Below are 44276 nucleotides of genomic sequence, written 5' to 3' on the forward strand. Positions count from 1 at the left end.
TGCCAACCCTGGGGCGCCATCCTGCCGCTCCTGAGCGCGCGGGGCATTCGTCTGGAGGAGGCGGAGGCCCCCGAGCGTGTCGCTGATGCCCCGGCTGGCCTTTCTTGCGCCGCCCTGGCCATCGCCGAGACCGGCTCGGTCTTTCTGGCCGATAATGCCCTGGCGGCGCGCATCGTGGGGATGCTGACACTGACCCACTTCGTCCTCGTCTCCGCCGGGCAGCTGGTTCCCCTCCTCGACGAGGCGGCCACGCTGCTTCAGACCTTCACTCGCCCGGGTCCCCAGCAGCAACACTATATCTCGTTGGTCACTGGCCCCAGCCGGACCGCCGATATCGAGCGTACGTTGACGATCGGCGTGCAGGGGCCGCGTGCGCTCTGCGTGATTGTGGTCGCCAGCCCCGCGCCCGGTGATCGTTCTCTTTCTACTCAGGAGGCAAAGGACAAGTCCGATGAGCCATAAAGAGCAGTCTGCACATCTCCAGCTTCTCGCCACTCAGAGGAGCACTACGGAACCTGCCTCGGCAGTCCACGATGCTCATGCTCTGCCCCCGTTCGCGGAGCGCCTGCAGCGTGGCCTGGAGGATGAGCATATGCATCGCGCTCTGGAACGCTTTGCCCCGAGCTGGCGCCAGTCGCGTCAGGCGCTCTTTGAGGTGGCGGAGGCAGAGTACGGTTCCGACTACAGCTTTGCCAACCTGCGCCAGCGCCTGCGCTCCGCCAAGGACGAGGCCATCGCCCATCAGGAGGAGCTGGTGGCCCGCTTCAAGGAGCGGGCAACAGCCGCCGGCGCCGTGGTCTACGAGGCCCGCAGCGCCGAGGATGCCAACCGCTATATTTACGAACTGTGCCGCCGCAAGGGCATCACCCTGGTCGTTAAGTCAAAGACGATGGTCAGCGAGGAGATCGAGCTGAATCACTATCTGGAGGAGCGCGGCATCAAGGCTGTCGAGACCGACCTGGGTGAGTGGGTGGCCCAGCTCGACCATGAACGCCCCTCGCATATGGTGATGCCCATCATTCACAAGACCCGCCAACAGGTGGGTGAGGTCCTCAGTCGCGCTACCGGACGCGAGATCTCGCGCGAGAATGTGGCCGAGCAGGTAGCAGTCATTCGCCGCGAGCATCGCCAGGCGTTCTTGACCGCTGGCATGGGCATCAGCGGCGCCAATGCCCTTATCGCCGAGAGCGGCACAGTGATGCTCAATACCAACGAGGGCAACGGGCGCATGGTCACCTCGCTCCCACCAGTGCATGTGGTGCTGGCCGGCTACGATAAGCTCCTGCCGACTTTCGCCGACGCCATTACGCAGATTCGCTTGCTGGCCCGTAGCGCCACGGGCCAGCCCATGACTAGCTATACGACCTTTATTACGGGACCAGACAGGCCCGGCAAAGAGGTCCATATCGTCCTGTTGGACAACGGACGCAGCGCCATGCGCGCCGACCCGCGCTTCAGCGAGGCCCTGCACTGCATTCGCTGTGCGGCCTGCGCCAACATCTGCCCGCCCTATCAGCAGGTGGGCGGCCATGCCTTCGGCTATATCTACAGCGGCGCCATCGGGCTGGTGGTGACGCCCTTCCATCATGGCCTGGAGGCCGCCAGCGGCCCGCAGAGCCTTTGCGTGAGCTGCAACGCCTGTGAGACTGTCTGTCCTGTGGAAATCCCTCTGCCATCCCTCATTTTAGACGTGCGCAGCCGCGTGGTGGCCAGCGAGGGTCTGCCCTGGCTCAAACGCCTCATCTTCGGAACCCTGGCCCGTCCACGCCTCTTCGGCCTCCTTACGCGCCTGGCCGCCCTCGGCCAGTGGCCGGCTACCCTGGGTACGCCTTACGTGCGCTACCGCTATCTGCGCCTCTTTGAGCGCCTGCCTGGCGTGCGCCCGCTGGCACGGCTGACGCGCTGGCGCAGTCTGCCCGCCTTTGCGCTCCGCCCCCTGCGCGACCGCGTTGGGTCTCGCGCCAATCTGGCAGCAGCCGGCCAACAGTGGCACCGCCCCGAGGAGATGACGGTCTGCTACTTCGCCGGCTGTATGACCGATCGCCTCTATCCTGAGATGGGCGAGGCCGTCATCCAGATCCTGGAGCGCTGCGGTCTGCGCGTGGTCTTCCCACGCGCTCAGCACTGCTGCGGCCTGCCAGCCCTCAACTCGGGCGATCGCCAGCACGGCCTGGCAATGGCCAGGCAGACTGTGCGCATGCTGGAGCACGCCCTCGACGAGAGTGGGGCTGACTATATCGTCTGCGCCTCAACCAGCTGCGTTGTGACCCTCATCCAGGATTACTTGCGCCTCTTTGAGGACCTCCAGCTCCAGAGCTGGCTCAACCGCACCCGCGCACTGGCCGGGCGCATCATGGATTTCACCAGCTTCCTGCTGCGGGTGCTGGTGGCCCAGCAGCGACTGCCAGCCCTGCGCCGTCCCGCCCCTGGAACGGCCCCCGTTGTGACCTACCACGATTCTTGCCAGTCGTGCAACTGCCTGGGCCTGCGCACAGAGGCCCGGCAGATTATTCGCGATGTGCTCGGCCTGGAGCTGCGTGAGATGACGGACTCCGACGTCTGCTGCGGCTTCGGCGGCTCGACTTCGATCGAGCATCCAGAGATCGCCGAGCGCCTGCTCTCAAACAAGCTGAGACACGCCGAAGAGACTGGAGCCACGCTGCTGGTCTCCGACAATCCAGGCTGCCTGATGCATCTGCGGGGCGGGGTTGACGCCAATGGCCGCCCCCTGCGCGTGCTGCACCTGGCCCAACTGGTGGCTGAGTACCTCCCCTAGCCGCTTCTGCCAGGATGAAAAAGAGCACCCAGGCCGTTCTCCTGGTGAGCAAGGGCTTGCCGGCGGGAACGGCCTTGCTGGTCTTGGGCCGCGCGCGCAATTGCATTACAACGACCTGCAGAGTATACTGTTAATGCAGTGAAGCGAGAGCGGGCATACTTCTTCTCAAGCCCGCTCTCTCCTCTCAGAAGCAGTCACTATTTTTTAGCGAAATTGGAACGCAACGCCTGGCCAGACCGGCGTTGTGGGAAAGGCGGTCAGCCGTGAGCTGCATCTTCTGTGAGATGATCAGTGGGAAAATGGAGGCCAACTTTGTCTACCAGAGCGATGAGGTAGTGGCCTTTTTGAGTGAAGAGCAGCCAAATCCCTACAAAGTGGTGGTCGCTCCGCGCAAGCATGTTGAGACCATCTACGACCTGGACGACCAGCTTGCCGCTCGCATCTTTCAGGCCACCGTGCACGTGGCTCGCGCCATCCGTCGTGCCAGCAACTGCCCCGGCTTGAGCCTGGTTCAGGCGAATGGCCAGGTTGCTCAGCAGCGCGTGCGCCATTTCCACCTTCACCTGCTCCCTCGCTTCCCTCACGATATGGCCCTGGGGCGCGTCTTCCTGCGCTGGGAGGGCTGCCCGGCTGAGCGCAGCGAGCTGGAGCGGCTGGCGGCAGATCTCCATGCCCAGCTCTCTCAGCAGGGTCATCCCTGCTAAGTTTCACTGAGCCAGGAAGGAGGCCGCGCTCCTGAGCACCGTTCTACCCTGCCCGGTCTCCATTCCGCTGGAGCTGGGCAGGCCCCATCAAAGCCTGGTCTGCCCCTCAGTTTTCCCTCTCGTCAGACAGCTGCCATTTTCTCTCTCCTTGCTGTCTCTTCCACATAATAGATCGTGGTTTGCCAGCAAATGGCCAGTGCCGTAAATAACCCGATCAGTTGTTCCTCTGTTGGCGCAATGTTCCTCATCCTTTTCGAAAAAATGCGCCACTTAAATTTATCTATGATATACTATGTTCATCCCTACTCTCTACCCTGGCCTGCCACGCGCAAGCTGAAGCCTGTCACGGTCAATCTCCTGACCGGCCTTAGCCTTGTCGGCTCGTCGACAGGCGAGCGAGCATGTGGGCTGGCAAGATTCGGAAGAGAACTAGCAAGCCAGGATGGCAGGGACAAGCGATGAGAACGGTTGTCACGAAGCGTCTAACGCCCAGCTACCTTCGGCAGCTCTACCGCGAAAGCAGCCTGGAAGCGGGAGCAGCAGCCCTCACTGTTCTCTTGAGCCTCCTCTGGATGGCGCTGCGCCTGGGAGGCAGCCAGGTTACCGCCCTTTTCGCCGATGCCATGTACAGCTTCTGCGCCCTGGGCGCCGCTGCCCAGGCCGCCCTTACCGTCTGGCGTAGCCGCTATGGTCCTTTGCGCCTGACCGTTCGCTACCAGCTTGCCTGGTCGCTCGTCAGTATCGCCCTGCTGCTCGACGCCCTGGGTGGCCTGCTCTACTTCTATCGTGATTGGACAGGACAGGCCAACACTGTGCCATCAGTGGCCGATGTTGCATTCCTGCTCAATTATCTGCTCGTGGCCAGCAGTCAGCTTTTCATCTTGAGCGGCTTCAAGCTGAGGCGCGCTATTCTCTTGATTCTGCTGGATTCCTTGATTACGACCCTCTGCCTGCTGGGTATCATCTGGTTCTTTCTGGTTGGTCCCTCCTACACGATGCTGCGCCACAGTGGCATCGACTTAGCTACGCTGACGATCAGCCTTAGCTATCCCTTCCTCGACCTGCTGCTCGTGCTCACTGGAGCGATGCTGCTGACACTGACTCAAGTGGAGCGGCCCCTGCGCCCTTCGCGGCTGCTCCTGACTGTCGGCGCCGGCTCCTTACTGTGGGCCGATAGCTGGTACTGCTATCTAGTGCTGCACCAGGCTTACGTCTCTGGGACGCCTTACGTCGATACCGGCTGGCTCATCTTCTTTGCGTTGCTGGGCCTGAACGCCTCCTGGCAATATACCATGCTCGCCCAGCACGCCTACCACCACCAGGCCCCAGTCTGGGATCTCAGCCAGGCCCGGGGAGCGGCCAGGCACGCCAGAGCCGAAGAGGAATCTCCGGCGAACGACTACCCTGCTGACCATGTGCTGCTCTTCCAGAGTCTGTTGATCTACCTGCCGTTCACGATCGAGATTGTCCTGACGCTCTATTCCAGTCTCATCCATGATGGCGTTCGGGCCGCCTTCCTCGATACGTTGACGGCAGCGGTGGCCATCTGCCTTTTTCTACGCTATCTGCTGACCGATCGCCAGAACAGTGCGCTATTGCGCGAGCGCGAGGGGCGACGGCAGGAGGCTGAGCGCCTGCGCTTGCTGACAGCCCAGCTCAACGAGATTCTGGAGCTGAATCCCTTGCTGGAGCGCACCGTGAGCCTGGCCCCCGCAGCCCTGGGCTGTGAGGCGGCGCTGCTTCTCATTCAGGAGCAGGCTCCCTTTCCTGAGATGCCAGCGAGTGTGAAGGTCTATGTGGCCGCTCGACCTGCCGGGCAGGTGATTCTCTGGCGCTTTGAAGGACAGCGCCTCGATGTCTGTACGCTTCTCCAGCCAGGCGAGCTGGAAGTAGGCTGGCCCGTCATAACACCCGAGCACCTGCCCGAGGAGCTGCTGGCCTGGTATACTCACATGGGTATTCGCCAGAGCCTGGTGATGCCCCTGCTCTACCAAGAGAAACACCTGGCGAATTTGATCTTCTGCAGCCGCTCCGATCACTCGTTCTCACGAACGCAGAAGACAACGGCGCGCGCTTTCGCCGAACAGGCCGCTACCGCGCTCGAACATGCCTTTCTGTATCAGGAGGCCCGCGAGCAGGAGGCTTTCGCCCAGGCGCTGGCTAATATTGCAACCCGCCTCAATTCGGCCATTGTCGAGCCAACGGAGATTCATCAGATTATCTGCCGTGAGGGCGCCAACGCTCTCGATGCCGACTATGTCTTGCTCTATACTCCCGACCAGCACGGCTGCCTGCTCCCCCAGGCCATTGCGGCCAGCGCCGGCGAGCCATCAAGCGAGCTGAGCGAGTGGCCGGTGATCTACGAACACGAGTACGAGGCCCAGGCCCTGGCCTCGCCCCAGCCTATGCTGATGCCGCTGACCCACTTCTACCAGCTTGATCCACCGCAGCCGCCTGTCTCGCTGGCGCTCCAGGCCCGGGCCGCTGCCGTGGGGGCAACGGCCTGGCCACCACACCCACCACGGCGGCAACGCATGCATCGCGCCCTCTCGTTGCGCGAGATGCTCGCCAGACGCTACGTGCCAACGGCGATCCTGGCCCCTCTTTTCTCACGCAACGTCGCTGTCGGCCTGCTGGTCCTGGCCCGCTCTCTGCGTCCAGGCACCCAGGAACGCCAGCCCCTGGGCCTTCCTGATCTGCCGCGGGCTCAGGGCTTCGCCGAGCAGGCAGCCGTCGCCTATACCAATGCCACACTCTACCAGCAGCTCCGCACCACTCACCAGCAGCTGCAGGAACTAGACCAGCTCAAGGACCAGTTCATGATCACAGCTTCCCATGAGCTGCGTACCCCCTTGACTGCCGTTCAGGGCTATCTGGAGCTGCTGGCCCAGTATGATGAGGTCCTCTCTCCTGAGCAGCGCCACGAGTTCTTGCATAAGACGCGCCTGGCCTGCGATGAGCTGGTGCTCTTGCTCAATAACGTCATGGATGCCAGCCGTCTAGAGGTCGATGCCGGCATTCGCCCGGCCCATATCGAAACAGTGGCCGTTGAGGATATCGTGCAGAGCGTCGTCGATATGATGGAGCCGCAGCTTACCCAGGAGGAGCGGATCGTCTATCTGGATATTCCTCCCGATCTGGCAGTACAGGCCGACCCGGTACGTTTGCGCCAGATCTTGCGCAACCTGGCTATGAATGCGATCAAATATTCGCCACCTGGGACGCCAATCACCTTCCGCGCTCGCGCCTCGCTGGATAGCGCTTCGCTACGACCCTGCGCCTTGATTAGTGTCAGCGACCGCGGCAAGGGTATCCGTCCTGAAGATCAGCCGAAATTGTTCCAGCGCTTTGTACGCCTGGAGAGCGACGTCAATAGCCCGGTTCGTGGCTCTGGTCTTGGTCTCTACATCTCGCGCCGCCTGGTAGAGGCGATGAGGGGGAAAATCTGGGTGGAGAGCAGCGGCGTGCCCGGGGAGGGAGCAACTTTCACTATCGAGCTACCCCTGATGGGTAACGGCCTTAGCCAGCCAGCTCAGCATCTGGAGTAGCCGCCAGGCCACATCATCGCCAGGATCACAGTAGCACTACCGCCGGGTGCCCCCCTCTCTCTCCTACGGATGGGCTATAGCACCCGTCTCGCTTGTAGGGCGTCGAGGGAGAGGGGAACGAGAGAGCAGGCTCCTCTTCAGGCGCGCTGAGGGAGGCATGGGCAGGGAGCAGAGAAGGGCACAACAAGCTCTCCCCAGGCCCTTCCCTCTTTTCTTTTCTGAGATCATCCAATCCGCCAGGTTGACCGCTCTGCCCCACTCACTTTGCCCCACTCACTCGCCCGCACCAGCCTCGCGCACTCGCTTACTTTTTCTGCTCTTCCCTGGCAGCAGTTGCTTCTGCCTGCTTCTTCACCAGAGGCGGCACATGCTGCTCGCAGAAGCGGAAGGTCCGCCCACCGGAGAGTAGCTGAGCATAGGCTGCCGGCTCGCCGCAGGTATCGCAGCGGCCCACATGTGTTTTCACTGCTTTCATGATAAAAAAAGAGAACCTCCTTACCGCGGTCTATAGGCAGGTACCGGCACCACTCGCCGCGCACTCTGAGCGTGAGCGAGGAGGGCCAACATGTACCGATCTTCGAGAGGATTGCCATCCTATATGATACCACACCAGCGCGGCCTCCGCCTCTCCCCTCTCTCAGGGCAGAAAGCTCAGCCAGAATCTTGTCTTATGTAAGAGCGCCCCAATCTTCTCTAGCCGGGCCTCTCGGCGAGCAGTTTCCTGGTGAGGAGCAGAGAGCGACAATGCGAGCAGCTTGCGCAACAGCACACAGTAAAAAGCGGGAGAACGTGCCTGGAGAAGGATCTTCCGGGCAAGCGGGCGGCAAGTGAGAGGAAAGTGAGCATGAAGTGGGAGGGAGTAAACTAAAGATAGTGGTGTCGGGTCACCAGTGGTGATCGTCTGGGTGCCAGCGTGCTCGTTGAGCCGGGCGCCTTCAGGCCAGCATGCCCGTGTGTTCCGAACCGGAGGCCGTTGAGCCGCGCCGCGCCGCGGCGCCCGGGGAGCCCAGGACAGGCTCCGGTGGTGTTCTGCTGCGTGCCACAGCAGAAAGCCCGTCGAGCCTGACCCTGCGCGAGGCTGCAGCGCAGAGTTCCGGCCCTGGCTCGTTGAGTCGGGCGCAGCCCTGCAGGCCAAGCCGACTGGCTCCGAGCCGTGAGACGATCACCACACCACTCTTAGCTACCGCCCCTGGTCAGCTGTGCTATATATCTGCCTCTTCTGGCCGGGCTGAACTTGCCCCGCTCCGTGCTGAATCGCTGCGATGCTCAGCCTTCGCGATGAGTGTCGGCTCACTCCTCTACTGCTTTTGCTTTTTTCCCTGCAGCCCCTGTAGCTCTCTCTCATGCGTTCCCAACCTGGCCCGCTCCTCAAGGGTCAGGGCAGGGGGTAGCATCGGCCTCGATAGCCATCTCTTCTGACGTCGAGGCGGTGGGCGTCGGCGTTGGGGCCAGCGTCGGCTCCTCCCCCGGTTCGCGCACACTGATCTCCAGGCGGCCATCGACTGCTGTCACATGCACGACGCCTGGCTTAGGAATATTGCCCATCAAAATGCGCAAACTGAGCGGTACGGTCAGCAAGCGCTCGATGGCCCGACGCAGCGGACGCGCTCCCTGGGTACGGCTAAAGCCCTCTTTACAGAGCAGATCGATGGCGCTCTCATCGGCCTGTAACGTCAATCCCTGCTCCAGCAGGCGCGAGGCCAGCTCGTTCATCTGCAGGCGCGTAATCGCCCGCGCATGCTCCTGCGTCAAGGGGTGGAAGATGACCACCTCGTCGATGCGGCTCAGAAACTCCGGACGGAAGGTCTGGCGCAGGCGCTCCATTAGCTGCTCGCGCTGCATCTCCTCCAGAGAGGTCTTACTGGCGGCGCGGAAGCCGCTTGGGAGCGAGCGCCCCAGCATATCGGTGCCGACGTTGGAGGTCATAATCCAGATAGCATGCTGGGCGTCGACCGTGTGTCCCTGAGCGTCAGTCAGGCGTCCGGCGTCGAAGACCTGCAGGAAGAGATCAAAGACCTCGGGATGAGCCTTCTCCAGTTCGTCCAGGAGGACAACGCAGTGCGGACGGCGGCGCAGCTTGCCAGTGAGCTGCCCCTCCTGATCGTAGCCGATGTAGCCTGGTGGGGCGCCGACCATGCGTGAGACGGCATGCTTCTCCATGTACTCCGACATATCCACACGGATCAGATATTCATCGGAGCCAAAGACCTCGGCAGCCAAAGCCCGCGCCAGCTCGGTCTTACCAACACCCGTCGGTCCCAGGAAGAGGAAAACCCCTGCGGGACGATTGCGCGGCTTCAAGCCGGCCCGCGCCACTTGAATCGCCTGGGTCACGCGCCGAATGGCCTCGTCCTGACCGATCACGCGGGCTTTCAGCCGGCTCTCCAGATTGAGCAGGCGATCGCGCTCCTCGCGGCCCGGCGCATTCACCGGGATACCGGTGCGCGCCGAGATCACTTCGGCCACCGTGGCCGCCGTGATCACCGGCTCCTCGCCCAGCTCATCGCGGTTGTCCTGCTCGATCGATTCATCCTCCACCCAGAAGACCCGCGCCTGCGAGCAAGCCTCGTCCAGGACACTGCAGGCCTTGTCGGGCAGGCGCAAGTTGGGCAGATACTGGACCGAGAGATGGACGGCGGCCTGGAGGGCCTCCTCGGTGATGCTGACATGGTGATGCTGCTCGTAGAGTTCACGCATCCCCCGCAGGACCTGCAGCGCCTCCTCCGGAGACGGCTCTTCGATCATGATTGGACGCAGGCGACGCTCCATCGCTGCATCCTTCTCGATCATGCGGTACTCTTGCGGGGTGGTGGCCCCAATACAACGCAGACGGCCCCCGGCCAGGGCCGGCTTGAGGATGCCGGCGGCGTCGATGCTGCCATCGGCGGCGCGTCCGGTGCCGATCAGCAGATGCATTTCATCAATAAAGAGGATGATGTTGCCGCTGTTCTCCGCCTCCTCCAGCACCTTGAGCAGCCGCTCCTCAAATTCGCCGCGGTACTTGGTGCCGGCTACCAGTGAGCTGGCGGACAGCTCGATGAGGCGCTTGCCGCGCAGCTCCGGTGGCACCCGGCCCTCGACGATGCGCTGGGCCAGGCCCCCGACAATGGTCGTCTTCCCCACGCCCGAGTCGCCAATCAGGATCGGGTTGTTGCGATCCTTGAGCATCATGGTCTGCATCAGCAGGCGCAGCTCTTTCTCGCGTCCAATGAGCGGAGGCAGCTGCTTCAGGCTGGCCTGGCGCGTCAGATCGCGGCCCAGGCGCTCCAGGAGCGAGTTGCCGGCCCGTGGCGCTGGTTCGGCCAGGCTGAAGCCCGCTGGCATCTCCACCGCCGGCGGCTGATGCGGCTCCGCAGAAGGAGCCAGCTCTAGCAGGGCATGGGCCTCGCTCGCCATGATCAACTCAATCAGTTGCTCGGGATTGATGCCGATCTGAGTCAGCAGGTTGTGAGTCACGCCATCACCCTCGCTGAGCACAGCGCGCGCAATGGCGCGTTCGTCGATCATGGTGGCACCGGCACTGATGGCATTGCGCTCGGCAGTCAGCAGGATCTCTTTACAGCGCCGCGTTGGCAGGATCGGCGTGTCGCTGGTGGCCTTGCCGCTGCCCAGGGCGCTACGAATGACATCGCGCACCTGCTTGGGCGAGAAATTGAGGCTCCGCAGGGCATCCTGGGTACAGCCTCCATCAAGCTTGGTCAGAGCGATGAAGAGATGGGGCGTCCCCAGATAGTCCTTGCGCATGCGCCGCGCTTCCGCCAGGGCGATGCTGAGCACCTCCTCGAGGAAGCGCCGGTCAAGGGCGTGTGACGAAGATGGCAGCGAGGGGATCAGTGGCTCTTCCTCCTCTTCAAAGATATCGACGTAGTCGGCGGGATTGCGCTCGGGCAGACCAAAGCTCAAACGCAACAGCGGGTCACCGTAGAGCTGGAAGGAAATCCAGGCTGCTTGCTCAGGCCGACGCTGGGCCAGCACGGCACGACTGCGCCTGACCGCCTCGCCAATCGCTACCCCATCACTCAACTCCTGATAGAGGAGCACGGCAAACTCTCGAATGCGCGCGGTCGGCAGAGGCCAGCGCAGGACGACGACCGCCCCCGCCCCGGCTTCGATCAGGCGCCGGGCCAGGCGCTGCAGTAGCTCCTCACGCTCTGGCTGGCTGGCTGGCCCCACTCCCACGCCCGGCGCAGGCAGCCCACTCCCCCCACGCCCTCCCGAGCGCTCGCCTTCGTAGTGACTGATAAAAACCAGGGGACGCCGCGGCAAGAGCTGAAAGAGCTGGGCCGCCGCTTCGCCGTCGAGCCGCGAGCTGCCTGCCAGAGCCAGCATCGGCTCGCCCGCTACCAGTAACGGCCCCACACCAGCATAGTGAATGACCTGCGGCGGCTCGCTGCTGATACGCATGCGCATGTCAAGCTGGTTGGCTTGCTGACGATAGAGGATCGTGCGCCCGATCGCTTCGGGCAGGGCAGTGCACAACGCGGCTACCTCCTCTTCCGCCACGCTGCGCTCACCCGTCGGATTGACAAGGAAGAGGATGGAGAGACCCGCCTGGTCGCGCCTCCCCATTTTGCGCTGCACCCGCTCCGTTAGCGGCGCCAGCCGCTCTGGCCGCGCCTCGCCCACCAGGCGGCTCACGCTCAGCCGCTGACAGAGAAAGGAGCTTGGGCGCATGCTCCCATCAAAGCAAAGCTCCCAGGGGATCTCGGGGGTGTTGGTGTCAAGCACGAGGGGGAGATCAAGATGCCGCAGCGCCTCCTGCAACGGCAATGGCAGCAACTGCTCAAAGAGAAAGCGCCCCAGAGCCTGTACCGAATCGTTGACCGCGCCCAGCTTCATTGTCTGGCGCTTGCTCTCGGCCAGAGCCTGCGTCTGCATGTATTGAGTCACGGCCTGCAAACTGCGCCTGAGCCGCTCTTTCAGCTCAGGGGTGATCTCCGTGACGTAGTCGCGCCCTTCCTTGCTACCTTCCCTGGCAGAATACTCAGGCAGGTCAAGCCGGAAACGATAGACGCTTTCAGTGCGTATGATACTCAAGAGCGCCGGCAATTCCATGAGTTCTTCTCTTCTACTATCTTCCCAGATTAGCTAGCCCTGAGAATACAACCTACTGCAAGAGCAGTATATCCCAAGCATGAGCCGCTGGCAACAGGAGCTTTCTTCGTCTTCTCGCCACTCCAATACAGGCTCTCTGCCCTGTCTGTAGAACGAGCATACTACATACTGCATGATTGGTCAAGTTTTTCAGCACTTTAGAGACGTTACGGTGATCAAGGCTTACTCACCGGCAGGGGCGCCTCAGTCGTGGAGAGGAAGCGCCTGCTGTGCCGGTCGCCGGTGAGCAAGCCTGGAGTTGAAGTAAAGTGGGCAGCGGCTATACGCCGAGGCGTGGGTAGCAGCTGCTCTGGGTATCTGCCGCTTGCCCGTGGCCCTGGCTGCCGCCAGCTGACAGGCTGCGCGGTGTGACGAGCAGGTCGCTGGTCAAGAGAGTATCGACGTGGGTCCCGGCCAGCTTGAGCTGGCTGCAAGGATCAGGCGGCAGAATGGTGACATCCAGCTCCGGGTAGGTGCCCGCCTGACGCTGGACCAGCAGGGAATAGTGTCCCTTATTGAGAGGAGGCACATACCAGGAGAGGGTGACGGTCATGGTGCAGTTCTTGGGCACCACGACCCAGCCACCAAACATGGCCCGCCCCGGCACGTCGCTGACGGTGTTGGTCGGTGGCCCCACCTTGTCCAGCGGGTGCCAGTCGCCCGGGTTCTCGTCGCTCAGGGTCGGCGAGGCTGCCCCCGGCTGATATTGCCCCGCTGGACACATCAGCTCGTCGTGCGGATAGACGACGGTCGCGTTGCAGGCCGGCAGTGGCCCCCCGCAGAGAGGAATGCCGCTGTCGAAGCCGTCGCCGTTCAAGAATTTGCTGTTGGGCGGGACGTAGATGCGTACGTAGTCGCGATAGGTGTCGTAGCCATACACTGGCCCGGTATCGGTGTAGGCCAGGCGGAGCTGGAGATAGTGGGTGGCTCCGCCATTGGCGTCCAGCGTTACAACATCGTGAATGAGGGTCCGCACATACTGCGAGGCTTTGGTGGCGTTCAGGTTGGCCTGCACAATAGAGAGGCCATCGTGACTGGTCGAGCGGTCCATCTGCGCTCCGTAGCCGTACTGGATGAGCAGCTGCTCGACGTGCGGATCGGTGACATAGATTTCGATGTCTCTGGTCGTGAGGTCGTAGAGGGCCTCATGGGCAATGGCCAGGATCTCATCAGGAGGGGCATGACGTACATGGTCGAGCAGGGTCTGAGCCAGGCGCGAGGTGAAGAGCTTGCGCGCCTGACCGGAATCGTCGACATGCTGGACGATTTGCTGCTTGCGCACCCCCTCGCTGTCGAGCTGGTAGAAGTGGAGGCGATCTTCGAGGTTGAGAGCAGTGATGGTCTCGTTGTAGCCCGGCACGGTGATCGGGCCAATGATCTGCAAGACGTGCTCGATGAAGAAGGGGGTCAGGGCAATGACTCCGTCGACGTGCCGCCCTACCTCACGCTGATAGGTCTCAATGGCCAGCTGCCCTGTGGTGGGGAAGTCCGCCGAGAGATTGGAGTCGCGTAGCCCCCAGTTGGCAAAGGGCCACCAGGAGCGATACGGCTCGGGGGCTAGCTGACCCAGGGTCGGACTGCCAGAGGTGTATTCGACGAAGGAGATGTCTTTGAGCGAGAAGGGCGCAATGCGGCCCGCGTTGATGGTCAGCTCACCATACTGGCCGGTGAAGCCGCCGGATGGCCGTAGCTCAGAGCGATCCATTGTCTGCACCAGATAGGTGCGCGGCTTGTCTACTCCCAATAACCAGCCAGCGGCGTCGAGCAGCTGGCGCGCCTGGCCGAGGCTCTGCTGGAGGATGGGTAGCATTTGCAGGAGCTGCTGCACCTGCTGCCGTTGACTGCTGCTGAGGGGCAGGGCCTCCAGCGAGAGGCCCTGACTCTGGGTCCCGATGTCTCGCAATGAGGGCATGATGTCGTCTATGGTTCGTCCAAGGAGAGTGAGCATGTCCTGGGTCACCAGTGGTTTGCTCGAATCGCTGAGGAGCGGCCCCTGAAAGTGCGGGGCCAGGCTCCTGACCGCTGGGATGAGCTTGAGGCCAATGACGCTGACGTCTACGCCGATCTGAGCCGCAGCTCGGGCCGAGCTGACCTGCAGCTGATAGTGCGGAAAGAGCGAAATAACAGTGTGGATGAGGGCAGAGTGGTCAATGGTGTCGCGTGCTCTGGTAAAGGATTGCTGGGCCTGCTGCAGCTCTTGGGCAGCCTGGTTCAGTTTGCTGGCCTCGAAGAGACTGGATGGATGGGATTTAGCCCCGTTGAAGATGGTCTTGAGGGCCAGCAGGTGCTCAACGCCCGCGGAGGCCTCTCCACGAAGGGTGCTATAGGTCAGATAGGCTTGCAGTCCTACGGCCAGCCCACTGACAATGGGCAGAGCGATACCGAGCAAAAGGATCACAAGGAGCACAAGGGCCTTGAGGCGTTGCTTCCCTGTCCCATAGTGCGCCTGCTTCCAGAGGCGTCCTGGCCACTGGGGAGGGCGCAGACCACGGGCGGAACGGCGCCGTCTCCCCATCGCTTCGTGAACCACCCTTCCCTCTTGTGGTGGCTGATCCTGGGGAACTGGCTCCTGTGCTCCCAGCTGGGTGGCCTGCCGCCCTTCCTGCAGTGTAGCTATGTCTGGAGTCGCCAGAGGGAGCGTTTCGGCCTCGGCCAGTGGAGAGGCCGCCGGGGTCACCGCCGCGGGAGCGCTGGCCAACGGCAGGGTCTCGGCTTCGCTGAGGGCGGCCTGGCGCCTTTCCTCTCTACGCTCGACGGCTCTGCTCTCAGGCGCTGCTGACTCTGGCCCTGGCTTGTCAGTACTGTCTGGGAGCGCTCCGGGAAAGGCAACCGGGGCCGGCCCGGCCCGCAGCAGGGAGGACCAGGCTGCAGCCGCTCGCTCGATGGCAGCCCGCGCCTCATCGCTGGCACGCTGCTCCACGGCCCTGGCCTCCGCCATACTCTGCATTTTGATCGTGTCTTCGTCCGCCAGACTGCTCACCTCTGTCGCTGGCCGCGCCCCTTCTCCTTCCTCCGTCCCCGGGGAGGCAAGAGGGCCACTCAGGACAGGCTTCTCCTGCGGATTGAGCTGATCCGCTGTTTCCTCGCGCTTTGGATGATCGCTATTGATAAGCATATCAGACATGGATTACCTCAGAAGAACCCTGGGGAGCTTGATCTCAATATATACGAGTCTATTATCAGATACTGGTGATAGGCTTTTTGGACAGCGTGGTCAGAAGGATCAGAGAGCTTCCTCTCTCCCTGAGTATAACGTATGGCGCACAGGCGGTGTTGCTTTTTCCATCAGGGGTCCTGTTCTGCCGGGAACCAGTCACCCAAAGCGGCGGGTCAACCCTGGCGCTCGCCATTGAGTCTACGTGTGCTCAGATCCAGGCGCCGCGTTGGTCTGCCGCGGGCGCGGGCGGCGGGCGGATAGTAAGGGGTGGCAGCAGTGATGATGTCACCGATGCGCGCGAGGACCTGCAAGTAGCGCGTCCCAGAGCGATGGTAATGGGCGAAGAGCATCAGCAAATGATGGATGAGAATATCTGCTTCATCGGTATGACGCTCCAGGGTGATCTGTCCACCGATGGCTCCCTCGCCCTCGTGCAGCATGGCCTCCTCGCCTTGTTCGTCTAAGAGCAGATGGCGCGTATCTCGGCGGGGACGAGCCGGCCAGAGGAGCAGGGCCACTACCCGCCCTTTGAGGCGCTGCTCGCGCAGACGTCCGGCCAGATAGCCGCCCAGTTTGTGGATCGCCGCACAGGTTTCGTCGGCATCGGCGGCGTGCTGGAAGCGAATGCGCGCATTCTGGCTCAGTGGCGGCGCATCGGGGATCACCAGGCTGTAGTCTTCACCCCGAGCCAGCTGGTGAAGCCAGCGCCCCAGACGGCCCAGGCGCCGTTCCAGTCCTTCGGGAGAGAGGGGGGCCACCTGCGCAAAGGTCGTGATGCCGAAGTCGCGCAGGTGAGCAACCAGCTCGGCCAGCGCTTCAAGATCAAGGCGCTCGCCCCGGCCTTCCAACTCGGAGCTGCCCGCACGTAGGCCCGTTCCTTCGCTCTCGCCCTCGCGCCCACCCAGGGGACCAGGCTCGCTGCCATGCAGCTGGAGCAGCAGCGAGAGGGGCAGCGATTGCACAAAGGAGGCCTCACGACCCGGTGGAATATAGAGGATGCCCTGACGCCCGTCTTTGCGACTCATAAGCGCGGCCAGCTCGGCAATGGTTTTGCCGTTGGCGATGCCGATGAGGGCCGTCAGGCCAAGGGCGGCAATCTCGCTGCTGAGCTGCTGCGCCAGGAGAATTGGCGAGGTGACGGGCTGAGGGCTGCCGCTCAGGTCGATAAAGGCATCGGCCAGAGGGACAGACTCAACGATGTGCGAACAGGCTCGATAGCGCTCGCGTAAGCGCTGCAAAACCGGCTGGTAGCGTTCGTAGGAGGCCGGCAGGAAGAGCGTGCGCGGGGCCAGACGATAGGCCCGACGCAAGGGCATGCCAGGGACAATGCCCAGGCGCACCGCGGCAGGGGAGGCGTCGATGACGCGGCCCGGCTCGTTCGGGCGCCCTGTGCCGGTGCCTACGACGAAAGGCAGGCCGCGCAGCGAGGGATTGGCCATTTCCTCCAGCGTACAATAGAAGTGCCGAATGCGGACATGCATGATCCCTTGACGCAGGCGGGCCTGCTCCGAGACTGCCCCTTTCTCTGTCGACGAGGCCGCCCCCAGTGGCCCACGCGCCGGGCGCTGCGCTGCCGCGTCACCAAGGATTGACGGATTCAACGTCCCTGACTGATCGTGCTCCATAGTAGCCTTCTGCTCAAACTAACCTCTCCCAGTTTAGATTATACGCTACAAATGGGTTGTTGCCAGCCCGTCTCTCCAGCCGGGCTGATCTGCCCTGGCTTCTTGACGGGCCTTAGCTCCGGGAAGCTCTTCTGTGGGACCGGGTTCCTCACCTCGCAGCATGCGGCTGGTGCCCTGCGAAAGCTGTCCCCTCACCCCGTTCAGCTCCGCCAGAAAATATGGTAAGCTGTTCGTGAGGCGGATGCGCCTGCACCAGGCAGCTTCCCTGTCTCCTGCCCTAGCGGCAGCGAGCGCTGGCAGCTTGACAGATGCGGTAGATTGCGCACGCTCAGATTGGAGGGTAAGACACGATGTCTATGCTTCAGAACGAGACCTTCAGCAAAGTGGGCAAAGGGGCAAGAGAAACCTTGGGCGGCTTCAAAGCCTTTATTCTGCGCGGCAATGTGGTTGATCTGGCCGTTGGTATCGTCATCGGCGCCGCTTTCACTAACCTGGTCAACGCCATCGTCAGCGGCCTGATTACCCCCTTGATCGGCCTCTTCGGCGGCTTCGATTTTTCAGGTCTGAACGCCGGTCGTTTTGCTTTCGGGACCGTCATCAACAGCGCGGTCAGCTTCCTTATTGTGGCGGCAGTGCTCTATTTCTTGATCGTTTTACCAGTCAGCAAGCTGATGGCTCGCCACAAGAAGGGTGTGCCGGAGGAGAGCGCCACCCGCGAGTGTCCCTATTGCTTGAGCAGCATCCCGGTGGGGGCCCGTCGCTGCGCTTACTGCACCTCAGAGCTGGGCCACAGTGAGCCTTCTTCAGCCTCGGTGGCTGGCTCCTGACACACGCTCTTTCCTGCTCGCCAGCTCAGCCAGTGAACATGAGCAAGCAAGCAGGGAACTGAGCCGAATCTCTTTCTGCCCTGCTTGAGAAGGGAGTATTTTCTGCCTCCTTCCTCGCCTGGCAGGAGATTCGTGCTATACTAATCTACGGAATCCGAGGGCAATGCTAAGCGTGTGATCAGGCAAACGCCAGGTCAGAGGAGGGCCAAAGCTGGGACAGAAGCGCCTGTCTGGGTCAGGCCAACCCAGTGGCGGCCTGGCCGCGAGCAGAGCGGGTTACTCTCTCTGCTGGCCCGCGAAGGGAACGGCGCAGTAGACCGGCGTGGCCTGGTCACTTCTGTGCTAGGCCAGTTGTGGATTCGCTAGGCCCGCAAGCCCTGGAGAGGCGGCCTGACTTAGTTCTTTGTTGAGGAAGGAAACGGAGCGCTTAGGATGTCATCGTCATCTGCGTCGGGGCCACTACGGCTGGAAGACTGGATTAGAGATATTCCCGATTTCCCTCAGAAGGGCGTGCTCTTTCGCGATATTACCCCCCTTCTGCAAAATCCCGAGGCTTTCCGCGCCGCCATCGATCGCCTGGCAGCCCATTACTCCGGTGCGGGCATTCAGACCGTCGTTGGCGTCGAATCCCGAGGCTTTATTTTCGCCGCCCCCCTGGCCTACTTGCTCGGCTGCGGCTTCGTTCCAGTGCGTAAGTTCGGCAAGCTGCCAGCGAAGACGGTCAGCGTGGAGTACGCTCTGGAGTACGGGACCAATATTGTCGAGATGCATACCGACGCCATTAAGCCAGGCGAGCGGGTGCTGATCGTCGATGACCTGCTGGCCACCGGCGGGACCGTCTCAGCGGCAATGGAGCTGGTCGAGAAGCTGGGCGGCCATATCGCCGGCATAGCTTTTCTGGTCGAGCTGACCTATCTGAAGGGCCGTGAGCGCCTCAAGGGCTACGATGTCTTTGCCCTGATCAAGTATTAGGGAGAGAGGGGAACGAGCCAGCCGGGCCGGGCCGGGCCGGAGCGGAGAGGAGCACCCAGGACTGTGAGATGCGGAGCCAGGGACCCCTGCCTACGCTCTTCTTCTCTCCGCTCACCCTGCTTCAAGGTCACCGGACGAGTGGAGTGGGGAGCCCGGGCGCTTCCCAGCCGCCTCCGCTCCCACTCCTGGAGGATCGCTGTGCCTCTTCCCTACGCGCCTTGCCTTGCGTCTCTCAGCCCACTCCCCCGCGTCCTCTCCTGCCTGGCTCTCTGAGCAGGCGCAACTGCTAACGACTACGCTCGCCGCGCTCTTCGCTATCAGATGGAGCGTCTCCCGCCAGCGATGAGTTCAACGAGGAGCAAGAGCAGGGAGGCCCCAAGAAAAGCGACCAGCGTCGTCCCCAGAAAGTGAAAGGTCTCGTTGATGCCTAGCAGGCTCATCAAAAAGCCGCCGATGACAGCCCCTACCAACCCAACACAGATGTCGAGCAGACACCCCATTCCTTGCCCACGTACCAGCTTTGCCGCCAGGAAGCCAGCTATCAGTCCGACCAACAACCAGGCGAGCAGCTCGCCCGGATAGAGGTGAACGTGTCCCAGACCTGGGTGAAAGCTAATTCCATCCATCATGAAAGGCCTTTCTCTCCTTCTGCCAATGTCTTGCGCTGCCGGGTACCGCAGGCCGGCGCAGGCTCACTCACAACCGGCCAGAATGCCCTGCCTGCTCCGCGGGCTGGTGCACTTCACTGGCCCCAGGCAACGGTTGCCACGCCTCTCGCGGATATGATACCCTACGAAGGCATGGCTCTTTCCTTTGCTTTTCTTCTCCATTCCGCTCTACGTATGAGAACGACAGGAGTCGCAGACGATGTCTTCCAGGCCCGATCTCTCTCAGGATACCGCTCACTCTGCCGATAGCATGGGAGATGGGCCAGCAGACAACCCGCAGGGGAACCAGAGCGGCAGGCCGCAGCTCTTGACCTGGTTGCAGCTTCCCCGCGATGTCTATCTACTGCTGTTCTACACCCTCGGCAAGGGCTTTCAGCTGACCATTGGGACGCTCGATATCAATTACTATGCCCATAGTCTGGGCTACCAACCGGACTTTATTGGACTGCTGAGCGCCATGCCAGCTCTCGGCTCACTGGTCAGTGCGGTCCCTAGCGGGATGTTGGCCGATCGGCTGGGCTATAAGCCTGTCCTCCTGGCTTCGGCTTTGTTGACACCCCTCTTTCTGGCGCTGATCGGCCTGACTTCCGCGGCCCCTCTCCTGCTGCTGGCCGCTTTTCTCCAGGGAGTGGTCTCAACCGCTTTTTGGGTGACGAACATTCCTTTGCTGATCGAGAAGACCAGCGAGGAGCGGCGCGTGGGAGTGCTGGCCCTCAATAGCTTTCTGCTCCTGGGCGTTGGCTCCCTGGGCAATCTGCTCGGCGGCGCTATTCCCGAGCTGGCAGCCAGCCTGCTGCAGGTGAGCGCAAACAGTGTTCTGGCTCTGCGCTGGGGTGTGCTGAGCGCTTCATTGGTGAGCGTGCTCTTCGGCTTGCCTCTCTGGTTGCTACAACCTACGCCGCCGCGAGCCTCTCGCCGCACCACAGCCCCGGCAACCGGTGCCCCGGCCCCACCACCTTCCAACAAGTCTGCCCCTGCAGAGCAGAGGGAGCGCTTCCCTCTGGCGGTCTTTGCCCAGCTCCTGGTGCCCGACCTGATCTTCAATATGGGCGAGGGGGCTGTCGTTGCCCTGATCCAGCTCTTCTTTGTGCTGCGCTTCTCTTTGCTGCCAGGACCACTCGGGCTGATTTTTACGATCTCTGGCCTGGCCGGCGGCCTCTTTTCGCTGACGGCCCCGCTCTTCGTGCATCGCTGGAGCAAGATCGGCATTATCACAACAGTGATGTATATCAGCGCCCCGCTAATGCTCTTGATTGGATATTCTCCCATCATGTTGATCGCTGTACTCGGCGAGTACATACGTTCGTTTCTACGCCAATTGATCGAGCCGGTCTATACAGCTTTTGCAATGGAGCAAGTCTCTGCACGCTATCGCGGCACGCTGAGCGGCTTCTATTCGGTAACCTGGAGTATTGGCTATAGCCTGGGGCCAACTCTGGCCGGTTGGTTACAGACCTCCGTCAATCTCTCCGCCGCCTTTCTCTTTGCGGCTATTTGTCTGGTGATCGCTGCCAGTCTGCTCCTGGCGGCCTTTGGACGGCGGTCTGCGCGCCTGAGCTAAGGCAAGGGCCAGCCGGGCAGGCAAGGAGCTACAGAAATTCGCCGCCGCTCTCGGGACCCGGGACAGGCTGGCGCACCGCTCGGAGGCGGTCGGCCAGAGAGAGTTTCTTCCTGTTGCTCTGCGGCCAACGGTGACAGGAACACCAATTTTAGGGTATCATTAGGAAAGGTTCATCGAGGGAAAGGAGCCTGTAACAGGCAGATGCCTTTCTCTTCTCTTGCTGCTCGCAAGAGCAGTACTTTCTCGTTCCTCTGGCTCGGGTAGAGGACGGGAGAGAGAACGGAGTCATTTAGGGCACGAAGGTTCTACCATTGGCATCCATCGAGGCCGTTGCCGATCGAGCCGGGATAGCGTTCGTTGGATCAGGAGCCATTTTGTCATGAAACCAGGTCAGGCCGCTTCTTCTCCTCCTGCAGAGGCTGCTCACGAGCGAGAGCACTGGGCGGTGGGGACAGAGGCGAGGAGGGGGGCCAGCGTCAATGGCTTCCGTCCAACGCTGGCGAACACACCCACGGTCTCCAGGTCTGCTGCCCCTGCCACACCACTGCCAGTTCGCTCCTCCAGGCTCGCACTGGTACCCGCAGAAGGCTGGTGGCCATTGGGGCTGGTGGCCATTGCGCTCTTTGCTCTGGTGCTGGCGGTTCTCTCGGCCAATTGGGTGGCCGGAACCTGGATTCTGCTCTGGAGCGCCCCTTTGGGCCTGCTGGCCGGCTTCCTGGTGGCCAAGAGCCGCTCATTGCCTCAGCCGCTGCTGCATCTTGCAGCTTTTTTCTTCGGCTACTGGCTGGCTTTTGCCCTCACGGCGGGCGCCGCCCTGCATACTTCCTGGACCATGCTGCTCAACGACCTCCAGGCAGTGCTGAGCAGCGGCAGCGGGCCTGGCCTGGCAGTGGTTTCCAGTGAGCATATTTTTCTGCTGTACCTCTGCTTCCTCAGCTTCTTTTTAGGTTACCTGGGAAGCTGGCTGACCTATCGCGCACGTCTGCCCTGGTTGGTAGCCTTGACCTATTGCTCGATTATGCTGGTCAATCTCCAGTATAGCCGCCAGGCTTCTCCCCTGCTGTTGCCAGTCATGCTCGGCGCGCTCTTGCTTCTGATCAGTCGCCTGCATCTGGCGACGCTGCTCGACGACTGGCATAGCCTGGGCCTCACCGCCGATCGTTCCTGGCTGCGCTCCTTGTTGAGACGTAATCTGGCGCTGACCTCCCTGTTCATGCTTGTGTCCCTGCTGCCTGCGCTGCTTCTCCCTCCGCTCATGCAACCAGGCTGGGGAAGCCACTTGTGGCAAAATGTCGACGCTCTGGTTGGCAAGCTCCTTCATCAGCGCCTGATTGGCTCAGGGCCATCCCCCCAGGTGCCCTCGCTAGATGCCACTGTTTTCTTCGGCGATCGCCTGACGGTCAGCGGCTCGGTCTCTTTGCCAGTGGGGAGTGTGCTGGAATATAGTGGCAGCGCTGCCCCGGCCTATCTGGAGGCGGTGACCTATAACCAGTTCGATGGGCACAGCTGGACGTCGAGCACGCAGACCTCGGCCACTCGCTTCGCTGCGGGTCAACCGCTACCGGCTGATACGGCTTCCGGCCACTACCGGCAGGTCAGTGCGCAGATCCACCTGCTCCAGGTTCCTCAGAGCAAGCATCACTATCTGTTCGCCCCGCCGCAGCCGGCTCGCTTCAGCGTCCCAGTCGTGATCTACGGCAAAGGTCTGGTGAGCGCCTGGGCTCAGCAGGCGCCCCTCTATCCCGATGAGCGCTACACGGTGCTGGTGCGCGTGCCGCAGATCGATGCAGCGGCCCTGGCGCGCGTTCCTTTGCTCTCGGCAGATCCGGGCTACTGGCAGAGCGATCCGGCCCTGTCTGTTCTGGAACGCGACTATCTGCAGCTGCCAGCCAGCCTGCCCCACAAGCTGATGCAGACGGCCCTGGAGTGGACGCGAGGGACAAGCAATGCCTTTGAGGCGATGCAACAGCTGGAGAGCCACCTGAGCGATCCACGCCAGTTTAGCTATTCGATCAATAATCCGCCGATCCCCGCGCATACCGATGTGGTGAGCTGGCTGCTCCAGACACATACAGGCTATTGCACCTACTATGCCAGCGCGATGGTGGTGCTGGCACGCTTGCTGGGCATGCCAGCACGCATCGTGGTGGGCTTTAGCCAGGGCCATTTCGATGCCGGGCGCCAGGTCTGGGTGGTGAATGGCAGCGACGCCCACAGCTGGGTCCAGGTCTACTTTGCAGGCCAGGGCTGGATCGACTTCGATCCGACGCCCGGCTTCGCTCTCGGTCCGGCCTTCTCGGGAACCCCAACCCCTTCGTCGTCGCCTTCTGCATCCAACGGCACCCCTACTACAGCGGGCAGCCAGCCCAATCAGAAAGGTTCCGTCACGCCTCCAGCAGGCGATCACCGCGCCGAGGCTCCCCGCGGCCCTTTCCAGCAGGTTCTGTCTTTCCCCTGGCTGCTACTGACGCTGCTGGCTTCCACGGGCCTGGGCCTGCTGCTCCTGCTGCTCACTGGCATACGTAGCAGGAGACGTCGGCTCGCCGCTCAGCTGAGCCCGGTGGCTCGACTCTTCTGGCGCCTGTGCCGCCTGGCGAGCCTGGCCGGCTTCCGACCACGCTCCTGGCAGACACCGTACGAGTATAGCGCCCGCCTGAGCCGCGCTATGCCGGAAGCCGCCCTCCCGCTGCGTCGATTGACCGAGCTATTCGTACGCGAGCGCTGGGCCCCTCCCTACGAGCCAGTGAGCGCCTCCGACAGGTCCGACGAGCTGGAACGCCTGTGGCCGCCTCTGCGCCGCGCTCTCTTGCGTCTCTGGCTGCGTCGCTTGGGCTGAGGTCGCCACCTCCTCTCTCTCTTCTTTGATTAAGAGAGATAAATTTACCGTCTTATGTTACCAAAGATCGAATAAAACGTTCTCCCAAATAGAAAGTGCGCTGAAAGCAGTAGTAACGAGAACGGTGGTTGAGGAAGTGGAAGTGGAGAGGAGATCTGAGCGAGGCAGAAACCAGGTTGACGTCTCTGAGGATGAGGAACAGGCGCCGCCTGTGCCAATTGTGGAAGGAACCTGTGGCTGGGGCCGACTCTTTCAGCTCTACCCCGATCATCTGCGGGTGCACGGCGCGGTCTACGAGCTGCGTCACCTGACCGAGATTCGCCCGGTCTATCGCTCTCTGCTGGGTTTGCCCTCGGCTCGCCTGGAGTTGACCTTTGGTCAGCAACGCGTGATTCTGCGCGGGATTGCGGCAGTGGAGGATGTGCGCAAGATGGTGGATTATCTGCAGCGCACCTGCCCGCGGGCGCGCTTGCTGGCAGCCCCTGGCCATGAACCAGGTCCGACCGAGAGCGCAGGCGCGGGCGTGGGCGCGAATGTTGATCCGGCTGCAGCAGAGACGACTATCCCCCTGGCCGCCAGGGAAACGCCGACTGCCCTCATGCGGGCACTGGCCCCGACAGGCTGGCAGATGGCTCGCCGCGAGTTGTTGCAGCGCCGCCGGGCCCGCCTCCAGGAGGAGCGCGAGCGGCGCCAGGAGGCCACGCTCTCCCGGCAACCCGGACGGCGCTTCCCACTCAAGGACCCGCTACCGCCTGTCCAGGTTCCCATTCGCCTGGCCTACGGAGAGCGCGCTTACTATTGCTGCCAGGCCACCCTCTGCAATGAGCAGCTCCGTCCTTTTGCCCCCCCAGAAGAGGCTGTACGTGACCACGGCCTGCTGATTCTCACCGATCGCCGCCTGATCTATCTGGGGCGCCGCTGTCAGGTTCTGCTTGGCTACGACCATTTGCTGCAGGTGAGCCGTCAGCGGAACGGGGTGGCTTTCCTGGCCGATCACTGGCGGCGCCGCGAGCTGTTTACAATGCGCCGCCCCCTGGAATGCGTGCTGTGCCTGGAGAAGCTGCTATGGCGCTTTCAGCAGGAGCGCCAGCTCTCGACGTTGATGAGCGTTGAGTTAGAAGAGCAGGATGAGGAAGAGGCCAATCCCCATCATGAGGCCCGCCAGCCAGAGCAGCGCACCGGCAGCGAGCCGGTGACGCGCTAGAGTGGCCAGGTAGAGGCAGAGAAGAGGAGAGGAGCGAGCATCAGCATGCTGGATACGGTGATGGCCCTGTGGAACCGCGGCTGTGCTTTGCGCTTCCTGCTGCTCACGCTGTTAGCGCTAGCAATCCTGCTAAGCTTTGGTCTGCCGATCTGGCTGGGTAATCAGCAAAGTCGGTCGCTCCCCTCCCAATCTCCAGCAGAGGGAGCACTGGCAGCTCAGACGCAGGGGCACATTGGCGAAAGCACCATGACGGTGCCCCTCCCACCCAGCATGACGCCGCCGGTCCAGATTGGTTCCACCCAGCCAGAAAGCAAGCTGAATATTCCGCCGTTTCCTCCCTGCAGCAGTCCCCTAACCATGCCGCAGCCGGGACCAACGGCCCTGCCTGTGGTCACGCCTACGGTCCACCCTCAACCACATCCTACGCCACGGCCTCGACCATCTCCATCGCCTTCGCCCCAACCACAGCCCTCGCCGATACCGGCGCCTTCTCCTTCACCAACGCCAGCCCCAACGCCGACCCCCGCACCCTCTCCTACGCCCACACCAACGCCGATACCCGCGCCTTCTCCTTCACCCACACCGCCTTCACCCACACCGACACCGACGCCTGCGCCTTCTCCCTCTCCTTCACCGCCCGCCCCCACAGCCACGCCTTCAGCTGCACCGACTCCATCACCAGACCCTGAGCCGACAGAAGCCCCTTTTCTGCCCACCACTCCCTCTGCCCACTCCACACTCACTCTCACCACGCGCCAAAAGCCCGCGCCGCTCGGGCACGAGCGCGGAGCAGCGGGTCAGCAAGCCAGCAGAACCGCCGCCCGAGCAATGATCACACCAGGATCCAGATAATTGTCCAAAAAAACGCGGGATGAATGGTAGTACCATTCATCCCACAACGATAGACTTTCTTGCTCACCGGGTTAGGCTGGCGGAGGAGGTGGGATTCGAACCCACGGGGGCTGTTAACCCCACACGATTTCCAGTCGTGCTCACTAGGCCACTATGAGACTCCTCCGTGGAGAACCGCCCCCCATGTCACTCACCTGCCGACGCAGCCTCCTCTTGCTCCCAACAGCGGCGTCAACAGGTAGACCAACATGGGAGTGACCCGCTTCGCCGAAGGGAGCGCCAGCGAGTCACTGCTTCTGGCGGAGAGAGTGGGATTCGAACCCACGAGGGTCTTTCGGACCCTACCGCTTTTCGAGAGCGGCTCAATCAACCACTCTGACATCTCTCCGGCGCATAGTATATCACATTCCCCGGGCGGCTGACAAGGGGGGAGAACACAACTGCAGCGAACCTTGCCAGCAGTGGGGGCATTTGCGCTATGCGCTGTCACTGGCCTCTTCAGTCAGGTTGCCAGCGAAAACCTGAGAACGAGAGCAGGAAGAGGCCAGCAGGTAGCAAGGCTTCCCATCCCAAAAGAAAAACACCACTGACCAGGGGGGAGCTTCCGGAAGGAGATCCTCCTGCCGGAGAAGCTCCCCTTCGCCTGTTCTGCCGCGTTCCTGCAGAAGTTAGGGAGGGAAGGAGGGAGCAAGCATCGACCGTTGAGTGCCGCCCGCCCTGGATCAAGAAGCCTCCTCTGGCGATTCCGAAAATTCGCCGATCGCCCCATGCTCATAGAGCCAGCGAGCGAACTGCAGATGCGGGTCGCCGCTGAGATAGGGAGGAATCTCCCCGCTGCTCTGTACGCGGTGGCGCAGCTGCAGCAAGCGCTGAATCTCCTCGGGGAGAAACCCGGCTTCGCGCAGGAGATCGAGAGCCTCCGTCTCCGCCTCTCCGGCCTTCAGAGGCAGCTGCCACTGCTCCAGCGGAGAGCGCTCCTCGTCGCAGGCAGGCTCTCGCTCATGCTGATACTCAAACTGATACTCTCGTCTATCCATAGTGCGCTGTCTCCTCTCAAGTGAGAAAAGCTGCTATCAGCTCAGCTTGTCTAGCTCCGTTAGGTTGGGGTCCGCCCCACCCCTGGTCTGATCTCCGGTACCGCGCGCCAGCCCAGCCCCAAAAAACCAGTCGCGTCCGGCTGCTCATTGAGAGCCGGGCGCTCACTCGCTCTTGCGAGGTTCCAGATCTCCCTTGACGTTTCCCTTGCTCTATAGAACATCCATATCGGCAAAAAGTTGACAGCGATTAGTCCCCCGGCCACCCCTTTTTGCCCGCGAGAGAATTTCAGGACCTTTGGCGCAGCAAGGAAGCGACCTCTGTCAGTAGCTCAACAGCAAGTACTCTCGTACACTCTAGCTAGACAAGGGAGCAGGGAAACTCAGCGGCCCAGCTGGCAACGTCAGCCAGTCAGGGGACGCAGGAGGAGCAGCGCCACGAAGCGCCCAGGCACCTGCCAGCCCAGACACTCGCATCCTCCTCCCAGCCGACAGCCAGTCAGTCTGCCAGTCAAGTCAATCAAGCCAGCCATAAATAGCCAAAGATTCAGGCCAGGCAGGCCCACCCTGCCAGGGGGCGTCAGCAACAGTCAGCAAGGCAGCGCAAGCAAACAAACAAGTAAGCAGGCAAGAGAGCGGAAGGCTGGATAGGGAAGGAGGGCAGGCAGGCAGTTTAGCCGCAGACCGAGCCACGAGGGCCACCAACAGGAGGAGAGGAGAGCAAGTCAGCAGGGCAAGACCCCAGTCAGGCAAGGAGATGTCTATCGATGACCAGTTCCGCGCATCTGCAAGAGATCTGGGCCGAGTTCATGCGCACCCACAGTCAGGCACAGCGCCGCCTGTTGATCGAAGCCTACGTACCGCTGGTGAAAGTCACCGTCGATCGGTTGGGCATTCCGGCGCGCAGCCTGTTGGAAGCCGACGATTTGATCGGCTACGGCATGCTTGGGCTCATCAACGCCATCGATCGCTACGATCCTACGCGCGGGATCAGCTTCGAAGCCTTTGCCAGTGCCCGCATTCGGGGAGCGGTTATCGACCAGCTGCGCGCTCTCAATTGGTTTTCGCGCTCGGCCATGCAGCGCATCAAACAGGTCGAGCAGACGATGGCCGAGCTAGAGCGTCGGCTGGGGAGACCGGCCCGCGACGAGGAGATGGCCGCGGCCCTCGGCGTCTCCCTGAGACGCTACCGCCGCATGCTCCAAGAAGTGGGCACAGTCATTCTCTCGCTGGATAGCCCCCTCCATACGCCCGAGAGCGATGGCGACCATTACTCACTTGGCGAAGCCCTGGAGGACCAGGCCACCCCCGAGCCGGCCAGCACTGTCGAGCGCCGCGAGCTGCTGCAAGCCCTCAGCCAGGCTATCGAGCACCTCCCTCGCCGTGAGCGCCTCGTGCTCGCCCTCTACTACGTCGAGGGCCTCAGCATGAGCGAAATTGGCAAGACACTCGGCATCTCGCAGTCGCGCGTGAGCCAGCTCCACGCACAGACGCTGCTCCATCTGCGCATCAGCCTTGGTCTCCATGAACAACAGCACAAGCGCGGAGGCCGCACAAGTACTCGTTCTACATCAGCACACGAACACGCCCGGCAAATCGATTCGCTCGCCCATCAGCAAGTCCCCACTGTACCATAGCCTGGATCGTATAGTATCATAAACAGAGTATTATTACGATCCCTGGTTTCCCTGTTGATCTTGAGCGACCTGTTGACTACGAGAGGGGAGCAGGCTTCCCTGGCAGGAAAGCCAGCCCCGGTGTCACACCTTTCAGGGGAGGGTACCCAGGTGCAGATCAGGGCTCCACATCACTCTCAACAACGACGGCAGCTTTGGCCACAGCAGCAGGGCCGCTCAGCGCTGAGACGGTGGCAAAGGCGCTGCGGCCCGTCAACAGGGACAGGCCCCAACTGCTCGCAATGCCCGGGGAAACAGTGGTTGCTGAAGCACGGTGTACAATCTACAGAGAGGGTAGTTTTATCGCCAGCGCGAGTGCGCACGGCGGTCTGTGAGATCGAACCTCGCTTGCTTGTGCGGAAAATCCTGGCGCTGAATCGTCTTTTGACAAAGAGCGTACATTGAGTCTGCACAAGGGACTCACAGACCAGCGTTTTGTTGTGCTCCGTGCCAGTGACAGGAAACGAGCCTACCCGTTTCCGTCACCAGCAACGTCCAGTGTGAGCAGGAAGCCCACTCGCTGCTCGGCATCTCGTCTGTGTTCGGCTTGAAGAGACGCCTGTAAGGTGTCATCTGCAGCGCAGGGACGTCTCGGAAATGCTTCTGGGGAAGGGAGCCTTACATGCTTGTTTTGAGACGCAAAGTTGGTGAAAGCATCATTCTCGGTGGGGTCATTAGCATCTCGGTCCTCGCGGTCGAGGGGGAGCGTGTGAAAATCGGAATCAACGCGCCTCCAGAAGTGACCATTGTGCGCGAGGAGCTGTTACGCTCGGGGCAGGATCAGCACCAGCAACCAGCAGCGAATGCTTCGACCGTGACGAATGCTCCAAGCGTACAGCGCTCGTAGCGGTTCATCTATCCATCTAGCGCATCTCTCGTTGAAAGCAAGGCCAGGTCCTCGCCAGGCAGTGCCAGCGCCTGCCCGGGGACCTGGCTTGCTCCTCGAAATCGGCAGCGAGTGTGGTGCCGGCGTCCTTCAGGCTCGACAGCCCACCGTCAGCACCAGCGCTTTGCTCCTCCGCTCTTGTTCGCCAGCCATTTCCTGCTGCTGCTGCTGCTATTCGCTGGGGGCCTCAACCTTGTAGCCGTTGCTCGGCTCCACGGCCTCCGTCCGAGCAGGGGCGGCTTCCGGCTCCTCGCCACGGATAAAAGCCTCGGTCATGGCACGCGCGACGTCATCAGGGTACTGCACTGGCGGCGACTTCATGAGGTAGGCGCTCGGTCCGAGCAGGGTGCCGCTGAGGCCACGGTCCAGCGCCAGCTTGGCCAGGCGCACCGCGTCGATGACGACGCCGGCAGAGTTGGGCGAGTCCCAGACCTCTAGCTTCAGCTCCAGGTTGAGCGGCACATCACCAAAGGTGCGCCCCTCCAGACGGATGTAGGCCCACTTGCGATCTTGCAGCCAGGCCACGTAGTCCGACGGCCCAATGTGGACGTTCTCCGGCGGCAGCTCGTAGTCAAGCTGGCTGGTGACAGCGTTGGTCTTGCTGATCTTTTTGGACTCCAGCCGCTCGCGCTCGAGCATGTTGTAAAAGTCGGTGTTGCCACCAACGTTGAGCTGCATGGTGCGCTCTAGCCGCACGCCGCGATCGCGGAAGAGCTTGGCCAGCACACGGTGGACAATCGTGGCCCCCACCTGGCTCTTGATGTCGTCACCAATCATCGGCAGTCCAGCCTCTTTAAAACGCTCTTGCCAGTACTGCTCGCGCGCGATGAAGACCGGAATGCAGTTGACGAAGGCGACACCAGCTTGCAGCACCTGCTCAACGTACCACTTGGTGGCCGTCTCCGAGCCAACCGGCAGATAGTTGACAAGGACGTCGGTTCCGGTGTCTTTGAGGATGCGGACAACGTCGTCGGTCTTGCCCGGCGCCTTGGTGACAACTTGCGAGAGGTATTTGCCTAGCCCGTCGTGGGTCATGCCACGATAGACTTTGACTCCCAGCGGCGGGACGTCGGCAAAACGGTAGGTGTTGTTGGGAGCCGCGTAGATGGCCTCGGCCAGATCCTTGCCAACTTTGTTCTGGTCAATATCGAAAGCTGCCGAGAATTCGATGTCGCTGATATGATAGCCCCCCAGGGTGACATGCATGAGCCCCGGGACAAAGTCCTCTGGCTTGGCGTTGCGATAATAGTAGACACCTTGCACAAGCGAGCTGGCACAGTTGCCAACGCCAACAATGGCTACACGTACTTTCTTCGATCCTGGCATGATCGTTCCCTTCCTCCTACGAATTGAGCTAGCTGATTACTATAGTGGCATTCGCCGCGTGACTCCTGCGCTGCGCAAAATACGCAAAGATATCCACTTCCACCCTTCAAATGATCCAGACTACGCTGGTGTTGATCCAATTCGTCTGCTCGCTGAATGCAACTCTGACCCTGGCAGTCGACGACGCTGTTGCCGCCAGAAAAAAAGATGGTGCGGAGAAGAGTGCGAGGATTCCTTTCTCTGGAGGTAGGACTGCTTCCGATTCCCTCTCTGCCAGATGCATGCACCTCCTCACAAATTAGCAGGCTGTCAATATTATACTATTATCTCTGGGCAGGAGAGCAAGCAGCTAGCTCTGCCTTGCGGATCGCTCTCACTGTTGCTGGTCAGCCGCCGCCTCAGCTTCCGGCCCTCGCTCGCACTCTCCTCCGCCCCTTCCTCCCTCCGCTCGCTGTCCTTCGCCCCTCCTCATCCAGCACAGCGCCGCCCGCGGCAGAGGCCTCCCTCGGATCGCGCTCCGCATGGCGTACCGATCGGAGGGAGCCTTCTTTGAGGTTTCTGAGGTAAACGGGTTTTCCCATGTTTTTAAACAGTGCAGGCAGGCTGTCTATTCCCGCAGATTCGAGGCACCAAATTCCTGGCAGCCAGACGTTTTATCGGCGTAAATCTACTCGCCAGAGCTTGTCGACACTCAATAGCGGCAAAAAAGACGCCAGATCGCTTGATCAATTGATCTGAACCCTGGAGAGGTGCAGAAAAATGGAAAGACGGTCGCGCTATCGTGGCAGCCTCCTGGGCCTGGCCTGCGGCGACGCTGTGGGCACAACGTTGGAGTTTCGATCGCCGGGCTCGTTTGCACCCTTGACGGATATGGTCGGTGGGGGACCCTTTGGGCTGCAGGCCGGCCAGTGGACCGATGATACGTCGATGGCGCTCTGCCTGGCGACCAGTTTGGTGGAGCGCCAGGGTTTTGATGTACGCGATCAGATGGAGCGCTATGTGCGCTGGCGCAATGAGGGCTATCTGTCGAGTACGGGCTATTGCTTCGATATCGGGGGTACGGTGGCCAGCGCTTTGCGCCGCTTTGACGAGACCGGGGAGCCGCTGGCCGGCTCCCCTGATCCGCACTACGCAGGCAATGGCTCCCTGATGCGCCTGGCTCCTGTGCCGCTCTGTTATGCGCGTCATCCGCGGGTCGCGTTGGAGAAGGCCGCCCTCAGCTCATGTACGACGCACGCGACGGCGACAGCGGTGGATGCCTGCCGCTATATGGCCGGGCTGATCGTCGGGGCTTTGGAAGGCGCCAGTAAGGAGGAATTGCTGGCCCCCTTCTATACGCCGGTGCCCGGCTCCTGGGAGGAGCAGCCGCTGACGCCGGAGATCGCCGAGGTGGCGGCTGGCTCGTTTAAGGTGCGTCAGCCGCCGGAGATCCGCGGTCTTGGCTATGTGGTGAAGACGCTGGAGGCGGCGCTCTGGGCTTTCTACCATAGCACTTCGTTCCGCGAGGGCTGCCTGCTGGTAGTAAACCTGGGCGACGACGCCGATTCGACCGGGGCGGTCTATGGTCAGCTGGCAGGCGCTTTCTATGGTGAGGAGGCTATCCCCGCTGAGTGGCGCGCCAAGCTGGCGAAGCGCGAGCTGATCGAGTCGCTGGCCGATGCCCTCTATGAGCTGGCCGAGCGTATCCTACCGGAATCCTGAAGCCTGCAGAGAAAAGGAGAGAGGAAAGGTCGGAGCATGATCACCCAGGACCGGGACGGACAGGAGGCTCGGTTGACACTCGCCAGAGGGTAGACTGATGCACCGCATGGATCGCTTGACTGCCATTGTGCTGCTCTTGCAGCGCGGTAAATGGACCGCCGCCTCTCTCGCGCGGCATTTCGAGGTTTCACGCCGCACGATTCTGCGCGATATCGAGGCCCTGTGTGAGATGGGCATGCCGGTAGTGGCCGAGCCGGGACCAGGCGGCGGTTATAGCTTGCCAGCGGATTATGCCCTGGCCCCCCTGCCGCTGTCGCTGCACGAGGCCCTGCTGCTGCGTTTGGCACTGAGCAGCCTCTTGCAGTTGCGCTCAGTTCCTTTCAAGGAGGCACGGGCCTCGCTGTGGGCTAAGATTACGGCGCTGCTGCCATCGCGTGAGGAGATCGAGCCAGGCCTGGAACAGATGCTGAGTTCCTCATCCGCGGCGCGCTCCAGAGGGGCAGAGTTCCCAGTGCCCTTCTTTAGCGATTTGCTGCAGGCGCTGGCGGCAGGCCGCTGGGTTCGGGTAACCTATCGCTCGGAGCGGCGCCAGTCGGAGCAGACCCTGCTGCCCCAGCGCCTGTTTACCAACGCTGGCCTCTGGTACTGCTATGCCTACTCGCTGGAACACGACTGTGTGCGCCTCTATCGCGTCGATCGCCTGCTCCGCCTGGAGATACTGACCGAGCCTCCCAGCGCGAAGCCACCGGAGATCAGGAACCGGTGGGAAGATCCAGCCTTCCCAGAGATCTGCATCCGCCTGACCGAGCGCGGGGCGCTACGTCTTGAGCGCTGCATCCCGCTGGCAGCTCGCCTGCAACGCGAGGCCGATGGCAGTGGTTGGCTGCGCCTGCATTGGAATCCAGATGACTATGACTGGCTGGCGCGCCAGCTCTTGAGCTTAGGCCCGGAAGCCCGGGTTTTGACGCCGACGGCCCTGCGCCAGTGTCTCCAAAGGCTCGCCAGCCAGATTCTGGCATGCTCCGAGGAGGAGAAAATGGTGACATAGTGTTGTCACCAGGTCAGGGGTAGACTGGTCCTTGTCCTGGCCGACCTGACCGATGCGGGCAGCGATCTTGACAGCCGGTCCAGTCAGGTTGCAGACCAGAATGCGCATGAGTTGCTGCTCAGGAGCATAGAAAGGAGTCTCTCATGGCCCAACGGAGTATTATCCACCTTGAGTTGCCAACACGCGACCGCGACGCCAGTGCCGTCTTTTACCAGGCTGTGTTCGGCTGGCAAATGAGACATAACAGCAGATACGACTATTTGTACTTTGAGACCCAAGACGGGATACACGGGGGCTTTCCCGGCCCCGACGGCCAGAGCCAACGCGAGGGGGAGCCGCTGATCTATCTGGCCAGCGAGGATATCGAGGCCACGCTGGCCGCGATCGAGGCCCACGGCGGGCGCTGCCTGATTCCGAAGACGGAGATCCCCGGCCTCGGCTGGTGGGCCCTTTTCCGCGATCCCGCCGGCAATCGCCTCGGCCTCTTTACTCCTGCGCCGTCTACGTCGGGCGAGTGAGCCGCACTGACGTTGCTTTCCCCTCCGCCCGAGTCCGGCCCTAGCCGCGGGCCTGGCTCTGGCGGAAAAATTCGACCGTTTGGCGAATGCCCTCTTCCAGCGTGACCTGCGGCTGCCAGCCGAGGAAGCGCGCTGCTTTGCCACAGTCGAAGTAGGCAAGCCGGATGTCGCCCGGTCGCTTGGGAGCGCGCTGGATGGGGGCCTCGAAGCCAGTGAGATTGACAAGCTGACGGTAGATCTCGTTGACCGAGGTAGGCCGCCCGGTGGCAATGCAGAAGACGTCGTTATCACCTCGCTCCAGCGCCAGCAGGTTGGCCCGAGCGACATCGCTGACAAAAACATAATCCTTGGCCTGCTCGCCGTCCCAGTCGATGCGCACGCTCTCCCCGGTGAGGAAGCGACGGGCAAAAATGGCGATGACTCCCGCTTCGCCGTTGGGGTCTTGACGTGGCCCGTAGACGTTGCCGTAGCGCAAGATAGTGTAGGTCAGACCGTGGGCCTCATGCCAGTAGCGCAGATAGTGCTCGCCAACCATCTTGGTAATGCCGTAGGGCGATTCGGGCCGCTGGGGTGTCTCTTCGGTGACGGGCAGTTGCGGCGGCGTGCCATAGGTCGCCGCCGACGAAGCGAAGATGATTTTGCGCACGCCGGCCTGGGTACAGTTCTGCAGGATGGTGAGCAGGCCGAGGACGTTGACGCGAGCATCGAGGAGAGGATCACGCGCCGAGACGGCGACGCTATGCTGGGCGGCGTGATGGCTGACGACATCGGGCCGCACCTCGGCGAAGAGAGCGCGCATAGCCTCGGCATCGGTAATATCAGCCTGGAAGAAATGGGCCTGGGCGGCAAGATTGGCCGGGTCACCGCCTCCCTCGCTCCAGAGGTTGTCAACGACGAAGACCTCATGACCAGCCGCCAGATAGGCGTCGACCAGATGGGAGCCGATGAAGCCTGCGCCTCCTGTGACAAGAATCTTCATGCTGAGCCAGATACAGGCGCCGCGCCCTCTCTTGTCCTGGCCAGCCAGATGACAGGCAAAGAACCAGGAACCAGGCTGGCGCCTTTCCTCCTTCTGTAATCACGCATGCAGAGCTAAAGCTCAACTGCTGCACCGACTCGCTCATTGCCGGTTCGGCCAGCGGGCGGGGCAGAGCGCTGACCACTCGCAGAGCTGAGAGGGCAGCAGGCGAGGCTTTCCCAATCAGCGAGAGAAGATCGCCGTGGTGGTCAGTTTCCAGTCCCCAGCCATCCGTCCGGTCGTGGATAGCAGTGGCAGCAGTTTTTCTCTATCTTAGCAAGAGTGAGACAGGGCGTCAAACGCGGCCAGGCGGTCGATCCTCCTCGTTATCTCGCGAGGCAAGCGCAACCCATGGACGCCGGGTACAGGAGGTTGGCCCGCCGCCGCTAGCGCCTTTTCTGCGTGGAGGAGGTCGTGCCCAGGCGTTCCAGGGCCTGTTGGAGTTCGTGGGGAAGGGTCAGGACCGGGAAGATCTGGAGGCCCGTTTCACGTTTCAGGCGCTCCAGGACGGCCTGATGATTGCTGCCATCGGCCAGGGCCACGGTCAGCGTCTTCCGGGCGCGCCCGATAGGACAGCAGTGGAGTTCATGGGCGAGATGGGGACTGATTGCCTGGCGGACGCTGGCAGGAACACGTCTTGGCAGCGGAGCGAGATAGGGGATGCCCAACCGACGTGCCTCAGCTAGCAGTTCCTCTGTAGGTGCTGAGGAGAGCGAGAACTGCACGCCCGGAGCGAGCGGCTGACCTTGCTTTGATGGCAGCGCCTGAGCTGGCAGCCCTTCCCTGTCGATCTCATTGCCGGAGACAGGCTCGGTAGCCTCTCCTAGAGGAGCGGTCAGCACCCGTCGCGGGCGCGCCGCCTCACGGAGGACGCTCAGCAGGTTCTGGCTTTCAGCGCGCTCCAGCGTTCGCCCTCCCACTGCCAGGGCTGTGAGGTCCGCCAGTTCATAGGTCTGGAGCGAGCGGACTCGCGAGCAGAGCGCCCACCAGAGGCGTTCCTCGACCGCCACCCGGCCAGGCTCATCGCAATCGGGCAGAACAACATAGCCCCGATTGCCCAGAACAAAGACACGGTCCGTTCTACGCACCAGCGAGCGGAGCGCCGCTAGCAGACGACAGGTGGCCTGGGCACGCCTCTCCCCCAGAGAGGCCGCAGGCGCGCGCTGACCCACAAACGTCAGGGTGATCACCACAACTCCCAGTCGGCCCTCCCCAGCGTTCAATAGCTGCTTCAGTTCAGCAGCGAGGATACGCAGGCTATCGACCTGCACATAGGTCGCTCCACTGCTTGCCGCTCCCTGCCAGACCGGTAAAACCACACGGGTGCTCATCTCTCTCAGCTCCTCTGCCTGCCAGGCCCTACAGGCAACCGGCACAGCAGGCTCCTCTCGGCTCTTACTCTTGCACTGCCGTCGGGTCGCAAGGCCGGCCAGCCTGAATGGAACTCAGACCGGTTCTCGCTTGCGCTCCTCTCAATCGAGCGCTATGGATGCTCTGGCTATTACTGTACTCTGTATTCAGCAGAAACGAGACATCGATCCGGTTGCGTTCCTGTTAAGACTGCGCCCCTACGGTTAAGATCAGTATTCTGCCCCCTTGCTGATGCTGGCCACCAGGAGAAAGAGGGCCAGCGGATCAGAAGGGCTGGCCCCCTCATCGGCCCTCACTTCGCACCCGCCTCGCTGGAGCCACGGACGCTTTTTCGCTGCTCGTTCTCCTTCGCCTGGGGGGGAGAGAGCAGCGCTTCGACGCCAAAGGCCTCGCAGATGGCGCTGAGCGGCTCCCAGAGGCCATCAAGCGTCAGCAGCATCTGCTCTCCATGCTGAGTAATGTCTATCAGAAAGAGGGCCAGCTCTGGCGCTGTGCACTCCTTCTGCTGCGTCAGTCCTGGCAGCAGCTCGCCAAAAATAGCCCCTGCCTCTTCGAGCAGCAAGGCAAAGGCCCGATCGAGCCGGGTCGAACCTGCCAGAGCGACCGCCCCAGGCAGCGAGCCAGGACGACCAAACTGGAGGGCAAAGGGCGGCAGATGTTGATAGCCCTCTTGCCAGTTTGCCAGCAGCTGCCTGAGCCACAGCGGGCAGCAGCCGGCAGGAGGGACAGAGGCAATGCTCGGCAGAGGGGGTAGAGCAGAAGTCAGCGTAGTGGGATCAGAGGCGGAGCCGCGATCGAGCAGGTCCAGCAGGGTGCCGCTGGCGCTCGTGAGCAGCCGGCAGGAGAGATCACACTGCAACAGACTGTCATTGACCTCGCGCAAGGCCAGCCAGATGGCGTGGCGCGTCGGCAGGTAGTCAGGGGGTACAAGTCCATCCATGAGCGGGCGTGTGGCTGCACCAAGGGCAGGCAAGCGCCGTTGATACAGGGTGGCGAGCTGGTGGAAAAGATGGCGCAGGCCAAAAAGCAGCAGCTCCAGGGAGCTGGTCCCTGGCATGCCCCGCTCTAGACGAGCGCTCAGGGCCGCGAGGAGGCCAGACAGCCCCCTCTCTCGCTCTTCGTCTTCCGGCTCCTCGCCCCACTGGTGGCATGCAGCAGTCGGCCAGGGTGTAGCCGCCAGTAGCTCTTTTTCCCGCTTGAGCCTGGCCTGGTGACCTCCCATCGTTCCCAGGTCCTCCCTCGCAGTAAAATGGCGCACGCTCCCATATATATTGTATGATTCGCTGCTACAGCCAGAGTTGACCTTCTTCCGGCCAGGGCGGCTCAATGGGCAGAGACAGGCTCTCAGCAGGCAACTTTTCGGTGGAGACGCCTCTCTGTGGCTCGCCTGTTGCCGGCAAGCCCGGGGGAACAAGCGGCGGGAGAGCAACGCTCTGGCCTCTCCCAGGAGTGGCTGATTGGCGCGGCTGCTCGGCAAACTGACGAAGCCCCGTTACGGCCAGGAGCCGCTCAATCGGTGGCACCCCTTCGCAAGAAGCAGGGATGATGAGCGGCTCTCCAGCCGGACAGCGCTCCAAGGCGGCGCAGAGGTCTTCCAGCGCTCTGCGTACAAGCTGGTTGTGCTCATTCCACAGCTCCAGACGCATCTCGCGATCGGCAAGCTGGTTCAGGCTGAGCGCCAGGGGTCTCAGCTCCTCTTCCACCGGCTCCAGACGCGCGGCCAGATCGCCAGCAGCCAGGCGCGCCAGAACCTCCCTGAGACGGGCTAGTTGCGCTTCCAACCCATTGCTGCGTCGGCTGGCGCTGTACAGCTGCGTCTCCAGCTGCTGGAGTTCCTCCTGATAGCTCCTCAAGAGGAGACGACGCAGCCGGCCCTGCTCGCCCACTGTCAGCAGGAGGCGCAGGCAGGCTACCAGGACGGCCAGGCCGAGGATGAGCAGCCCCGTGAAGAGAGGCGGCTGAGCGCTTTGCCAGGCTTGCCAGACCACAACAGCACAGCAGGCAATGAGCAGAAGCGAGGGGAGACAGAGAGGAAGATGCCAAAGCGTGCTGCTGCGGCTGCCCTCCCCGACCGGGCGCGCGCTGAGCTGAGTCAGCAGGGCCTCGTCACCGGGGAGACGCGCACTTTTGATGGCATCGGCAGGACGACTGGTGACAACGCGCCTGAGATAGGCCGCCAGACCACAGAGGAGCAGACCCACCGCTAACAGTGTCGCCAGCTCTTTCTGACGCCACGCCTCTGGTCCAGGCCAGGAACCGCCCAAGACGCGATGGAGGAGCAGATCGGCGAGGGCGTAGAGGAGGAGGCCAGCAACAAGACAGAGCAGGCTGACGCGGCGGGGAGGCTGGCGATAGGTTGTGTCGCTGGCTGTTGCCAGGCGGAGCAATAGCAAGACGCCAGCCCCCATGAGGAGGAGATCAGCCAGAGGGTCGATCAGTGTTTCCCAGGGAAAAGAATTGAAGGTGAGAGGCCAGCTGAGCGAGGCAAAGATCCCTAGATTCCAGGCCAGTCCCACCATCGCCAGGAGAGCCAGCAGAACGTCAAGGGCCAGGAGTAGACGCCCCCGCCCGGCACTGGCTGCCGGCCACAGGAAGAGCGAGAAGCAGAGCAGCAGAGGAAAGAACAGAAGGCTCACCTGTGGAATGAGCTGTAACACTTGTAGCACTGACGTCGGTAAGGCCCTGACCAGGGTGCCTGGAGCGGAGGAGGACACCTCACCTATCAGCTGCCAGCCGACGCCAACGGCCCGGAGAAGTAGCCCACCCCCAACGCACAGCCAGGCCGCACGTTCCTGCCCGCTCCAGGGCTGAAAACTCGTTGCTGAAAGGGCCCTCTCAGGAACAGGAACAAGGGCCGCTCCCAGGCCGAACAGGCCAGCGAGCAGGGCCACTGCTAGCTCCATAGCGGAGGCCGAGATGGCGAAGGGCCAGAAAGACGGCGGCAGCCAGACTGCCGCCATCACGATCAGGCTCAGACCGACTAGCACTGCTGTGCCAATGCGCCCTGGAGGACTCATAGCTCACCACCTGTCTCAAAGAGCAGAAAGAAAGCTCGCCTGCCTCTATGTGATCACTCTCTCTATTCTGCTTGATTGTAGCATGGCAAAAGCGACGCCTCCGTGAGGGATAGCCTTTTTGCCTTAGCCAGGAAGGGGGGGGAGAGAGAGAGAGAGAGAGACGAAGGGTCAATGCCGGCGCAGAGGCAAGCCAGTGAGCAGCCATGTGCCCGTGATGCGAGCCGGGAGGAGAGGCGCTCGCGCGCCTTCTCAGCTTGCGCCTGAGCTTGGAGGGAGAGAAGCGAGAAGGCTAGTGATGGGTCGTGCAGCGCGCACAGCGCCCAAAGAGGGTAATTGAGTGGCCTTCGATGGCAAAACCCGTCTGCTGCCCAATCGCCTTGAATTGTTCTGCTGGCAGACAGATATCGACCTCGACTACGCGATGGCATTGGGTACAGGTCAGATGATGGTGGTGACGCTCGCCGCAGATTCGGTAATGATGGCTGCCATCGGCAAATTCAATGCGATCCAGCAGGCCGGCATTGACCAGAATCTCCACCAAACGATAAACTGTGGCCCGCCCCAGGCGCGGCTCCTTCTTGCGCAGCGACTGCCAGAGATCGTCGACCGTAAAGTCAGCCCCCGCGGTTGCAAGCTCGATCAAGCGCTCTTCTACGAGACGAAGAGGCGCCGTCCGCCGTTGACGTGCCTCGTTAAATGCAGCGCGGATCTTCTCAGCTAACAAAAAGCTTCCTCCTCAACGTCTACTAGCATGTAGTGTATCACCTCCGTCGGCTTTTATCCAGTCTCCAGAGGCTCAGCTACCAGGCTGCGATAGGGGGAAGAGCGGCTCCCCTCGATGAGGAGGCACGAGTAAACGAAACGGCTGTCTCCCTTGCATTGCTCGCGTCAGCAGGCGGGCAATGCTTCCGGGCGTGCTTGCGAAGGGCTTTGCAAGCTGCTACAATGTGAGCTATTGCAGCAGATGCCTATTGGCCAGGCTTTTCATCAGCCTGACCAGAGGAGCCGAAGGAGACGGCACGAATACAGGACTGATCAAGCAGGCAGAGGAAACAGGAAGGGGATGCCAGAGCCATGCTAGAGGAGCGAGCGCTTGCTGCCCTCAGAACCCTTCTCTCGCCAGATCAAGTCTTCACCGACGCCACGGCCCTCATCGCCTATGAAGGAGACGGCGGCCTTGATCGTGGGCGACCCGACGCCGTTGTCTTCCCTCGCAGCGCTGAGGAGGTTGTGCGCCTGGTCCACTGGGCCAACGAGTACAGCGTGCCGCTGATAGCGCGTGGAGCCGGCACGGGTCTCTCGGGCGGGGCCGTGGCCGATCGCGGGGGAGTCCAGGTAGCCTTCTCGCAGATGCAAGCGATCCTGGAGGTCGACCCGCTCGGGCGCCGGGCCCTGGTGCAGCCGGCGGTGATCAATCTGGCCCTCGATGAGCAAGTCAAAGCCTACGATCTCTATTTTCCACCCGATCCCTCCAGCCAGCGCGTCTCAACCCTGGGCGGCAATGTGGCCGAAAACTCTGGTGGGCCGCACTGCTTCAAGTACGGTGTCATGACCAACTACCTGACAAGTCTGGAGGTCGTGCTTGCCGACGGGCGTCGGCAGCTCCTCGGTGGTCCGGCATGTGACTATCCGCTCAGCGATCTCTGCGGCCTGCTGTGCGGGAGCGAAGGCACGCTGGCCTTGATCACGACCATTGGGGTGCGCCTGGTGCGCCGTCCGCCCGGTGTCCAGACGCTGCTGGCAACCTTTGATTCGGTGGAGCAGGCGGGTCAGGCGGTCTCGGCGATCATCGCCGCTGGTCTGATCCCGGCCACAATGGAGATGATGGATCAGCAGATCATCCAGATGATTGAGCCGTTTGCTCATGCTGGCCTGCCGCTTGAAGCGGGTGCCGCCCTGATCGTCGAGGTTGATGGCTATCCGGCGAGCCTGGCCGGACAGATGGAGGAGATCAGCCGCCTTCTGCTGGCCTACGGTGGGCACGATCTGCGTCTCGCACGCGATGAGGAGGAGCGGGCCCGCATCTGGCTGGCCCGCAAGAGCGCCGCCGGCGCGGCTACTCGCCTGGCTCCGGCCTACTATACCGTCGACATCACGGTACCGCGCAGCCGCCTGGCAGAAATGCTGCAGCGCGTGAACGCCATCTGCCAGCGCTATGGCCTGCGCACCGGCCACGTCTTTCACGCCGGCGACGGCAATCTACACCCGATGCTCTTGATCCCCAATCCCGATGACGCCTCGCTGTTGGAGCGCGTACGCGAAGCGGGACGCGAGATTGTGCGCGCCTGCGTGGCCTTCAACGGCAGCTTGACCGGTGAGCATGGCGTAGGGATCGAGAAACGTGAGTTTATGTCGCTCATGCACTCGCCCGCCGAGCTAAGCGCAATGTGGGACGTCAAGCAGGTCTTCGACCCTCACAATCTGTTGAATCCTGGCAAGATCTTCCCGCAGCACGAGGTCCAGCCCTGGGCAGAGCACCCAGCGCCGGCAGAGGGACCAGCGGTCGCGGACCTCACGCCGCTCCTCCAGCCAGGCGAGCCGCAGGCTCCCGCCAGCGACGAAGAGGCGGCCCAGCTGCTGGCTCGATGCACAGCCTGCAACTGGCCAGTACTGCTCATGGGAGGAGAGGAGCCGGCCCAGGCCCCTTTCTCTGTGCCCGCTGGCACCGCTTTCTTGCTGAGTACGACGCGCCTGCGCGGCCTTCGCGAAGATGCTCCAGATGATCTGTTCATTACGGTCGGGGCTGGGACGCCACTGGTGGAGGTTCAAGACTGGCTGGGACGGCGTCGGCAGCAGGTGGCTTTGATCTCGCCCTGGCCGGAGGCAACCCTGGGTGGGCTGGTAGCAGCAAACGTCAATGGGCCGCGCCGCCTGCGCTACGGCTCTCTGCGCGAGCAGGTCCTCTCACTAACGGTGGCTCTGGCCGACGGGCGCCTGATCCGCACAGGGCGCCCGCTGACCAAGAATGTGGCCGGCTACGATCTGACCAAGGCCTTCATCGGCTCCTACGGAACACTGGGCCTGCTGACGAGCGTAACGCTGAAGTGCTGGCCTCGGCCTCGCTTGCGCCGCAGCTTGCTGGTGCCAGTCGAGGATCTGCGTCAGGGCCTGATCTGGGCCCGCCAGCTGCTACCGCTGACACTGGTAGCCTCAGCCCTCCTGCTCTGCCGTGGCAGCCAGCTCGCTCAGCGCTATAGCCCGCAGCTGCACGCTGCCCCCTACCTGCTCGTCTACACCGCCGAAGGACTGACCGGCGATGTAGAGAGCGAGCTGGAGGAAGTGACCTCTGCGCTGCAGCGCGCCCAGGCTCCAGCGCCAGTGACCTGCGAAGAGCTGAGCGGCGATGACCTCTGGTGCGAGCTGTTACGCGGCGAGGGCGAGAACGGTCTTAGAGCACGGGAGAGATCCACCGCTCGCGCGGCCACACCGGTGGTGGTGCGCCTCGGCTTGACCACTCGTGACTTGCCACGCTGGCTCATCGATCAGCAGCAGCTCCTGGAAGGCTGCGATCTGGTGGCCGATGTGGCAGCGGGCCTGCTCTATGTCGTGACTCCGTGGGCAGAAGCCCGGACTACGACCTTGCTGGAGCAGCTGCGGGCGGCAGTGCCGGCGGACGAGGGCTATCTGACAGTTATGGATCAGCCCCACCCCTCCTCTCCTTTCGCTTTCTTCGGCCCAGCGTCGCCATCGCTGGAGCTGATGCTCCGCCTCAAGCAGCGCTGGGACCCACAGGGGATCTTGAACCGCGGCCTTCTGCTCCCGTCTCCCAGCTAAGTCGATAGAATATCACCCGCCCAGGCGCAATTCGATGTACTTGGAACACAGGTCGTGAAAAGTAGCCAGAGGAGAAGAAGGAAGAGTTGGCGCCAACGCCGCCTTCTTTCTTCTCCTCTCACTGACGTGCGTTATGAAGGCAGATGCCGATAGTCCTTTGCTTTTTGGGACTGACTTGACAAGGCAAATATGTAACAGTATCGGCAGCGAGTTCGAAGATAGCATTGTACCATCAGAGGATGCAGATTTGGGATGGAGGATAAGACCATTGCCATAAGTAAGCAGCACTTGCGAGCCTGAAGTGAAGAGAATCGGGAGGAAACCAACCCTTATGGTGAAACCGCCATTGTCTGTCGCAGATTTAGCCGAAGCTGAGACCACCCCAGCCCACCGGCCTGTCGCACCCTGGTGGAAACAGGCCGGGCTGTATGTGCTGGCCGGGTTGCGCATTTGCCGGCGCGATATCGCTGGGATCATTACCCTGGTGGGACTCTTCTCGCTGCCCTCGCTGGCCGCAGTCGTGGTCGGCAGCTATCCAGGCACCCTGGCCTACTGGCTCGGCAGCGCGCTGCCCTGGATCACGATTACGCTGGGGAATATCTCTATGGTGCTGGCAATCGAGGCCCTGGACGCCGGCCAGCCGATTATTCCCGCCCAGATTCTCCCCGCTGCTATCCGCTGGTTTCCGCGCTACATCGTGACGAACGGCATCACAACCTTTCTGTTTTGGGGGATCTTTACCCCACTGCAGTGGCTGATCGGACAAGAGACTACTCGTCTGCATTGGCCTCCTTATGCCCCTCTAATCCTTTTGTTGATTCCCATGCTCATCTGGCACGTCCACTTGGTTTTTGCCACCTACGCTGCAATTGTCGATAATCATCCCGGCTTGCGCTCGGTGCTCATCAGCATCTCGATGACGCGACAGCGCTGGTTGATGGTGGCTACCGCGTTCGTCGGCTCAGTGCTGATCGAGGCGCCCATCGTGGGGCCGCTCTACTTACTGATTATGCACGTAGCCAATCCAGTTGTGGCTACCGGTTTTACCTGGATGCTCGTCATGTCTATGCGTCCCCTGTTCAT

The 44276-nt window shown here is 62.1% G+C and carries 29 protein-coding genes and 2 tRNA genes; 16 read left to right on the forward strand and 15 right to left on the reverse strand.

The window, feature by feature from the left end; genetic code table 11:
- The 4 genes from BGC09_RS16495 to BGC09_RS16510 all read left to right on the forward strand — a co-directional run.
- Window positions 1–462 (forward strand): LutC/YkgG family protein (locus BGC09_RS16495; RefSeq protein ID WP_069805340.1); only part of this gene is annotated, 462 nt, incomplete at its 5' end.
- Entirely contained in the window at window positions 452–2776 is a 2325-nt protein-coding gene (locus BGC09_RS16500; RefSeq protein ID WP_141727828.1) for an LUD domain-containing protein, read from the forward strand. The genes BGC09_RS16495 and BGC09_RS16500, both read left to right, overlap by 11 nt.
- Window positions 2777–3039: 263 nt before the next feature.
- Complete coding sequence (locus tag BGC09_RS16505; RefSeq protein ID WP_084659017.1) at window positions 3040–3480, forward strand: HIT family protein; 441 nt, start codon at window positions 3040–3042, stop codon at window positions 3478–3480.
- A 458-nt stretch (window positions 3481–3938) separates the two neighbouring features.
- A complete protein-coding gene (locus BGC09_RS16510) occupies window positions 3939–7028 on the forward strand; it encodes a GAF domain-containing sensor histidine kinase (protein WP_069805341.1) in 3090 nt (1029 codons plus the stop codon).
- 304 nt (window positions 7029–7332) lie between these two features.
- Here BGC09_RS16510 and BGC09_RS22965 read toward each other — a convergent pair whose 3' ends face one another.
- The 4 genes from BGC09_RS22965 to BGC09_RS16525 all read right to left on the reverse strand — a co-directional run bounded on the left by BGC09_RS22965 (window position 7333) and on the right by BGC09_RS16525 (window position 16904).
- Window positions 7333–7503, reverse strand: coding sequence for a hypothetical protein (locus tag BGC09_RS22965; RefSeq protein ID WP_156025447.1), 171 nt, complete (start codon window positions 7501–7503; stop codon window positions 7333–7335).
- Between the two features lie 893 nt (window positions 7504–8396).
- Window positions 8397–12083, reverse strand: a complete 3687-nt coding sequence (locus tag BGC09_RS16515) for an AAA family ATPase (RefSeq protein ID WP_084659019.1) — start codon at window positions 12081–12083, stop codon at window positions 8397–8399.
- Between the two features lie 319 nt (window positions 12084–12402).
- Window positions 12403–15246 (reverse strand): DUF4012 domain-containing protein, encoded by a 2844-nt coding sequence (locus tag BGC09_RS16520; RefSeq protein ID WP_069805342.1) that lies wholly within the window; start codon window positions 15244–15246, stop codon window positions 12403–12405.
- 206 nt (window positions 15247–15452) lie between these two features.
- A complete protein-coding gene (locus tag BGC09_RS16525) occupies window positions 15453–16904 on the reverse strand; it encodes a DNA polymerase Y family protein (RefSeq protein WP_069805343.1) in 1452 nt (483 codons plus the stop codon).
- 350 nt (window positions 16905–17254) lie between these two features.
- Between BGC09_RS16525 and mscL the strand changes: the two genes are divergently transcribed.
- A complete protein-coding gene (gene mscL, locus BGC09_RS16530) occupies window positions 17255–17731 on the forward strand; it encodes a large conductance mechanosensitive channel protein MscL (RefSeq protein ID WP_218104077.1) in 477 nt (158 codons plus the stop codon).
- A 432-nt stretch (window positions 17732–18163) separates the two neighbouring features.
- Window positions 18164–18703 carry an adenine phosphoribosyltransferase gene (locus BGC09_RS16535; protein ID WP_052890092.1) on the forward strand — a complete coding sequence of 180 codons (540 nt, stop codon included), beginning with the start codon at window positions 18164–18166 and terminating at the stop codon, window positions 18701–18703.
- A 317-nt stretch (window positions 18704–19020) separates the two neighbouring features.
- On the opposite strand, the gene BGC09_RS16545 is transcribed toward BGC09_RS16535, so the two are convergent.
- Window positions 19021–19332 carry a GlsB/YeaQ/YmgE family stress response membrane protein gene (locus BGC09_RS16545; RefSeq protein WP_218104078.1) on the reverse strand — a complete coding sequence of 104 codons (312 nt, stop codon included), beginning with the start codon at window positions 19330–19332 and terminating at the stop codon, window positions 19021–19023.
- A gap of 238 nt (window positions 19333–19570) precedes the next feature.
- On the opposite strand from BGC09_RS16545, the gene BGC09_RS16550 reads away from it, so the two are divergent.
- The 3 genes from BGC09_RS16550 (at window position 19571) to BGC09_RS16560 (ending at window position 24972) form a co-directional block, all read left to right on the forward strand.
- Window positions 19571–20932 carry an MFS transporter gene (locus BGC09_RS16550; protein ID WP_069805345.1) on the forward strand — a complete coding sequence of 454 codons (1362 nt, stop codon included), beginning with the start codon at window positions 19571–19573 and terminating at the stop codon, window positions 20930–20932.
- 379 nt (window positions 20933–21311) lie between these two features.
- Window positions 21312–23768, forward strand: a complete 2457-nt coding sequence (locus tag BGC09_RS16555) for a DUF4129 domain-containing transglutaminase family protein (RefSeq protein WP_069805346.1) — start codon at window positions 21312–21314, stop codon at window positions 23766–23768.
- A gap of 211 nt (window positions 23769–23979) precedes the next feature.
- Complete coding sequence (locus BGC09_RS16560; protein ID WP_069805347.1) at window positions 23980–24972, forward strand: hypothetical protein; 993 nt, start codon at window positions 23980–23982, stop codon at window positions 24970–24972.
- 535 nt (window positions 24973–25507) lie between these two features.
- Here BGC09_RS16560 and BGC09_RS22970 read toward each other — a convergent pair.
- From BGC09_RS22970 to BGC09_RS16580, 4 genes are all read right to left on the reverse strand, one after another.
- Window positions 25508–25648: a hypothetical protein gene (locus BGC09_RS22970; protein WP_176728955.1), complete on the reverse strand. Its 141-nt coding sequence runs from the start codon at window positions 25646–25648 to the stop codon at window positions 25508–25510.
- 253 nt (window positions 25649–25901) lie between these two features.
- Window positions 25902–25990 (reverse strand) — tRNA-Ser (locus BGC09_RS16570).
- 131 nt (window positions 25991–26121) lie between these two features.
- Window positions 26122–26212, reverse strand: a tRNA-Ser gene (locus tag BGC09_RS16575).
- A 334-nt stretch (window positions 26213–26546) separates the two neighbouring features.
- Window positions 26547–26861 (reverse strand): hypothetical protein, encoded by a 315-nt coding sequence (locus BGC09_RS16580; protein WP_069805349.1) that lies wholly within the window; start codon window positions 26859–26861, stop codon window positions 26547–26549.
- Window positions 26862–27625: 764 nt separating this feature from the next.
- On the opposite strand from BGC09_RS16580, the gene BGC09_RS16585 reads away from it, so the two are divergent.
- The gene (locus tag BGC09_RS16585; protein WP_069805350.1) at window positions 27626–28495 is read left to right on the forward strand and encodes a FliA/WhiG family RNA polymerase sigma factor; all 870 of its coding nucleotides are present in this window, start codon (window positions 27626–27628) and stop codon (window positions 28493–28495) included.
- Window positions 28496–29156: 661 nt separating this feature from the next.
- The gene (locus tag BGC09_RS16590) at window positions 29157–29381 is read left to right on the forward strand and encodes a carbon storage regulator (RefSeq protein ID WP_069805351.1); all 225 of its coding nucleotides are present in this window, start codon (window positions 29157–29159) and stop codon (window positions 29379–29381) included.
- A gap of 210 nt (window positions 29382–29591) precedes the next feature.
- Here the strand turns inward: BGC09_RS16590 and BGC09_RS16595 are convergent, their stop codons facing one another.
- On the reverse strand, window positions 29592–30746 hold the full coding sequence (locus tag BGC09_RS16595; protein WP_069805352.1) for an inositol-3-phosphate synthase: 1155 nt from the start codon (window positions 30744–30746) through the stop codon (window positions 29592–29594).
- A gap of 759 nt (window positions 30747–31505) precedes the next feature.
- On the opposite strand from BGC09_RS16595, the gene BGC09_RS16600 reads away from it, so the two are divergent.
- From BGC09_RS16600 to BGC09_RS16610, 3 genes are all read left to right on the forward strand, one after another.
- Window positions 31506–32447, forward strand: a complete 942-nt coding sequence (locus tag BGC09_RS16600) for an ADP-ribosylglycohydrolase family protein (RefSeq protein ID WP_069805353.1) — start codon at window positions 31506–31508, stop codon at window positions 32445–32447.
- Between the two features lie 97 nt (window positions 32448–32544).
- Window positions 32545–33495: a helix-turn-helix transcriptional regulator gene (locus tag BGC09_RS16605; RefSeq protein WP_069805354.1), complete on the forward strand. Its 951-nt coding sequence runs from the start codon at window positions 32545–32547 to the stop codon at window positions 33493–33495.
- A gap of 143 nt (window positions 33496–33638) precedes the next feature.
- Window positions 33639–34013, forward strand: coding sequence for a VOC family protein (locus tag BGC09_RS16610; RefSeq protein WP_069805355.1), 375 nt, complete (start codon window positions 33639–33641; stop codon window positions 34011–34013).
- Window positions 34014–34053: 40 nt separating this feature from the next.
- Here BGC09_RS16610 and BGC09_RS16615 read toward each other — a convergent pair whose 3' ends face one another.
- The 5 genes from BGC09_RS16615 to BGC09_RS16635 all read right to left on the reverse strand — a co-directional run bounded on the left by BGC09_RS16615 (window position 34054) and on the right by BGC09_RS16635 (window position 40143).
- Window positions 34054–34992 carry an SDR family NAD(P)-dependent oxidoreductase gene (locus BGC09_RS16615; protein WP_069805356.1) on the reverse strand — a complete coding sequence of 313 codons (939 nt, stop codon included), beginning with the start codon at window positions 34990–34992 and terminating at the stop codon, window positions 34054–34056.
- A 425-nt stretch (window positions 34993–35417) separates the two neighbouring features.
- Window positions 35418–36362: a GspE/PulE/PilB domain-containing protein gene (locus BGC09_RS16620; protein WP_141727829.1), complete on the reverse strand. Its 945-nt coding sequence runs from the start codon at window positions 36360–36362 to the stop codon at window positions 35418–35420.
- 332 nt (window positions 36363–36694) lie between these two features.
- Window positions 36695–37624, reverse strand: a complete 930-nt coding sequence (locus tag BGC09_RS16625) for a hypothetical protein (RefSeq protein ID WP_069805358.1) — start codon at window positions 37622–37624, stop codon at window positions 36695–36697.
- A gap of 64 nt (window positions 37625–37688) precedes the next feature.
- Entirely contained in the window at window positions 37689–39419 is a 1731-nt protein-coding gene (locus BGC09_RS16630; protein ID WP_069805359.1) for a HAMP domain-containing protein, read from the reverse strand.
- A gap of 289 nt (window positions 39420–39708) precedes the next feature.
- Window positions 39709–40143, reverse strand: a complete 435-nt coding sequence (locus tag BGC09_RS16635; protein WP_069805360.1) for a Fur family transcriptional regulator — start codon at window positions 40141–40143, stop codon at window positions 39709–39711.
- A 350-nt stretch (window positions 40144–40493) separates the two neighbouring features.
- Between BGC09_RS16635 and BGC09_RS16640 the strand changes: the two genes are divergently transcribed.
- Both BGC09_RS16640 and BGC09_RS16645 read left to right on the forward strand, forming a co-directional pair.
- A complete protein-coding gene (locus tag BGC09_RS16640; RefSeq protein ID WP_069805361.1) occupies window positions 40494–43193 on the forward strand; it encodes an FAD-binding oxidoreductase in 2700 nt (899 codons plus the stop codon).
- 331 nt (window positions 43194–43524) lie between these two features.
- Window positions 43525–44276 (forward strand): hypothetical protein (locus tag BGC09_RS16645; protein ID WP_141727830.1); only part of this gene is annotated, 752 nt, incomplete at its 3' end.

Origin of the sequence: Thermogemmatispora onikobensis, assembly GCF_001748285.1 — a bacterium.
In the GTDB taxonomy this organism is placed as follows: domain Bacteria; phylum Chloroflexota; class Ktedonobacteria; order Ktedonobacterales; family Ktedonobacteraceae; genus Thermogemmatispora; species Thermogemmatispora onikobensis.

Bases quoted from the DNA above. Each gene is read 5' to 3' on its own strand.
- BGC09_RS16500 (WP_141727828.1), top strand. From the start codon at position 452: ATGAGCCATAAAGAGCAGTCTGCACATCTCCAGCTTCTCGCCACTCAG.
- BGC09_RS16510 (WP_069805341.1), top strand. From the start codon at position 3,939: ATGAGAACGGTTGTCACGAAGCGTCTAACGCCCAGCTACCTTCGGCAG.
- BGC09_RS22965 (WP_156025447.1), bottom strand. From the start codon at position 7,503: ATGAAAGCAGTGAAAACACATGTGGGCCGCTGCGATACCTGCGGCGAG.
- BGC09_RS16515 (WP_084659019.1), bottom strand. From the start codon at position 12,083: ATGGAATTGCCGGCGCTCTTGAGTATCATACGCACTGAAAGCGTCTAT.
- BGC09_RS16520 (WP_069805342.1), bottom strand. From the start codon at position 15,246: ATGTCTGATATGCTTATCAATAGCGATCATCCAAAGCGCGAGGAAACA.
- BGC09_RS16525 (WP_069805343.1), bottom strand. From the start codon at position 16,904: ATGGAGCACGATCAGTCAGGGACGTTGAATCCGTCAATCCTTGGTGAC.
- mscL (WP_218104077.1), top strand. From the start codon at position 17,255: ATGTCTATGCTTCAGAACGAGACCTTCAGCAAAGTGGGCAAAGGGGCA.
- BGC09_RS16535 (WP_052890092.1), top strand. From the start codon at position 18,164: ATGTCATCGTCATCTGCGTCGGGGCCACTACGGCTGGAAGACTGGATT.
- BGC09_RS16545 (WP_218104078.1), bottom strand. From the start codon at position 19,332: ATGATGGATGGAATTAGCTTTCACCCAGGTCTGGGACACGTTCACCTC.
- BGC09_RS16550 (WP_069805345.1), top strand. From the start codon at position 19,571: ATGTCTTCCAGGCCCGATCTCTCTCAGGATACCGCTCACTCTGCCGAT.
- BGC09_RS16555 (WP_069805346.1), top strand. From the start codon at position 21,312: ATGAAACCAGGTCAGGCCGCTTCTTCTCCTCCTGCAGAGGCTGCTCAC.
- BGC09_RS22970 (WP_176728955.1), bottom strand. From the start codon at position 25,648: ATGGAGTCGGTGCAGCTGAAGGCGTGGCTGTGGGGGCGGGCGGTGAAG.
- BGC09_RS16580 (WP_069805349.1), bottom strand. From the start codon at position 26,861: ATGGATAGACGAGAGTATCAGTTTGAGTATCAGCATGAGCGAGAGCCT.
- BGC09_RS16585 (WP_069805350.1), top strand. From the start codon at position 27,626: ATGACCAGTTCCGCGCATCTGCAAGAGATCTGGGCCGAGTTCATGCGC.
- BGC09_RS16590 (WP_069805351.1), top strand. From the start codon at position 29,157: ATGCTTGTTTTGAGACGCAAAGTTGGTGAAAGCATCATTCTCGGTGGG.
- BGC09_RS16595 (WP_069805352.1), bottom strand. From the start codon at position 30,746: ATGCCAGGATCGAAGAAAGTACGTGTAGCCATTGTTGGCGTTGGCAAC.
- BGC09_RS16600 (WP_069805353.1), top strand. From the start codon at position 31,506: ATGGAAAGACGGTCGCGCTATCGTGGCAGCCTCCTGGGCCTGGCCTGC.
- BGC09_RS16605 (WP_069805354.1), top strand. From the start codon at position 32,545: ATGCACCGCATGGATCGCTTGACTGCCATTGTGCTGCTCTTGCAGCGC.
- BGC09_RS16610 (WP_069805355.1), top strand. From the start codon at position 33,639: ATGGCCCAACGGAGTATTATCCACCTTGAGTTGCCAACACGCGACCGC.
- BGC09_RS16615 (WP_069805356.1), bottom strand. From the start codon at position 34,992: ATGAAGATTCTTGTCACAGGAGGCGCAGGCTTCATCGGCTCCCATCTG.
- BGC09_RS16620 (WP_141727829.1), bottom strand. From the start codon at position 36,362: ATGAGCACCCGTGTGGTTTTACCGGTCTGGCAGGGAGCGGCAAGCAGT.
- BGC09_RS16625 (WP_069805358.1), bottom strand. From the start codon at position 37,624: ATGGGAGGTCACCAGGCCAGGCTCAAGCGGGAAAAAGAGCTACTGGCG.
- BGC09_RS16630 (WP_069805359.1), bottom strand. From the start codon at position 39,419: ATGAGTCCTCCAGGGCGCATTGGCACAGCAGTGCTAGTCGGTCTGAGC.
- BGC09_RS16640 (WP_069805361.1), top strand. From the start codon at position 40,494: ATGCTAGAGGAGCGAGCGCTTGCTGCCCTCAGAACCCTTCTCTCGCCA.